The organism is Streptomyces sp. NPDC001904 (assembly GCF_040297005.1).
In the GTDB taxonomy this organism is placed as follows: Bacteria; Actinomycetota; Actinomycetes; order Streptomycetales; family Streptomycetaceae; genus Streptomyces.
On record NZ_JBEOYI010000031.1, the window covers coordinates 1 to 54,677 of the forward strand.

Consider the following 54,677-nt stretch of genomic DNA (forward strand, 5'->3'; position numbering starts at 1 on the left):
ATTTCGTGTTTCCAACCTTACCAGATCCTTTTTCCGTTCCGTTTCCGGTCCGAATTTTGTTTCCGGTGGCCGTTGGAGGGCCTTTGCCTTTCGGCGTGTTCACTACGTTAGCGGATTTCCTCGGTGACTCATAATCGAGATCCGCGGGCTTGAATTTCGACATGCAGGCACGCCGAAAAGACCCCGCCGAGGGAAGTCGTAGTAGTGGTTTGGCCGCTCTCGGGTGGTGGCTGAACGCCCTACCCGGGTCAAGCGGCTCGGGCCACATTACGGATCCCGCAAGGGCGCGTCAAGTTCGTCGGCGCGGGGTGTGGGGCCGATAAGGGCTCACCGTCGGGTCGTTGGGGATCCAGAAGCGCCACGGGTGGATGCCGCCGGGGCCCGAGACGCCGGTGCGCGGGCCGGTGCGTACCTGGTCCGCGGGGGTGGAGGTGCCGTACAGCACCGTCAGGGGTGAGTCGGGGTCGGCGGCGCAGGCGTCGGTGCCGTCCAAAGAGCGGTCCACACCCAGGGCCGTGGCCAGCCGCGCCGGGCCCTTGGCCAGCTCCTTGTCGTTGCGGGCCGAGAGGCGGCGCTTGCGGGCGATCTCGGCGCCCCGGGTGATCTCGCCGGCGCGGAGCAGAACGGCGCTCGCTCTGCCTTCCTCCCCGCAGACGAGGTTCATGCAGTGCCACATGCCGTAGGTGAAGTAGACGTAGACGTGTCCGGGCTGACCGAACATCACGCTGTTGCGGGCGGTGCGGCCTCGGTAGGCGTGGGAGCCCGGATCGTTCGCACCGTCGTACGCCTCGACCTCTGTGATGCGCAGTTCGATCGGACCGTCGGGTGTACGGCGCACCAGGGTGCGTCCGAGGAGGTCGGGAGCGACGTCCAGGACAGGGCGATCGAAGAAGTCACGGGGCAGGGGCGTACGGTCAGGGGCCGCGATCATGCCGCCCGAGGGTACTGGAGCGGTCGGGGGCGGGTAGTCGCGCGCGGAACCGGGCACGGTTGTACCGCGTTTGTAGTCAGCAGTAACAAGCAGTGTTGTTGTGGTCGTCTAGCGCGCTCGTTCGCGTACGGAGGGAATCGGGTCATGGGGTTCAAGCGGCTGTTGGCGAGTCTTGGTGCGGGCGGGGCGTCTGTGGAGACCGAGCTCATCGAGCCCAATGTCGTACCCGGCGGTGTCGTTCAGGGTGAGGTGCGGATCCAGGGCGGGTCCGTCGACCAGGAGATCGAGGGGCTCTCGGTCGGTCTGCAGGCGCGGGTCGAGGTCGAGGGCGCGGACCAGGAGACCAAGCAGAACATCGAGTTCACCAAGACGCGGCTCGGCGGCGCCTTCGGACTTCAGCCCAACGCGGTGCACGCGGTGCCGTTCGGACTGGAGATCCCGTGGGAGACGCCCGTCACCACCATCGACGGACAGCAGCTGCGCGGCATGAACATCGGGGTGACCACCGAGCTGGCGATCGCGCGGGCCGTCGACTCGGGTGACCTGGACCCCATCAACGTGCACCCGCTGCCGTCGCAGCAGGCCATCCTCGACGCCTTCATCAGTCTCGGGTTCCGCTTCAAGAGCGCCGACATGGAGCGCGGGCACATCCGCGGCACCCGGCAGAAGCTGCCGTTCTACCAGGAGATCGAGTTCTACCCGCCGCAGCAGTACCGGGGCCTCAACCAGGTCGAGCTGAGCTTCGTCGCCGACGACCGGGAGATGGACGTCGTCCTGGAGATGGACAAGAAGCCGGGGCTGTTCAGCGAGGGCAGCGACACCTTCCGGTCGTTCGTCGTCGGGCACCACGACTTCCAGGGCACCGACTGGTCGGCGTACCTCCACCAGTGGCTGTCCGAGGTCGGCAGCAAGCGGAACTGGTTCTAGGGTTTGTCTGTCTCTGCAGACTTGTCCAACAAGGAGGTGTCGTTGTGACCGAGCAGCCCGGGCGTGCTCCGCTGCCTCACGACTTTCATCCGCAGGTGCCGTCGTTCAGCGTGCTGAGCGAGGACTTCGAGGCGGGCGGAGTGCTCGACGACGCTCAGGTCTACGCGGCCGGGAACACCTCGCCGCACCTGCGGTGGGAGGGTTTTCCCGCCGGGACCAAGAGCTTCGCCGTGTCCTGCTTCGACCCGGACGCGCCGACCGGCAGCGGGTTCTGGCACTGGACCGTCTTCGACATCCCGGTCTCGGTGACCGAGCTGCCGACGGGTGCGGGCACCGGAAAGTTCGAGGGGCTTCCCGCGGGCGCCGTGCAGGTGCGCAACGACTACGGGAGCAAGGACTTCGGCGGTGCCGCACCGCCGGCCGGCGACCCGGCCCACCGGTACGTGTTCACGGTGTACGCCGTGGACCAGGAGAAGCTGGGGCCCGACTCCGACGGCTCTCCCGCCTTCGTAGGGTTCAACCTGCGCTTCCACACGCTCGCGCGTGCCCAGGTGATCGCCGAGTACGCGGCTCCCGCCGGGAGTTAGCAAGAGTCAGCGTTCACGGAACGTTTGCCCGCCTCTGGTCTTGGAATTGATCAGAGGCGGGCATTTTTTATTGCGTTGTCCATCTCGGCGTGCACGGCCAGAGTTGACGCACGGACGCCGAGGGGTGATCCGGTGCGCACGGGAGGTGGGCAGGATGCGGGACACACTGGTGCTGAACGCGAGCTTCGAGCCGCTCTCGACGGTGACGCTCAACCGAGCGGTGGTGCTGGTACTGACGGACAAGGCCGTCGTCGAGCAGGCCCATCCCGAGCTGCGCATGCGCGGTGCCGCGATCGAGATGCCCGTACCGCGGGTGATCAGATTGTGCAGGTACGTACGGGTGCCGTTCCGAAGACGCGCGCCGTGGTCGAGGCGGGGCGTGCTCGTGCGGGACCAGCACCGGTGCGCGTACTGCGGAAGGCGGGCGACGACCGTGGACCACGTCGTGCCGCGCTCGCGGGGTGGCGCGGACTCGTGGCTCAATACGGTCGCTTCCTGCGCCGAGGACAATCACCGCAAGGCCGACCGGACGCCGGAGCAGGCCGGAATGCCGCTGTTGCGGGAGCCCTTCGAGCCGACGCCCGCCGACGCGATGCTGCTGTCGCTCGGATCGGGCGGCGAGGTGCTGCCGGAGTGGCTGAGCCGGCCGACTGCCGCGTAGGCACTTCCGTGCGGGGCGGGTCCATCGGCCTTGGGGTCGATGGGCCCGTCTTTCGTCTTCCCGTTCGCTGTGGTTGCTCGCGCCGTTCCCCGCGCCCCTGACGGGGCGCTTCTAGTCGATCGGGGGCTGCTCGCGGCGCTCCTTGCTCGGAGCGCCCGCCATCGGGCCGAAGTTGCCGATCGCGCCCGAGAGGCCCTTGAGGGCGTCGCCGATCTCGCTGGGGACGATCCAGAGCTTGTTGGCATCGCCCTCGGCGATCTTCGGGAGCATCTGGAGGTACTGGTACGAGAGCAGCTTCTGGTCCGGGTCACCGGCGTGGATCGACTCGAAGACCGTACGGATGGCCTGCGCCTCACCCTCGGCGCGCAGGGCCGCCGCCTTCGCCTCACCTTCCGCGCGGAGGATGGCGGACTGCTTCTCACCCTCGGCCGTGAGGATCTGGGACTGGCGGATGCCTTCCGCGGTGAGGATCGCGGCGCGCTTGTCACGGTCGGCGCGCATCTGCTTCTCCATCGAGTCCTGGATGGAGGTCGGCGGCTCGATCGCCTTCAGCTCGACGCGGTTGACGCGGATGCCCCACTTGCCGGTCGCCTCGTCGAGGACGCCGCGCAGGGCCGCGTTGATCTCCTCGCGGGAGGTGAGGGTCCGCTCCAGGTCCATGCCGCCGATGATGTTGCGGAGCGTGGTGACCGTGAGCTGCTCGATGGCCTGGATGTAGCTGGCCACTTCGTAGGTCGCGGCTCGGGCGTCCGTCACCTGGTAGTAGATGACCGTGTCGATGTTGACCACCAGGTTGTCCTGGGTGATCACCGGCTGCGGCGGGAACGGCACGACCTGCTCGCGCAGGTCGATGCGGTTGCGGATGGAGTCGATGAAGGGGACGACGATGTTCAGGCCCGCGTTCAGCGTGCGGGTGTAGCGGCCGAAGCGCTCCACGATGGCCGCGCTGGCCTGCGGAATGACTTGGATGGTCTTGATCAGGGCGATGAAGACCAACACCACCAGAATGATCAGGACGATGATGATCGCTGACATCGCGTCTCCTGTGCCCTTCGTGCCGACTTCGTCCGGCGGCGTCCCGCCGGAAGATCATGGGATCTTGCTCGTCGAGTCTGTCAGAACAGCCCTGGTGTCGTGGCTGGTTCCAGCCACATCGCGGTGTGCTGAGAAGTTCACATGACGATCGCCGTGGCCCCTTCGATGTCGACGACGTCGACCTGGCGGCCGGGTTCGAACTCGGCGTCGCTGTCGAGCGCGCGGGCCGACCAGATCTCACCGCCGAGCTTGATCCTTCCGCCGCCGCCGTCGACGCGCTCGAGGACGACGGCCTGTTTGCCCTTCAAGGCGTCCACGCCGCTGGCGAGTTCGGGCTGCTGGGCGCGGTGACGTGCGGCGACGGGACGTACGACGGCGATGAGCGCGCACGAGACGACGGCGAAGACCACGACCTGGAGGACGACACCACCGCCCAGGCCCGCCGTCACGGCGCCGGCCACGGCGCCCACGGACAGCATGCCGAATTCGGGCATGGCGGTGAGAACGAGCGGGATACCCAGTGCGGCCGCTGCGATCAGCCACCACACCCATGCGTCGATGTCTGCCACATGGTCATGGTAGATCCGCTGATGGCCGTGCGGACAGGGGACGTCCGGCCCGCACGGTGGAACGGGACGGTCAGCCGAGAGGAAGGCCGGTGGCGGTCCAGCGCTCGTTCTTCTGCTCGACGACGAGCGGGAGGCCGAAGCACTTGGAGAGATTGCGGGAGGTGAGCTCGAGCTCCAGCGGGCCCGCGGCGAGGACCTTGCCCTGGCGGATCATCAGGACGTGGGTGAAACCGGGGGCGATCTCCTCGACATGGTGCGTGACCATGATCATCGAGGGGGCGATCGGGTCGCGCGCGAGACGGCCGAGGCGGCGGACCAGGTCCTCGCGGCCGCCGAGGTCGAGGCCCGCGGCGGGCTCGTCCAGGAGCAGCAGCTCGGGGTCGGTCATCAGGGCGCGGGCGATCAGGGTGCGCTTGCGCTCGCCCTCGGAGAGGGTGCCGAACTTGCGGTCCAGGTAGTCGCTCATGCCGAGGCGGTCGAGGAAGGCGCGGGCGCGCTGCTCGTCGATCTCCTCGTACTCCTCCTGCCAGCCGGCGGTCATGCCGTACGCGGCCGTCAGGACGGTCTGCAGGACCGTCTGGCGCTTGGGGAGCTTCTCCGCGAGGCCCATGCCGGCGACGCCGATGCGCGGGCGCAGCTCGAAGACGTCCGTGCCGGGCTTGCCGAGGGTCTCGCCGAGGATCGTGGCGGTGCCCTTGCTCGGGTAGAGGTAGCTCGACGCGACGTTCAGGAGCGTGGTCTTGCCCGCGCCGTTCGGCCCGAGGATGACCCAGCGCTCCCCCTCCTTCACCGACCAGGAGACCTGGTCCACCAGAGCCCGGCCCTCGCGGACCACGGATACGTCCTCCAGCTCCAGTACATCGCTCATGAGCGCGTTGTCTCCCATTGCAGTCTCGGCTGTCTCGTGCGTCCGCGGACGGTTCGGCTCATTCGCCACTGGACGCAGCCCCCAGATAAACCTACGCCACTGGTGCGCCGGTCCTTTCCCGCGGCTGCGGTTTTGGCGTCACGGAGGGCCTTCCGGGGCTTCTAAGGTGGTGCGCATGTTGTCGGAACCACGATCTGGGCGCTTGGCGTCCTGGGGAAATGCCCTGTTGGGCGGATTTGTCGCACCTGATGACGCGGCGCTCGCCATTGTGGGCGAGGACGCCGTGCACCGGGTGGAGGGGATTCCCGGGGAGGCCGGTCCCATCGGGCTGACGCTCGCCCTGGGGCGGCTGCGCGCGCTCGGGGCGACCGGGCTGCGGGTCGCGTTGCCCGCTCCGGGGCATCCGCTGGGGCTGAGCGGGCCGCCCGAGTTCAACGCGCGGGCGCTGGAGGCCGAGGAGGCCGTCGTCTGTCAGGGGGCCGGGCTGGGGCTCGTACCGGAGGTGTACGAGGCCGGGCCCGACGGTGATGTGCATGTCGAGGTGGTCTGGCACTGCCTGCCCGTGCGGGAGGCCCCGCCGGCCGATGTGCCGTCCCTGGGCGAGGCCGAGCGGGAGCTGGCGGAGGCTCTGCGGGAGGCGACCGAGGTGCTCACGCGGCTGGACGTGGCCGGGTCGGGTCCGGTGGCCGAGGCCGCGGTGGACGCGTACCGGGCGCGGGCCGAGCGGGGAAGGGAGGTGCTCGCTCCCGGATATCCGCCGCGGGCCGTGCGCGTGCTGGAGCTGGCGCAGCGGGTCGGGCTGCTGATCTCCGTGGCGCACGGGAGTGGGCACGGCGGGGCCGTGAGCGCCTCCGAGATGGGGGCGCGGGCGGTGGCGCTGCAACCGGTCGAGCGGACGGCCCGGCGGGCTCAGGTGGCCGCGTACAACGCGTTCGTGGAGGAGCGGGAGCGAGGGCGGGGCTGAGCCTCTTCGTTTCGGCTCCCGCACGCGGGCGAGGCCCCCGCGGACCGGGTCCGCGGGGGCCTCGCCGTGCCTGCTCTGCGCGAGCGTCAGACGTTCGACGCGACGTTGCCGAAGGCGGGGTTCAGGACGCCGATGACGTTGGCCGAGAGGCCGGAGACGTTCACCGGGACGTGGACCGGGACCTCGGCGTGGTTGCCGGAGGCGACGCCCGGGGACATGGTGGCCGCGCCTTCGGCGTTCGCGTCGGCGAAAGCAGCTCCGGCGGACGCGCCCGAAGCGATACCGGCGACGGCGACGGCCAGGGCGGCCTTCTTGGCGATGCTCATGAGAAAAGTTCCTCCAGATGTACGGTTCGCCCCCGAACCGCGGAGGCGCACGCTGCGAAACGCGTGGGCCGCGCGGATGACACGGGACGGGACCGTGATGCGCCCGATCTGGTCAAAGCGCCGTATCAGTGGTTGACGCCGTGGTTGCCGAAGGCCGGGTTCAGGACGCCGATGACGTTCACGGTGTTGCCCACGACGTTGACCGGGATGTCGATCGGGGCCTGGATCACGTTGCCCGAGACGACGCCCGGGGACTTCTCGGCCTTGCCCCAGGCGTGCGCACCGTCCGTGGCGGAGGCGAGGCCGGAACCGGCGGCGACGAGCCCGCCGGCGACGAGGGTGACAGCCGCGGCCTTCTTCAGGTTCTTCACTTCTAGCTCCTCATTGCGATCACCGCGGCCAGCCGCCGCAGCACGCTCAGAGAACGCGCCGGGGGCGCACGAGGATGCGCCATTCGAATGACATCCACACGACGGTATGAATCTCATACCGGAAGGGAACCATTCGCCGGGCCGCCGGTCCCGGGGGGCCGCTCATACGCCGGAGCGCGCGCCGTCAGCCCGCCGCTCCGTGCCGGACGGCCCAGAGCGCGGCCTGGGTGCGGTCCGCGAGGTCGAGTTTCATCAGGATGTTCGACACGTGGGTCTTGACGGTCTTCTCGGAGAGGACCAGGGCGCGGGCGATCTCCCGGTTGGAGCGGCCGTCGGCGATCAGGCCGAGCACCTCGCGCTCCCGCTCGGTGAGGGAATTGCCTCTGCCCTGCCCGGTGCCGGTCTCCTCCTGGGAGAGCAGGGCGCCCGCCACCTCCGGCTGGAGCAGGATGTGGCCCGCGTGGACGGAGCGGATGGCGCCGGCCAGGGCGTCGGGATCGACGTCCTTGTAGACGTAGCCGGCGGCTCCGGCGCGCAGCGCGGGGACGACCGTGCGCTGCTCGGTGAAGCTGGTGACGATCAGGACCTTGGCAGGGTTGGCCAGTTCGCGCAGCTTGCGGAGGGCCTCGACGCCGTCCATGCCCGGCATCTTGACGTCCATGAGCACGACGTCGGGCCGCAGCTCCTCGGCGCGGGCGACTCCCTCCGCGCCGTCGGCCGCCTCGCCGACGACCTCGATGTCGTCCTGGATCTCCAGGAACGTGCGCAGGCCGCGCCGGACGACCTGGTGGTCGTCGACCAGCAGGACCTTGATCGCGTCAGCCACCGGGGACCTCCATCTCGACCGTGGTGCCCTTGCCGGGCTCCGATTCCACTGTGAGCCTGCCGCCGGCTCCGCTCGCCCTGTCCCGCATGGAGACGAGGCCGAGATGGCGTCCCGCGCTGCGGACGGTCCGCGGGTCGAAGCCCGAGCCGTCGTCGGTGACGCGGAGCACCGCGCCCGCGCCGTGCTTGTGGAGCGTGACCTCGACCCGCTCCGCTCCCGAGTGGCGCAGGGCGTTGTGCAGCGCTTCCTGGGCGACGCGCAGCATCGCCTCCTCCTGGGCGGCGGGCAGGGCGCGGATCCCGCCGGTCGCGAAGGTGACATGGGCGCCGTGGGCCCGGTCGAGGACCTGGACCTGGGTGCGGAGCGTGGCCACCAGGCCGTCCTCGTCGAGGGCGGCGGGGCGCAGCTCCACGACGGCCGCGCGCAGCTCGTCGGTCGCCTCCGCCGCCAGCTCCACGACGTGCCGCAGCTCTTCCTTGGCGCGGTCCGGGTCGCGGTCCACGAGCTTGGCCGCGGCCTGTGCCGTCAGGCGGAGCGAGAAGAGCTTCTGGCTGACCGCGTCGTGCAGTTCGTGGGCGAGGCGGGAGCGCTCCTCGACGATGGTGAGCTCGCGGCTGCGCTCGTACAGGCGGGCGTTGGTGAGGGCGATCGCGGCGTGCTGGGCGAGGATGCCGAGCAGCTCCTCGTCCTCCTGGGTGAAGCCGCAGCCGCCTTGGGGCTTCGGGCACCTCTTGTTCGCGAGGAACAGGGCGCCGATCGTCTCGTCGCCGTCCTTGACGGGCAGGCCGAGGAAGTCGGACATGTCGGGGTGGGCGGCCGGCCAGCCCTCGAAGCGGGGGTCTTCGCGGACGTCGGCGAGGCGCTCGGTGCGGGCCTCGCGCAGCATCGCGGCGAGGATGCCGTGCTGGCGCGGCAGGGGGCCGATGGCCTTCCACTGCGCGTCGCTGACGCCGTCGACGACGAACTGGGCGAAGCCGCCGTGGTCGTCGGGCACGCCGAGCGCCGCGTACTCGGCGTCGAGCAGTTCGCGCGCCGAGGCGACGATCGTCTTGAGGACGTCGCGCACCTCGAGGTGCCTGCTCATGGCCAGCAGCGCGGCGCTGACCGCCGCGAGGCCGGTCCGTGGACCGTGACTCATGGGATCACCGTACCGGTGAGGTGTGACAGTCCGTATCGGACCGGTGGCGGCTTCCGCCTACGGCCCTGGGCCTAGGACTTCCGCGGTCCTAGGGCGAAGGGCCCTGCGGCGTCGCGACCCGCGCCGGAGGTGCCTGGTCCCCGGGCGTTCCTACGTTGAAGGCGTCGAAGGCAGGACGCAGGAACGCCGGAGCAAGGGGACGGTTGTCATGGCAGTAGCGATCATCACGGGGGCGTCGCGGGGGTTCGGCCGGGCGCTGGCGGCCGTGCTGGCCGAGCGGGGCTGGGATCTCGTCCTGGACGCGCGGAACGCGGCCCCGCTGGAGGAGACCACGGCGCGGCTCGCCGGGCTCGGCGGAAAGGTGCGGGCCGTGCCGGGCGATGTGACGGACGAAGGGCACCGGGCGGCGCTGGTCGCCGCCGCGCGGGAGCTGGGCGGGCTCGACCTGCTGGTGAACAACGCGGGCGTACTGGGGGTGGAGCCGCTGGTGACGCTGGAGGAGCTGCCCGCCGACGCGTTCCGGCGGGCGCTCGATGTCAATGTGGTGGCGCCGCTGGCGCTGGTCCAGGAGGCGCTGCCGCTGCTGCGGCGCGCGCCGGCCGGTGCCGTCGTGAACCTGACGTCGGACGCGGCCACGGAGGCGTACCGCACCTGGGGCGGTTACGGAGCGACGAAGGCGGCGCTCGACCAGGTGTCGGCGGTCCTCGCCGTGGAGGAGCCGGAGCTGCGGGTCTGGGCGGTCGATCCGGGCGGGATGCGTACGGACATGCTGGCGGCGGCCGAGCCGGACGAGGATCTCAGCGGGGTGCCGCGGCCCGAGGACGTGGTGCCCGGCTTCGTGCGGCTGCTCGACGAGCGGCCCGCCAGCGGCCGGTACGCGGCGCCCGCTCTGCTGGAGGTGCGATGACACTCGCGCTGCGGGTCCCGGACGAGCTGCTGGCGCGGGTCCCGGCCGAGCAGCGGGGGCCGGGCCGGGACAGATCGTCGGTGCGGATGCTGGTCTCGCGCGGGACGGCGGTGGCCCATCACCGCTTCACGGAGCTGCCGGACGTGCTGCGGGCCGGGGATCTGCTCGTCGTCAACACCTCCCCCACGCTGGCGGCCGCCGTGGACGGAGCGCTCGGGCACGCGCGCGTGGTCGTCCACTTCTCGACGCGGGGCGACGGCGGACGCTGGGCGGTCGAGCTGCGGGAGCCGGACGGGCGGGGCACCACGCGCCCGCGCGCGGGTGGGCCGCGGGGTGCGGTCGCGGCGCTCCCCGGCGGCGTGCGTTTGGTGTACGAGGAGCCGGTCTCCGCGGACGGCGAGCGGCTGTGGTGGGTCTGGGCGCGCGGGGACGTGCCGGCTCTGCTGCGGGAGCACGGGCGGCCGATCCGGTACTCCTACACGGAGCGGGACCAGCCGCTGTCGGCGTACCAGACGGTGTTCGCGCTGCACGGCCGTGGAACGGATGACGGGGCGGGCAGCGCCGAGATGCCGAGTGCGGCGCGGCCGTTCACGGACCGGGTCGTGGCGCGGCTGGTGAGCCGGGGCGTGCAGTTCGCGCCGATCACGCTGCACACGGGGGTCGCGTCGGCGGAGTCGCACGAGCCGCCCTATGGCGAGCGGTTCGAGGTGCCCGAGGCGTCGGCCCGGCTCGTCAACGCCGCGCGGGCCGGGGGCGGCCGGGTCGTCGCGGTGGGGACCACCGCGGTGCGCGCCGTCGAGTCGGCCGTCGGCGACGACGGGGTGGTGCGGGCGGCGCGCGGCTGGACGGAGCTGGTGGTGACGCCGGAGCGCGGGGTGCGGGTGGTGGACGGGCTGCTCACCGGGCTGCACGAGCCGGAGGCGTCCCATCTGCTGATGCTGGAGGCGATCGCGGGGCGGGAAGCGGTGAGCCGTACGTACGAGGAGGCGCTGGCGGGGCTCTACCTGTGGCACGAGTTCGGGGACGTGCACCTCATCCTTCCGGAGGACAAGCCTCACCGTGCGCGTTGCAGCAGCAACTTTCCGTGAGACGGCAACGCTCCGGATGTGACCCCGCACATAGGGCACAGGTCACGTACGAAGGTCTTTAGTGGAAGGGCAGAGGACTTAAGTCCCGTGGCCGTACGGGGGCTGGGGGTCGGGAGCGGCCTCCCGGCCCCCGTTTTCCGCGCCCCGGTCCACTACCCGGCTTCGTACGTCACACCTTTGCCACGGTTTTTTGCGGCCGCTAAGAATGGCCACCGTCGCTCAGCGCCGCGGGGTTGTACCCGCGGCGTTCGTGTCCCAAACACGGCATCCGCATCCCGGACCGGTGGGCGACGTCCGTTCTTCGAGAGGTCCCCGTCTCCATGTCCAGGCACCGCACCTTCGGCCATAGTCCGCTGACCCGCACCCACAAGCTCTCGGCGGCGGGTGTCGCCGCCCTCGGCGCCGCCGCTCTCGCGGCCACGCTGGTTCCGGGTCACGACACGCAGGCCTCGGCCCGGAACGAGACCGTCGCCGCCGCCCCGGTCGCCTTCTCCTCGAACGCCGGTGCCCAGCAGATCAAGGCCGTGCAGGCCGGTGTCGCCCACCAGCAGGCCAGCGCCGACGCGCAGGCCAAGGCCGCCGCGAAGAAGGCCGCCGAGGACAGGGCGAAGGCCGACGCCGCCGCGAAGGCCAAGGCGGACGCCGAGGCGAAGGCGAAGAAGGAGCGCGAGGCGAAGGCGGCCGCGAGCCGGTCCACGCAGCGCACCGCCACGGTGGCGCAGGCGTCCGCTCCGACGTACGCCAACAACCTCGACGGCTGGATCCGGCAGTCGCTGGACATCATGAAGTCCAAGGGCATTCCGGGCAGCTACGACGGCCTGTACCGCAACATCATGCGCGAGTCGACGGGTAACCCGAACGCCGTCAACGGCTACGACGTCAACGCGCAGAACGGCACGCCGTCGATCGGCCTGCTCCAGGTCATCCAGCCGACGTTCTCCGCGTACCACGTGACCGGTACGTCGTCGAACATCTACGACCCGGTCGCCAACATCACGGCCGCCGCGAACTACGCGGCCGACCGGTACGGCTCGATCGACAACGTGAACAGCGCGTACTGAGACCCGTTGCCGGGACCTCCGGGTCCGGAACACGCTGACCCCCACGGCAGAGAAGGGCGGCACCCCCACGAGGGTGCCGCCCTTCTCTGTCGTTCACGCCGGGGTCACTTGCGCATGACCTCGGGCTCGTGGCGGCGCAGCAGGCGTGCCACCGCGAAGCCGCAGATGACGCCGAGGACGATCAGGACGGTGAGGTCGATGCCCCACTGGGCGACCGAGTGCTCCCACAGCGGGTCGAGGTTGTTCGGGTTCTTCTCGTCCCAGGGCGGCATGACGTGCGACAGGTCGAGCGTGGCACCGGCGGCACCGACCGCCCAGCGCGACGGCATCAGCCAGGCGAACTGCTCCAGGCCGATGGAGTCGTAGATCTGGAACAGCACACCGGTGAAGACGACCTGCACGATGGCGAACATGACGAGCAGCGGCATCGTCTTCTCGGAGGTCTTCACCAGCGAGGAGATGACCAGGCCGAACATCATCGAGGTGAAGCCGAGGGCGATGATCGAGACGGTCAGCTCGATCGCGGGCGGCATCAGCAGCCCTTCCTTCGGCAGCTCGCGCGGTGTGAAGGCGATGGCGCAGATGATGACGCCCTGGATGGCCGTGATGACGCCGAGGACGATGACCTTGGACATCAGGTACGCGGAGCGGGACAGGCCGGTCGCCCGTTCCCGTTCGTAGATGACGCGTTCCTTGATCAGTTCACGGACCGAGTTGGCCGCGGCCGAGAAGCACATGCCGACCGCGACGATGAGCATGATGGTGCCCGCGTCGCTGTTGAACTTCTTCGGCGGCTTGGGCGGGCCGAGCCCGAAGTCGGCCGGGATGACCACGGAGACGATGCCGAGGACCGCGGGCAGGATCACCATGAGACCCATGAAGCCCTTGTCGGACGCGATGACCGACACATAGCGGCGGATCAGCGTGATCAGCTGGGCGCCCCAGGGCTGCGGCTTGGGCGGCCGGACGGCCGCGGGCGGCGGCATCTGCACGGACTGCGGGGCGACGGCGTCGATGTCGGCGGCGTACATCTGGTAGTGCTGCGAGCCCTTCCAGCGGCCCGCCCAGTCGTAGTCGCGGTAGTTCTCGAAGGCGGAGAAGACATCGGCCCATGTGTCGTAGCCGAAGAAGTTGAGGGCTTCCTCCGGCGGGCCGAAGTACGCGACCGCGCCGCCCGGCGCCATCACGAGGAGCTTGTCGCACAGCGCCAGTTCGGCCACCGAGTGGGTGACGACCAGGACCGTACGGCCGTCGTCGGACAGCCCGCGCAGCAGCTGCATGACGTCGCGGTCCATGCCTGGGTCGAGGCCCGACGTGGGCTCGTCCAGGAAGATCAGCGACGGCTTGGTGAGCAGCTCCAGGGCGACCGAGACGCGCTTGCGCTGGCCACCGGAGAGGGAGGTGACCTTCTTCTCCTTGTGGATGTCCAGCTTCAGCTCGCGCAGCACCTCGTCGATGCGCTGCTGGCGCTCCTGCTCACTGGTGTCCGCGGGGAAGCGCAGCTTGGCGGCGTACTTGAGCGCCTTCTTGACGGTCAGCTCCTTGTGCAGGATGTCGTCCTGCGGGACCAGACCGATGCGCTGACGCAGCTCGGCGAACTGCTTGTAGAGGTTGCGGTTGTCGTAGAGGACGTCGCCCCGGTCGGCGGGGCGGTAGCCGGTGAGCGCCTTCAGGAGCGTCGACTTGCCGGAGCCCGACGGACCGATGACGGCTATCAGGGACTTCTCGGGCACGCCGAAGGAGACGTCCTTGAGGATCTGCTTGCCGCCGTCGACGGTGACGGTCAGGTGGCGCGCCGAGAAGGAGACGTCACCGGTGTCGACGAACTCCTCGAGGCGGTCGCCGACCAGGCGGAACGTGGAGTGGCCGACGCCGACGATGTCGTTCGGCCCCAGCAGGGCGGTGCCGCTCTTGGGGATCGGCTGGCCGTTGACGTACGTGCCGTTGTGCGAGCCGAGGTCGTGGATCTCGAAGCGGCCGTCGGGCATCGCGTGGAACTCGGCGTGGTGGCGCGAGACCTGGAGGTCGGAGACGACCAGCTCGTTCTCCAGCGCGCGCCCGATGCGCATGACGCGGCCGAGGGACAGCTGGTGGAAGGTGGTGGGGCTGCGGTCGCCGTAGACCGGCGGGGCCCCCGCGACTCCGCCGGGTCCCTGCTGCTGCGGCACCCGCTGCGCCGGCGGCTGCGGCCACTGCTGTTGCTGAGGCTGCTGATGCGGCTGTTGCTGAGGAGCTGCCTGCTGCGGTGTCTGCTGTTGCCAGCCGGGCTGCTGGTACTGCTGGGGCGACGGCTGCTGGGCGAGGCCCGCGGCCTGCTGCTGCGCCTCGTGCGGTGCGGCCTGCGCCCCCTGACCCGCCTGTCCGGCCTGCGCCGACACGGCGGCGGCCCGGGCGCTGCCCTGCACGTCGAGCCGCGGCCCGTCCGTGGAGTTGCCCAGGTGCACCGACGAGCCGGGCCCGATCTCCATCTGATGGATCCGCTGCCCCTGCACGAAGGTGCCGTTGGTCGAGCCGTGGTCTTCGATGACCCAACTGCGGCCGCCCCAGCTGATCGTGGCATGCCGCCAGGACACCCGTGCGTCGTCCAGCACGATGTCACCCCCCGGATCGCGCCCGAGGGTGTACGACCGGGACGGATCGAGCGTCCAGGTCCTGCCATTCAGTTCCAGTACGAGTTCAGGCACTCCACGCCCCACTGAGTTGTCCCCCGAGTTTTCCCCCGACATGGGAAGTCTAGGGATGTCGAACATCGTGAGGAACTATTTCAGGAACGCCCACGCGGCCGAAAGTTGGGCCTCCCGCGTGGGGTGGTGAACGCCCCGCCGCGCCTCCCGCGGAGCGCCGGTGACCGCCCCGTTGACGGGGTGCGGCCGACACCCGGAGAGTGGTGGATGCCCACAGGGCGATGCCGTAAGGATCGGGGGGTCCTGATGGAGAGCGGCCGGCAGGGGACACGGAACGGCGCTGCGCCCGCCGTGCGGTGGGGCGATGTGCTGCTGTCCGCCGTCGCCGCGGTGAGCTGGGCGTTCATCGGGATGGCGGGGGTGGCGGCGCTCGGGCTGCACCTGCTGGACGCGGACACGGCGGGCTCGCTGGGGCCCATGACGGCCGCGGTCGTGGCGCTCGGGGTCGGCGGGCGGGTGACGCCGTCCGGGGACGTCTCGGCGTTCGGGCTGGACAGCGCGCAGGCCCACACCTCGATCGACATCGCACCGCTGGGTGTGGGTCTGGTGGGGGCGCTGTTGCTGAGTTGGTTCTTCCTGCGGTCCCTGCGGACAGCGGGAGTCGGGATCTCGGCGGGCGAACTGCTCGCGCGCGTGGGTGTGGTGGTGCTGCTGTTCGTGGCGATGCTGGGCGGGCTCGCCTGGGCGGGTCACGACATCATCACGATTGACGGTTCGAAGCTGGGGCTGAACGACATTCCGGGCGCGGGCGGTCTGCCGGGCGGTATCGCGGACAAGCTCCCCGGGGGCCTCGGGGACGCGCTGCCGGACCGGCTCGGCGATCTGGTGAAGGCCGAGGCGAAGGTCGGCTTCACGGTGCAGACCGGGGCGACGCTGCTCGGCGGTGCCGTCTTCGTGACCGGGGTGCTCCTGATCGCGCTGCTCGCGTCCCGCCGCACCCCGTTGCCGCCCGCGCTGGGCGCGGTCCACCGGGTGGTGCGGCCCGCCGCGTCGGCGCTGGTGACCGTGGTCCTCGTGGCGGTTCTCGCGGGGCTGGCCGCGGCGGTGTACGCGATGGTCGGCGACCACCATCCCCGGCGGATCGCGGGCGCCGCCCTGCTGGGGGCGCCGAACGGGGTGTGGATCGCCGTCCCCCTCGGCCTGTTCGTGCCGTGGGACGGCCATGCGACCGGCGTCCTCACCAAAGTGCTGCCGCACCCGCTGGACGATCTGCTGTCGAGTTCGTCGGACCGGCCCGTGACGCCGGGCCGGCTCGCCGAACTCGACAGCAGGGTCTGGCTGCTGGTCGTCGCCATGGCGCTGATGATGCTGTTCGCCGGGGTGCTGACGGCGGTGCGGTCGCCGGCGGTCCGGGCGCCCTGGGGCTTCGCCGGGCGCTGCGCGCTGCGGCTCGGAGTCGTCACGGCGCTCACGCTGCCGCTCCTGGTGTGGCTGACGGGCGTCTCGGCGAACGCATCCCTGTCCGTCCTGGGCTTCGACGCGTTCGGCGCGGGTCTCGAACTGCACGGCCGGCTCGGCATGGCGCTGGTGCTCGGGGCGGCGTGGGGCGCGGGGGCGGGGGCGCTCGGGGCGCTGCTCGCGTGCGCGGCCGGGGCCGCGGGCAGCCGGGTGGCGCCGCTCGCCCGGCCGATGGCGGCGCCGGAGCGACCGGGTGAGCCGGCGGGCCCGTACCGGCCGAGCGCGCCGTACCGCCCCTCCAACCCGGACACGAACCCGTACCTGAAGAACCCCTACGACCGGCGCGGCGGGAACGGCGTGGACGCCGCCCCGACGGTGGCGAGCCCGGTCACGCCCGAGCCACGGCCGCGCGGCCAGGGGTCCGACTGGCCGTCCCCTCCCCCACCGCCGCCCCCTCCGGGCCCGACCGGGGACCGACGTCGACCGCCCCAGGATCCGTACGGCGGCTGAGCGGCGGGGCGCGGGGTGTGTCCGGCACTCGGACCACCCCCGCGTCTCCGTACAGAGGCCCGATACCGTAAGGGCATCATGAGCGCCTCGCAGCCCCAGCACCTCGCTGATGCCCCGACCGACACCCCGACCGTGCCGGCCGACGTCCCGACTCTCCTCGTCAAGATCTTCGGCAAGGACCGGCCCGGCATCACCGCCGGGCTCTTCGACACCCTCGCCGCCTACTCCGTGGACGTCGTCGACATCGAGCAGGTCGTCACCCGGGGGCGCATCGTGCTGTGCGCCCTGGTGACCGAACCGCCGGCCGGCCTCGCAGGAGATCTGCGGGCCACCGTCCACAGCTGGGCGGAGTCCATGAAGATGCAGGCCGAGATCATCTCCGGCATCGGTGACAACCGGCCGCGCGGCCTCGGCCGCTCCCTGGTCACCGTGCTCGGGCATCCGCTCACCGCGGAGTCGACCGCCGCGATCGCCGCGTCGATCACCGACACCGGCGGCAACATCGACCGTATCTTCCGGCTCGCCAAGTACCCCGTCACCGCGGTGGAGTTCGCGGTCTCCGGCACGGAGACGGAGGAGCTGCGCACCGCGCTGGCCATAGAGGCCGCGAAGCAGGGCGTGGACGTGGCGGTCGTCGCGGCCGGGCTGCACCGGCGCGCGCAGCGGCTCGTCGTGATGGACGTCGACTCGACGCTGATCCAGGACGAGGTCATCGAGCTGTTCGCGGCGCACGCGGGCTGCGAGGACAAGGTCGCCGAGGTGACGGCGGCGGCGATGCGCGGCGAGCTGGACTTCGAACAGTCGCTGCACGCGCGCGTGGCGCTGCTCGAAGGGCTCGACGCGTCGGTCGTCGACAAGGTCAGGAGCGAGGTGCGGCTCACCCCCGGCGCCCGCACCCTGATCCGTACGCTCAAGCGTCTCGGCTACCAAGTGGGCGTGGTGTCGGGCGGGTTCACGCAGGTCACGGATGATCTGCAGGAGCGGCTCGGGCTCGACTTCGCGCACGCCAACACGCTGGAGATCGTCGACGGGAAGCTGACCGGCCGGGTCACCGGCGAGATCGTGGACCGGGCGGGCAAGGCCCGGCTGCTGCGCCGGTTCGCCGAGGCGGCCGGGGTGCCGCTCGCGCAGACCGTGGCGATCGGCGACGGCGCCAACGACCTGGACATGCTCAACGCGGCGGGGCTCGGCGTCGCCTTCAACGCCAAGCCGGTGGTGCGCGAGGCGGCCCACACCGCGGTGAACGTGCCGTTCCTGGACACGGTCCTCTATCTGCTCGGCATCTCGCGCGAAGAGGTCGAGGCGGCGGACGCGCAGGGCGCGTAGTCCTCGTACACACGGCAGAAGGGGCCCGGCGCGACGCCGGGCCCCTTCTGCCGTGTGTACGGGGTTCTACTCGCTCGGCGCCCAGTAGTCGACGAGCGTGGCCGCGCCGGGTTCCAGACCCTTCCAGGGGCCGGAGAAGCTGAGCACGGAGAAGGCGGCGGTCGGGAAGCCGCGCTGGTCGAGCCGCTTGCGCGCGTCGCCCTCGGCGTCCGAGGTGAGGATCTCGGTGAGGGCCTGCACACCGGGGTTGTGGCCGATCAGCACGATGTTGTTCACGTCGTCCGGCGTCTCGTTGAGCACGGCGATCAGCTCGCCCGGCGACGCCTCGTAGATCCGCTCCTCGTACACGGTCTTCGGGCGGTCGGGCAGCTCGGCGACGGCGAGCTTCCAGGTCTCGCGGGTGCGGATGGCGGTCGAGCAGAGGGCCAGGTCGAAGGCGACCCCCGAGTCGGCCAGCTTGCGGCCGGCGACGGGGGCGTCCCTGCGGCCCCGCTCGGCCAGCGGCCGCTCGTGGTCGGAGACCTGGGGCCAGTCCGCCTTGGCATGCCGGAAAAGGACAATCCTGCGGGGTTCTGCGACGCTCATGGGTCCCAGCTTCGCACGAAATCGGGCACGGGGCGCAGGGAGTTGACGGGCTCGCCCGGTAGGGATGAACGGGTCCGGACAACCCCTAGGGAAGCAGCAGGTCCTTGGCGCGGGCCAACAGGTGGGCGACGGACGGGTCGCCCGCCGCGGCCTGGCCGTCGGCCGGGTTGAGGATCAGCAGGAGCAGCGTCACGAAGGCGACGGCCGGCAGGACGACGGCCCACCAGGGCAGCCGGATGTCGACGCCGCCCGTGGCTGCCGGGTGGGACCGGGTGTGCGAGGGGGCCGACATGGGTGCCTCCGGGATCCGTGACGCCGTGCGACGTGCCTGGTCGCGTACGTCTTCCGCGTCTGTCGTGCCGCCGTCTCCCGGCGACACTTCGACGGTACGGATCCCGGGGCCCCGGGCCCATCCGGTGATCCACCCAGTTGACCCTGACCCTGGCCCCCTAGGGGATGGTGGAGTTAACCCCACCCCTTCCCGGTCATGAGGTCACCGGGTCATGGGGAGGCGATGGTCGCGACGACGGCGACGATCACGGTGACGGCCAGCATCAGGCCGAGGACGGCGAGGAGCTTCTTCTGGCCGTTCTGCGGATTGGGTTCGAGCACAGGCGACATGCGGCAAGTGTCGCACCCGTCCCCGGACGTCAGGACGCGGGGGCCAGTTCGTCCTCGACCGTCCGGTTGCGGCCCGCGAAGACGCCGATCACGATCTGCGGCACCATCAGCGCGGCCATCAGCGCGATCGGCACGCCCCAGCCGCCGCTGTGCTGGTACAGGACGCCAACGAGCAGCGGTCCCGGGATCGAGATGAGGTAACCGGTGGACTGGGCGAACGCGGAGAGCTTGGCGACGCCGGCGCCGGTGCGGGCGCGCATGCCGACCATGGTGAGGGCCAGCGGGAAGGCGCAGTTGGAGATGCCGAGCAGGATCGCCCAGGCCCACGCGCCGGAGGCGGGGGCGAGGTAGAGCCCCGCGTAGCCGGCCAGGCCGCACACGCCGAGGGCGATCACCATCGGGCCCTGGCTGGGCAGCCGGGCGGCGACGCGCGGGATGACGAAGCCGAGCGGCACGCCCATCACCATCGTGACGGCGAGCAGGATGCCGGCCGTCGACGCGGAGACGCCGGCGTCGCGGAAGATCTGCGCCATCCAGCCCATCGTGATGTACGCGGCCGTGGCCTGGAGCCCGAAGAACACGGCGAGCGCCCAGGCGGTGCGGCTGCGGGTGATGCGCAGTCCGTCCTCCGCGGCGCGGCCGGCCCGCGTCGGGGCCGGCTCGACGGGGCCCCTGTCGCGCACCAGCGGGATCCAGGCCAGCAGGGCGACGGCGCCGAGCGCGGCCCAGACGGCGAGCCCGGTCTGCCAGCTGCCGCCCAGGCCGTCGGTCATGGGCACGGTCGCGGCGGCGGCGAGCGAGGTGCCGGCGGCGAGCGCCATCGAGTAGAGGCCGGTCATGGAGCCGACGCGGTCGGGGAACCAGCGCTTGACGATGACCGGCATCAGGACGTTGCTGACCGCGATGCCCATGAGGGCGAGGGCGCTGGCGACGAGGAACCCGACGGTGTTGCCGGTGTACGGGCGGATGATCAGGCCCGCGGTGATCGCGGCCATGCCGAAGCAGACGACGGCGCCCGCCCCGAACCGCTTGGCGAAGCGCGGTGCCATCACGCCGAAGACGGCGAAGCACAGCGGCGGTACGGAGGTGAGCAGTCCGGCGACGCTGCCGCTCATGCCGAGCCCGTCGCGGACCTCTTCGAGGAGGGCGCCGAGGCTGGTGATGGCCGGCCGCAGGTTCAGGGCGGCGAGGACGATGCCGACGGTGACGAGCCGTACCGCCCACGCGCGCGGGGCGGCACCGTCGTCCTTGTCCATGAGCGCGTCGCGGGGTATCGCGGAGTCGGTGCTCGGCGGCGCCATCGTCGGGGTGTCCTCACTAGCCATGAGACCCATCTTAGAATCATGGGATGATTGACTGTCCAATCGCTTCCGTCGGTGGAGCCGTCGGTTCGCTACTGTTCGCAGTCCGTCCGCACGAAGGAACGCCATGCCGTTGACCTCTCCCCGGCGCTCGGCCCTCTCCGAGCAGGTCATCTCCGCCCTGCGCGCCCAGATCTCCTCGGGCGAGTGGCCGGTGGGCTCCCGGATCCCGACGGAGCCGGAGCTGGTGGAGCAGCTGGGTGTGGCGCGGAACACGGTGCGGGAGGCGGTGCGCGCCCTCGCGCACAACGGACTCCTCGACATCCGGCAGGGCTCGGGCACGTACGTCGTGGCGACGAGCGAGCTGGCCGGGGTGATGCAGCGCCGGTTCGCCGAGGCCGATCCGCGGCACATCGCCGAGCTGCGCTCCACGCTGGAGTCCAGCGCGGCGAAGCTGGCCGCGGTGCGGCGCACGGAGCGCGACGTGAAGCAGCTGGACGCGCTGCTCGTACGCCGTGAGGAGGCGTGGGAGTCGGGCGACACGGAGGCGTTCGTGACGGCGGACGCGACCTTCCACATGGCCGTGGTCGCGGCGTCCCACAACGACGTGATGACGGCGATGTACGCGGACCTCGGCGAGGTGCTGCGGGACTGGCTGCGCGAGGACGTGGGCGAGCGGCTCACCGCGGAGAACCACATGGACCACGCGGGGCTCGTCGACGCGATCCGGGACGGTGACGCGGAGGCCGCGGCGACGGAGGCCGCGGGCTATCCGTTCCTGTGCCGTCCGGGGCGCTTCACCGGTCCACCCTTCGGTGGCTGACCCAGACGTCCCGCACCTGTTTCCAGCACCGTCCGTCGAGCCGGACCGTCTCGGCGGGGTCCACCTCGCGCGGCGCGGAGTCGGTGTCGATGTCCCACCACGGGGCGCACTCGACGTGCAGGGCGACGGCGTCGACACCCGGATACGGGTTGTGGCAGACGGCGCGCACGCGTGAGCCGTCGATCTCGGTCCGGCATTGGGCACCGAAGAGTTCACGCTTGGGCCGGTCGGGCTGTTCGTCGGACGCGGCGTCGTACGGGAGTACGGCGATCAGGAGTACGACGGCGAGGGCTGGGGCTATGCGTCGGGGCAGGCGCACAAAGGGACCTCCTCGCACCCAGGGTGCGGTGAGGTCCCTCGTGTGTGCCCGGCCGGTGGGCCGAACGGGGGTACGCGATCAGGCGCCGATGGCGTGCAGTCCGCCGTCCACGTGGACGATCTCGCCGGTCGTCTTCGGGAACCAGTCGGACAGCAGGGCCACGATGGCCTTGCCGGCCGGCTCCGGGTCGTCCAGCTTCCACTCCAGCGGGGAGCGCGAGTCCCAGACGGCGGCGAGGTCGCTGAAGCCCGGGATGGACTTGGCGGCCATGGAGCCGAGCGGACCGGCCGAGACCAGGTTGCTGCGGATGTCGTGCTTGCCCAGGTCGCGCGCCATGTAGCGGCTGGTGGCCTCCAGGGCGGCCTTGGCCGGGCCCATCCAGTCGTACTGCGGCCAGGCGAACTGGGCGTCGAAGGTGAGGCCGACGACGCTGCCGCCCTCCGTCATCAGCGGCAGCAGCGCCATCGTCAGCGACTTCAGGGAGAAGGCGGAGACGTGCATGGCGGTGGCCACGGACTCGAACGGCGTGTTCAGGAAGTTGCCGCCGAGCGCGTCCTGCGGCGCGAAGCCGATGGAGTGCACGACGCCGTCGAGGCGGTCGCCGAGGTGCTCACGGACCTGGCCCTCCAGCCGGGCGAGGTGCTCGTCGTTCGAGACGTCGAGCTCCAGGACCTTCACCTTGTCGGGGTGGGGCAGCTTCTTGGCGATGCGCTCGGTCAGCGTCGGCCGCGGCCAGGCGGTGAGGATGATCTCCGCACCCTGCTCCTGCGCCAGCTTCGCGGCGTGGAAGGCGATGGAGGACTCCATCAGCACACCGGTGATGAGGATCCGCTTGCCCTCGAGGATTCCGCCAGTACTAGTCATCGTTCTCAGTGACCCATGCCCAATCCGCCGTCAACCGGGATGACGGCTCCAGTGATGTACGAGGCGTCGTCGGAGGTCAGGAACTTCACCACTCCGGCGATCTCCTCGACCTGCGCGTACCGGCCGAGCGGCACCTGCGACACGATGCCGGCGCGCTGCTCGTCGGTCAGGGCCTGGGTCATGTCGGTGTCGACGAAACCCGGGGCGACGACGTTGAAAGTGATGTTGCGCGACCCCAGCTCACGGGCGAGGGAGCGCGCGAAACCGACCAGGCCCGCCTTCGAGGCGGCGTAGTTCGCCTGCCCCGCGGAGCCGAGCAGGCCGACGACGGAGGAGATCAGCACGACGCGGCCCTTCTTGGCGCGCAGCATGCCGCGGTTGGCACGCTTCACGACCCGGAAGGTGCCGGTGAGGTTGGTGTCGAGGACGGACGTGAAGTCCTCCTCGGACATGCGCATGAGGAGCTGGTCCTTGGTGACGCCGGCGTTGGCGACGAGCACCTCGACGTTGCCGTGCTTCTCCTCGATCTCCTTGTAGGCCTGCTCCACCTGCTCGGTGTCGGTGATGTCGCACTTGACGGCGAGCGCCCCGGCGTCGATGAGCTCCTTGGGCGGCTCGCCCGAGCGGTAGGTGAACGCGACCTTGTCGCCTGCCTCGACGAAGGCACGGGCGATGGCGAGGCCGATGCCCCGGTTTCCTCCGGTGACGAGAACCGAGCGGCTCAACGGATCACCCTTTCGATAGCGGTGGTGGTCTTCGAAACCTATCGGTACGACCCTTGGTACGGAGAATCGACCACCGACAGTGGCGTACTCGACTCACTGTCGGGTCCCTACAGAAAGGTCTGGCCGCGCACCCCTGTCCCGCGACATGATCAGAGCCCGCCCGTGGCCACGAACCGCGACGAACAGGGAGGCCTTGTGCCCCATACGATCGATGAAGCCTTCACGGCGCTGCCGCTGCGGGCCCTGGCCGACGCGGCGCTCGCCCGCGCCCGGGCCCTGGGCGCCGAGCACGCGGACTTCCGCTTCGAGCGGGTGCGCAGCGCCGCGGTCCGCCTGAGGGACGCCCGGCCGGCCGGCTCCTCCGACACCACCGACCTCGGGTACGCGGTGCGGGTGGTACACGGCGGCACCTGGGGCTTCGCCTCCGGGGTCGACCTGACGATGGACGCCGCGGCGAAGGTGGCCTCGCAGGCCGTGCAGATGGCCAAGCTGAGCGCGCAGGTGCTCAAGGCAGCGGGCTCCGACGAGCGCGTCGAGCTGGCCGCCGAGCCGGTCCACGCGGACAGGACCTGGATCTCCTCGTACGAGATCGATCCCTTCTCGGTGCCCGAGGAGGAGCGGGCCGGGCTGCTCGCCGACTGGAGCGCGGGGCTGCTGGCGGCCGACGGGGTCAGCCACGTCGACGCCTCGCTCCTGGCCGTCCACGAGAACAAGTTCTACGCGGACACCGCGGGGACCGTGACGACCCAGCAGCGGGTCCGGCTGCACCCCCAGCTCACCGCGGTCGCCGTGGACGACTCCAGCGGCGAGTTCGACTCGATGCGCACCGTGGCGCCGCCGGCCGGCCGGGGCTGGGAGTACCTGACGGGGACGGGCTGGGACTGGGAGCGGGAGCTGGCCGAGATCCCGGGGCTGCTCGCCGAGAAGATGCGCGCGCCCAGTGTCCGGGCGGGCCACTACGACCTGGTCGTGGACCCGTCCAATCTGTGGCTGACCATCCACGAGTCCATCGGGCACGCCACCGAACTGGACCGCGCGCTGGGCTACGAGGCGGCGTACGCGGGCACCTCGTTCGCCACCTTCGACCAGCTCGGGAAGCTCAAGTACGGCTCCGAGATCATGAACGTGACGGGTGACAGGACCGCCGAGCACGGGCTCGCCACCATCGGCTACGACGACGAGGGCGTGGCCGGGCAGTCCTGGGACCTGGTGAAGGACGGCACCCTGGTCGGGTACCAGCTCGACCGCAGGATCGCGCGGCTCACCGGGTTCGACCGGTCCAACGGATGCGCATACGCCGACTCCCCCGGGCACGTGCCGGTGCAGCGGATGGCGAACGTGTCGTTGCAGCCCGATCCCGGCGGCCTGTCGACCGAGGACCTGATCTCCGGGGTGGACAACGGCCTGTACCTGGTCGGCGACCGGTCCTGGTCCATCGACATGCAGCGCTACAACTTCCAGTTCACCGCGCAGCGCGCGTACGCGATCCGCGGCGGGCGGCTGGCCGGTCAGGTGCGGGACTTCGCCTACCAGGCGTCGACGACCGACTTCTGGGGCTCCATGGCGGCGGTCGGCGGCCCGCAGACCTATGTCCTGGGCGGCGCCTTCAACTGCGGCAAGGCCCAGCCCGGCCAGGTCGCGGCCGTCTCGCACGGCTGTCCCAGCGCGCTGTTCAAGGGCGTCAACATCCTCAATACGACGCAGGAGGCGGGTCGATGAGCCCTCGTACCAGCAAGCCCCACGAGACCGTCGAGCGCGCCCTGGAGCTGTCGCGGGCCGACAGCTGCGTCGTCATCGCCGACGAGACCTCGACCGCGAATCTGCGCTGGGCGGGCAACGCGCTGACCACGAACGGGGTGACGCGCGGCCGCACCCTCACCGTCATCGCGACGGTCGACGGCAAGGAGGGCACGGCGACCGGTGTCGTGTCCCGGTCCGCCGTGACCGCCGACGACCTCGAACCGCTGGTCCGCGCCGCCGAGGAGGCCGCCGCCAAGGCCGGGCCCGCCGAGGACGCGCAGCCGCTGGTCGGCGGCGTACCGCAGGCCTCCGGATTCACGGAGGCCCCGGCCGAGACCTCGTCGGCGGTGTTCACGGAGTTCGCGCCCGCGCTGGGCGAGGCGTTCGCGCGGGCCAGGGCGGGCGGACGCGAACTGTACGGCTTCGCCAACCACGAGCTGACCTCCAGCTATCTCGGTACGTCGACGGGTCTCCGGCTGCGTCACGACCAGCCCAACGGGACGCTGGAGCTGAACGCCAAGTCGCCGGACCGCAGGCGGTCGGCGTGGGCGGGGCGCTCCACGCGGGACTTCACGGACGTCGACCCGGCCGCGATGGACGCCGAGCTGGCCACCCGTCTGGGCTGGGCCGAGCGGCGGATCGACCTGCCCGCGGGCCGCTACGAGACGCTGCTGCCGCCCACCGCCGTCGCCGACCTGCTGATCTATCTGCTGTGGTCGGCGGGTGCGCGGGACGCCGCCGAGGGCAGGACCGTGTTCAGCAGGCCCGGCGGGGGCACCCGCGTCGGCGACCGGCTCAGCGAGCTGCCGCTGACGCTGCGCAGCGACCCGTACGCGCCGGGCCTGGAGTGCGCACCGTTCGTGCTGGCGCACACCTCGGGGGACGACGCGTCCGTCTTCGACAACGGGCTGCCGGTCACCGCCACCGACTGGATCTCCGGCGGCGAGCTGAAGCACCTGACGACGACGCGGCACAGCGCCGCGCTGACCGGGCTGCCGGTGGCTCCCGCCGGGGACAACCTGATCCTCGACGGCGGCTCGGGCAGGTCGCTGGAGGAGATGGTCGCGGCCACGGAGCGCGGGCTGCTGCTCACCTGCCTGTGGTACATCCGCGAGGTCGATCCGGCGACGCTGCTGCTGACCGGGCTGACCCGGGACGGCGTGTACCTGGTGGAGAACGGCGAGGTCGTGGGTGAGGTGAACAACTTCCGGTTCAACGAGTCACCGGTCGACCTGCTGCGGCGGGCCACCGAGGCCGGGCGCACGGAGAAGACGCTGCCGCGCGAGTGGGGCGACTGGTTCACGAGAGCGGCCATGCCGGCACTGCGGGTGCCGGACTTCAACATGAGCTCGGTCAGCCAGGGCGTCTGAGCGCTTTCGGTTCGCCCATAGACTGGTCGGGCCCCAACAGAACTGTTCAAGGAGACCCGGAACCGTGACGGACATCGTCGACGAGCTGAAGTGGCGCGGCCTGTGGGCCCAGTCCACTGACGAGGACGCACTGCGCAAGGCGCTCGCGGACGGTCCGATCACGTTCTATTGCGGTTTCGACCCGACCGCGGCCTCCCTGCACGTCGGCCACCTCGTGCAGGTGCTGACCATGCGCCGCCTCCAGCAGGCGGGCCTGCGCCCGCTGGCGCTGGTCGGCGGCGCCACGGGCCAGATCGGCGACCCGCGCCCGACGGCGGAGCGCACGCTGAACGACCCGGAGACGATCGCGAACTGGGTGACCCGGCTGCGCTCGCAGATCGAGCCCTTCCTCGACTTCGAGGGCGAGAACGCGGCGGTCATGGTGAACAACCTGGACTGGACCGCCGGGATGTCCGCGATCGAGTTCCTGCGCGACATCGGCAAGCACTTCCGGGTCAACAAGATGCTGACCAAGGACTCCGTGGCCCGGCGCCTGGAGTCGCAGGAGGGCATCAGCTACACGGAGTTCAGCTACCAGCTGCTCCAGGGCATGGACTTCCTGGAGCTGTACCGGCGCTACGGCTGCACGCTCCAGCAGGGCGGCTCCGACCAGTGGGGCAACCTCACGGCCGGGCTCGACCTGATCCACCGCCTGGAGCCGGAGGCGACGGCGCACTGCATCGCGACGCCGCTGATGGTGAAGGCCGACGGCACCAAGTTCGGCAAGACCGAGGGCGGCGCCGTCTGGCTGGACGCGGACATGACGACGCCGTACGCGTTCTACCAGTTCTGGCTGAACGTGGACGACCGGGACGTCTCGACGTACATGCGGATCCTGTCCTTCAGGTCCCGCGAGGAGCTGGAGGCGCTGGAGGCGCAGACCGCGGAGCGCCCGCAGGCCCGCGCAGCGCAGCGCGCGCTGGCCGAGGAGCTGACGACGCTGGTGCACGGCGCCGACCAGACGGCCGCCGTGATCTCCGCGTCGAAGGCGCTGTTCGGCCAGGGCGACGGCAATCTCGCGGACCTGGACGAGGCGACGCTCGCGGCCGCCCTGTCGGAGCTGCCGAAGGCCGAGGTCACCGAGCTGGGTCCGGTCGTCGACCTGTTCGCCGAGGTCGGTCTCGTGGCGAGCAAGTCCGCCGCGCGGCGGACCGTGAAGGAGGGCGGGGCCTACGTGAACAACGTCAAGGTCGCCGCCGAGGACCACGTACCCGGCACCGAGGACCTGCTGCACGGGCGCTGGCTGGTGCTGCGCCGCGGCAAGAAGAACCTCGCGGCCGTCGAGGTCAAGGGCGCCTAGAGGCCCGGAACGACCGAGGGCGCTGTCGCTTCCGCCGGGCGGAAGGGGCAGCGCCCTCGGTCGTTCGGCACGCGCCGGGCGCTAGGCCCGCCGCTTGTTGCCCCGCAGCGACGTCCACGCCATGTCGCCCAGTGCGACGACGACGACGGCGCCGATCAGCTGGAGCAGATGGCGGATCCAGTCGATGCCCTTGGTGTCGTTGACGCCGAGGCCCGTGGCAGCCCAGTTGCCGAGAACGCTGCCGATGATGCCGAAGACCGTCGTCAGCCACAGCGGGATCTGCTGCTTGCCCGGCAGAATCGCCTTCGCGATCAGGCCCAGCACCAGACCCACGATGATCGCCCACAACCAACTCATGACATCGCCTCCTCAAGCGGCGCGGAGTGCGCGGCCTGCGCCACTCACCTGCGATCAGTCTCCGGCCGTACTCCGTACGGCGCATGTCGGGGCACCCCATACGTGGTACGGCGCAGTGGGCACGCCCAGGTCAGGGCCGCCCCGGTCTCGTAGCCGACGCAGCCCCGGCGTAACGTGGTTGCGGTCCGGACCGGGGAGCGTCCGGCGAGCCGGCGGGTGGTGGAATGTGATGCGGAAGCGCAGTGACAGCGGCGGAGCACAGGTTTTCCGGATCACTGGAGCCCGGCAGGGGCTCGCCGAGGACGTGCGCGGGCGGCAGCGCCGGTACGTCATCTCGATGGGGATCCGCACGCTCGCGGTGATCGCCACGGCGGTGCTGTGGGACATCGAGCGGCCCGTCGCCATCGTGACCCTGGTGCTCGGAGCCTTCCTCCCGTACGTGGCCGTGGTCATCGCCAACGCGGGCCGGGAGAACGCGCCGAACCTGCCGTCGACCTTCGTACCGGCACCCTCGCGCCCGATGATCGCGCCGACCCCCGCGGCGGGTCCGGCGGAATCCGCCCCGGAAGACCGGACGTAGCCCTCGGCACCGTCCGCCGCGCTCAGTGCCCGCGGTACGACTGGTCGATAAAGCTCAAGAAAAGCTCAGATCAATCATGTGGTTCCGGTGCCGGGTACGGGGTCGCGCGTGACATACTGCGTACGCGCTCCGCATCCCCCGTCGGAGCGACGGACCGACGCCGGGCAGCTCCCCCCGTGGCTGCTCGGCGTCGCCTTTTCCCGGAGCTTTCCGACGGGCTCGCCTGCGGGTTTTCCAGGCCGTTTAAGGTTGAGCCGTGAATCTCGCGAACCTGTCCGGACCGACCCCGCCCTCCCCCACGACCCCGCAGTGCTCGGCCAAGGGCTGCCGTGCCGACGCGGTGTGGGTGCTGGCGTGGAACAACCCGAAGCTGCACACGCCCGAACGGCGCAAGACCTGGCTCGCGTGCGACGAGCACCGCGAGTCCCTCTCCCAGTTCCTCGGCGTGCGCGGGTTCCTGAAGGACGTCGTGGCGCTGGCCGAGTGGGAGTCCGCCGAGCGGCAGGACTGACCCACCGGTCAGCAGGCAGTGTGCGGGCGGTCAGCCGCCGATCGCCGACATCGGGCGGTCGGGCTGCAGGAACGTCGGGTCGTCCAGGCCCGAGCCCGCCTTCTTGCCCCACATCGCCAGCTTCCAGATGCGGGCGATGTCCTCGTCCGGCGCGTCGGAGCGCAGCGCCGCGCGCAGATCCGTCTCCTCCCGGGCGAAGAGGCAGGTGCGGACCTGGCCGTCGGCGGTGAGGCGGGTGCGGTCGCAGGCCGCGCAGAACGGGCGGGTCACCGAGGCGATGACACCGACGCGGTGCGGCCCGCCGTCGACGGTCCAGCGCTCGGCCGGGGCGGAGCCGCGCTCATCCGACTCCTCGGGGGTCAGCTCGAAGCGGGTGCGCAGGGAGGCCAGGATGTCACCGGCGGTGACCATGCCCTCGCGCTTCCAACCGTGCTGGGCGTCCAGCGGCATCTGCTCGATGAACCGCAGCTCGTAGTCGTGCTCGACGGCCCAGGCGAGGAGGTCGGGTGCCTCCTCCTCGTTCAGCCCCGGCATCAGGACCGAATTGATCTTCACCGGGGTCAGGCCCGCCTCGTGCGCGGCGGCGAGTCCCTCGATGACGTCCTTGTGGCGGTCGCGGCGGGTCAGCGTCTTGAAGACGTCGGGGCGCAGCGTGTCCAGTGACACGTTCACCCGGTCCAGGCCCGCCTGCTTCAGGGCGGCGGCGGTGCGCTTGAGCCCGATGCCGTTCGTCGTCAGGGACATCTGGGGGCGGGGCTCCAGGGCGGCGACCCGCTCGACGATGCCGACCAGGCCGGGCCGCAGCAGGGGCTCGCCGCCGGTGAAGCGGACCTCGGTGATGCCCAGGTGCGTGACGGCGATCCGGATGAGCCGGACGATCTCGTCGTCGGTCAGCAGGTCCGACTTGCCCAGCCACTGCAGGCCCTCTTCCGGCATGCAGTACGTGCAGCGGAGATTGCAGCGGTCGGTCAGCGAGACCCGCAGGTCGGTGGCCACCCGGCCGTAGGTGTCGATGAGCACGTGGGCCCCCTCCCTCTTGTCGTGCGTACAAGGCCTGACACTCACCGAGCCTACGTGACGGGTCCGACACCGACAGTCCGGTGATCCCACGAGCGTGCCGCGTCCCCGTCGTAGAGAGCTACCAGCTCGCCGCGACGGGGACGCGGGAGGAACGTACGCGTACGCGCGCGGTCCGTCGGCTCAGTGGGCGCCGGTACCGGTGAGGGAGCGCACCTCCAGTTCCGCGTACTTGCCCGCGTCGGCCTTCTCCTTGGCCAGGTAGGTGCCGATGACGCCGAGCAGGAAGCCGACGGGGATCGAGATGAGGCCCGGGTTCTCCAGCGGGAACCAGTCGAAGTCGGCGCTCTTGAACATGGACGTCTCCTTGCCGGAGACGACCGGCGAGAAGAGGACCAGGAAGACGGCGGTGAACAGGCCGCCGTAGATCGACCACAGCGCGCCGCTGGTGTTGAAGCGCTTCCAGAAGAGGCTGTAGAGGATCGTCGGCAGGTTCGCGGACGCGGCGACGGCGAAGGCCAGGGCGACCAGCCCCGCCACGTTCAGGTCGCGGGAGAGCGCGCCGAGGGCGATCGAAACGATGCCGATGAAGACCGTGGCCCAGCGGGCGGCCCGCATCTCCTGCTTCTCGGTCGCCTGGCCCTTCTTGATGACGTTGGCGTAGATGTCGTGCGCGAAGGACGACGACGAGGCCAGGGTCAGGCCCGCGACGACCGCGAGGATCGTGGCGAAGGCGACGGCCGAGATCGACGCCAGCAGGATCGCGCCCCAGCTGGAGTCGACGCCGCCCAGATGCAGGGCGAGCAGGGGTGCCGCGGTGTTGCCCGCCTTGTTCGAGGCGATGATCTCGGCCGGCTTGATCAGCGCGGCGGCGCCGAAGCCGAGCGCGAGGGTCATCAGGTAGAAGACCCCGATGATGCCGATGGCCCAGTTGACCGACTTACGGGCGGCCTTGGCGGTCGGCACCGTGTAGAAGCGGATCAGGATGTGCGGCAGTCCGGCGGTGCCGAGGACGAGCGCGATGCCCAGCGAGAGGAAGTCGATCTTCGAGGTGGCCGTGGCGCCGTACTTGAGGCCCGGCTCCAGGAACGGCGAGCCCTTGCCGCTGTTCTCGGCGGCCGTGCCCAGCAGGTCCGAGATGTTGAAGTCGAACTTCAGCAGGACCAGGAAGGTCAGCAGGAGCGCGCCGGCGATGAGCAGCACGGCCTTGACCATCTGCACCCAGGTGGTGCCCTTCATGCCGCCGATGGTGACGTACACGATCATCAGGACGCCGACGAGGGCGACGATGCCGACCTTGCCCGCGTCCGAGGTGATGCCGAGCAGCAGTGAGACCAGGACGCCCGCGCCCGCCATCTGCGCGAGCAGATAGAAGATGGAGACGACGATGGTGGAGGTGCCTGCGGCGGTGCGGACCGGGCGCTGGCGCATCCGGTAGGCGAGTACGTCGCCCATCGTGTAGCGGCCGGAGTTGCGCAGCGGTTCGGCGACCAGGAGCAGGGCGACGAGCCAGGCGACCAGGAAGCCGATGGAGTAGAGGAAGCCGTCGTACCCGAAGAGGGCGATGGCACCCGCGATGCCGAGGAACGACGCGGCGGACATGTAGTCGCCGGAGACCGCGAGGCCGTTCTGGAAGGCGGTGAACTGCCGTCCGCCCGCGTAGAAGTCGGACGCGCTCTTGGTCTGGCGGCCCGCCCACACGGTGATGACGAGGGTCGCCGCGACGAACACCGAGAACAGGGTGATGATCAGCGGACGGTGGTCGCTCGCCTCGGCGGCGGCCAGCGTGAACTGAGACGTGACGGGGCTCATGCGCCGCCCTCCATACGGGACTTGATGGCCTCGGCCCTGGGGTCGAGCTTCGCGGCGGCGTGCCGGGAGTACCACCAGGCGATGAGGAACGTGGTGAGGAACTGGGCGAGACCGAGGACGAGGGCGATGTTGATGTTGCCGACGACCTTGGTGCCCATGAAGTCGCCCGCGTAGTTGGACAGCAGGACGTACACGAGGTACCAGGCGATGAACGCGATGGTGAGCGGGAAGGCGAACGAGCGGTGGGCGTGGCGCAGTTCGCCGAACTCGGCGCTCTGCTGCACCGCGGTGAACTCCTCGGTGGAGGGCAGCGCGCGGGGCTCGTCCGGACTGCCCTTCGGGGGTGGTGGTGCGTCGGTGGCCACGGAGTCTCCTCGTGGTGCGGGGGCTTTAGGGGACTGGACAGGGGGAGTTGCGGGAGTCGCGGGCGACTCTGGCTGTGCGGGCATACGTGCTCTCGGACCTCATGGTGACGTGGATCACGTGGGCCGGGTCGCGATGGTAGAGCGACCCGACGTGATCCGACAGGGGGTGGATCGTGCTCCTTGCCCCCTGCACAACGGCACGGCGGCGCGTACGGAGCGGTTCAACTCCCCTGATTTCTTTCGGAACTCGTTGATGACCTGCGGCGACTAGAGATACGTTCGCTCCGCACCACGCGTCATGTACCTGCCCGGGCACCACTTGTGTTCGGGCTTTCCGCATATGCCCCCACATATGCCCCCAATCGCCCTTGAACGACGGATGATGTGGAGATCCCATGGCTCATCTTCGTGCCAGACGACGTACGGCCCTCGCACTGCCGATCGGCATCGCGCTCACGGCGTCCTTCGGCTTCCTGCCGTCCGCGGTCGCCGCGCCGGCCGACTCCCCCGTGGTGAACGCCGGTTCGGCCTCCGACACCTCGCTCGCGTACGTCGTCAACACGCGGAGCACGGACGCGCGCACGATCGCCTCCGTTCGCAAGGCGATATCCGCGGCCGGCGGCTCCGTCGTGGAGACGTACGCGAAGATCGGCGTCTTCGTCGTCCACTCCGCCAACCCGGACTTCGGCAAGCAGGTCCGCGCCACGAAGGGCGTGGCCTCGGCGGGCGCCACCCGCACCACACCGCTCAGCGCGGCCGGCACCACCGACGAGGGCCGGGTCCAGAAACTGACGGCCGCCGAGGTCAGGTCCGCCTCGGCGAAAGCGGCTGCGGGCGAGGAGCCGCTGGAGGCCAACCAGTGGGACCTCCGGGCGATCGGCGCCGACAAGGCGGCGAAGATCAACCCGGGCAGCAGAAACGTCACGGTCGGGGTGATCGACACCGGCGTCGACGACACCCACCCCGATCTCAGCGCGAACTTCTCGCCCTCCCAGTCGGCCAGTTGCGTCGGCGGCAAGGCGGACACCTCGTACGGCGCCTGGCGGCCCGCGACCCCGGACCACTACCACGGCACGCACGTCGCCGGTGAGATAGCCGCCGCCCGCAACGGAGTCGGCGTCGCGGGCGTCGCGCCCGGCGTGAAGGTCGCGGGCATCAGGGTGGCCGACCCGCAGACCGAGCTGTTCTACCCGGAGAGCGTCGTCTGCGCCTTCGTCTTCGCCGCCGACCACGGCGTCGAGGTCACCAACAGCAGCTACTACGTGGACCCGTGGCTGTACAACTGCCTCGACGACCCCGACCAGCGGGCCATCGTCGACGCGGTGAACCGGGCCCAGCTCTACGCCACCCGCAAGGGCACCCTGAACCTGGCGTCGGCGGGCAACTCCTCGGACGACCTCGACTCGGACGCGATCGTCGACGACTCCAGCCCCGACGACTCGACGCCGGTCAGCCGCACCATCGACCCGCACAAGTGCTTCGACGTGCCGACCCAGCTGCCGGGGGTCGTCACGGTCAGCGCGACCGGCGTGAACAAGGCCAAGTCGTACTACTCCAGCTACGGCAAGGGCGTCATCGACATCGCGGCGCCGGGCGGCGACAAGCTGCAGATCCCCGCCACCCCGGACGCCAACGGCCGCATCCTGTCGACGCTGCCGGGCGGCGCGTACGGCTACCTCCAGGGCACCTCGATGGCGTCCCCGCACGCCGCCGCCGTCGCCGCGCTGCTGAAGTCCCGCCACCCGTGGGCGACTCCGGCCCAGCTGCAGGCGCTGCTCAAGGCCCAGGCGGACCCGCAGGCCTGCCCGGCCTCGTACGACCCCGACGGCACCGGCACGTACAAGGCGACCTGCACCGGCAGCGTGCGCAACAACAGCTTCTACGGCCACGGCATCGTCGACGCGCTCGATGCCGTCAAGTAGCCGCCCGTCCGGCCCAGTTGTCGCACCCATGACGTACGCACTCGGCTCGACCACCGACCGAACGGAGACTTCATGACGCCGCCCCATCCCCGCTCACGTCCGCGTGGCGCCCGCCGCCCCCTGGCCCTGCCGCTCGGCATCGCGGCGGTCACCGCGCTGGCCTTCCTGCCGAACGCGACCGCGTCGGCGGCCGCCGCGGCGGGCCACACCCCGGCGAGCGCGCCCGTCGTCACCGACGGCCCCGACCTGAGCTACGTCGTCAACGTCCGCCCCGGCAAGGGTGGTTCGGCGGCGAAGAAGGCCATCGGCAAGGCCGGCGGCACCGTCGTCATCGCGTACGACAAGATCGGTGTCATCGTCGTCCACTCCAAGAACCCGGACTTCGCGAAGACCGTCCGCACCGTGCGCGGGGTCGAGTCGGCCGGTGCCACCCGCACCACGCCGCTGGCCGCGCAGTCCAGCGACGACCTCGCCACCCGGCAGGTGCTGACCGCGGCGGAGGCGAAGAAGGCGGCCGCCTCGGCCACGGCGGACCAGGACCCGCTGGAGCCGTTGCAGTGGGACCTGCCCGCGATGAAGGCGGACAAGGCCCACAAGGTGTCCCTGGGCAGCCCGAAGGTGACGGTCGGCGTGCTCGACTCCGGCGTCGACGACACCCACCCGGACCTGGCCCCCAACTTCGACAGGAAGGCGTCGGCCAACTGCCTGGGCGGGGTGCCCGTGCAGAAGGACGACGCGTGGCGGCCCGTCGAGGGCGAGTCCGGGCACGGGACGCACGTGGCCGGTGAGATAGCCGCCGCCAAGAACGGCGTCGGTGTCACCGGGGTCGCGCCGGGCGTGAAGGTGGCCAGCCTGAAGGTGGCGGAGCCCGCCACCGGCATGTACTACACGGAGGCCGTGGTCTGCGGCTTCGTATGGGCGGCCGACCACGGGGTGGACGTCACCAACTCCAGCTACTACACCGACCCCTGGCTGTTCAACTGCACGACGGACGCCGACCAGAAGGCGCTCGTCACGGCCGTCACCCGGGCCACGCAGTACGCCGAGCGCAAGGGCGCGGTGAACGTCGCGGCGGCCGGCAACGCGGCCACGGACCTCGCCCAGGACGAGATCGTCGACGACTCCTCGCCGGACGACTCGACGCCGACGCACCGGGTCGTCAGGACGAAGGACTGCTTCGACATCCCGTCGCAGCTGCCCGGCGTGGTCACCGTCGCGGCGACCGGCGCCAAGGGCCTCAAGGCCTCCTTCTCGAACTACGGCAAGGGCGTCATCGACATCGCGGCCCCCGGCGGCGACAGCACGGCGTACCAGACGCCCGCTCCCCCGGCGACCAGCGGGCTGATCCTGTCCACGGTGCCGGGCGGCAAGTGGCAGTACATGGCGGGTACGTCGATGGCGTCCCCGCACGTCGCGGGTGTCGCCGCGCTCATCAAGTCGACGCATCCGAAGGCCTCGGCGGCGCAGGTGAAGGCGCTGCTGTACAAGGAGGCCGACGCGACCGCGTGCACCGACCCGTACGACATCGACGGTGACGGCACGGTCGACGCGGTGTGCGTGGGCGGCAAGAACAAGAACAGTTTCTACGGTGCCGGTGCGGCGGACGCGCTGGACGCCGTGACCAAGTAGCGCGGTCGCGGCAGGGAAAGGCGGGGGCGGGGCCCGGTCGGGTCCCGCCCCCGGTGTTCCGGCACACTGCCCGCATGAGCCATGCGACCGGCCCCTCATCGGCCACCACCGCCGCCTGGGACGCGCTCGGCGGCGACCCCGCCCTGCTGTCCCGCATCTCGCACGTCACACGCGCGGGCGCGCTGCCGGCCCGCCTCCCGGTGCGCGAACTGGCCGCGGCCTGCGTCGGTGTGTGCTCCCTCGCGGCCGCGGAACTGGCCGCCACGCGCGCGGGGCGGGGCGTGGGCGCCGTCCAGGTCGACGACGGCGCGGTGGCGACGGCCTTCACCAGCGAGCGGCACCTGCTCATCGACGGGCGCGCGCCGGTCAACTTCGCCCCGCTGTCGCGCTTCTGGCGGACCCGGGACGGCTGGCTGCGCACCCACGCGAACTACCCGCACCACAGGGCCCGGCTGCGCGTGGCGCTCGGGGCCGGTGCGGACGCGAGCGTGGCGGACGTGGCGGCGCTGCTCGCCGAGCGGTCGGCGTACGAGGTCGAGGAGACCGTGTACGCGGCCGGCGGTCTGGCCGTGGCGCTGCGCAGCCCGGAGCGGTGGGCCGCGCATCCGCAGGGCGCCGAGGTGGCCGGCCGGCCGCTGCTGACGCGGGAACGGCTCGACGCGGCACCGCCCCGCGATCCGCGGCGGCCCCTGCGGGTCCTCGACCTCACCCGGGTCATCGCGGGCCCGGTCGCCACCCGCACCCTGGCGCTGCTCGGCGCGGACGTGCTGCGGGTGGACGCGCCGCAGCTGCCGGAGGATCCGGACGCGCACGCCGACACCGGTTTCGGCAAGCGCTCGACACGGCTCGACCTGGGCGCGGGCGCGGACCGGCGCGTCTTCGACGAGCTGCTGTCCGGCGCGGACGTGGTGGTCACGGGATACCGGCCGGGCGCGCTCGACCGGTTCGGGCTCGCTCCCGAGGCGCTGGCGGAGCGGCGCCCCGGCCTGGTGGTCGCCTCGCTCTCGGCCTGGGGCGGGTACGGGCCCTGGGGCGGCCGGCGCGGCTTCGACAGTCTCGTCCAGGTCGCCACGGGCATCGCGGAGACCGAGGGCGACACCACGGAAGGAGACCTCCCCGGGGCGCTGCCCGCGCAGGCGCTCGACCACGGCACGGGGTACCTCCTGGCGGCGGCCGTGCTGCGCTCGCTCACCGAGCAGGCGGCGGAGGGCGGTTCGCGGGTGGTCCGGCTCGCGCTCGCGCAGACGGCGCACTGGCTGGTGCACGGGGTGCGGCCGGAGCCCGCGGGCCCCGACGGGGCGCAGGACCCCGGCGTCCGGCTCGCGGAGACGGACAGCCCGCTGGGCCGGCTGCGGTACGCGCTGCCCCCGGTGTCGTTCGACGGCGGACCCGCCGACTGGCGGCGGCCACCCGGGTGCTGGGGCGCCGACGCGCCCCGGTGGCCGACACCTGACGCCCCGGCGGTCCCGGGCGAACCGGAGCCGCCCGTGACGCGTCTTCCCGGCCATGGATGACCGTGTCCATCGGCCGGCCCCGGACTTGCCCGCACCCGGAACTGCTGGTCAAGATCCTTTGGTGAGTTCCCTGCCGCCGACCACCGAACTGTCCGCTCCGGCGGACGCGCCCGTCCGCAGACCCGGCGCCGGGCGCGCCGTCGCCGTCGTCGTGCTCGTCGCCGCGGCGGCCCTGATCCCGATGTTCGGGCCGCGGGCCGCGCTCGACGGCACGGGAGAGGCCGCCGCGCCCGGCACCGGCGGGATCGCGCTGCTGCGGACCGTGCTGTTCGCCGCGCTGTGCGTCCAGGCCGGGGAGATCTTCGCCGGGCTCCTCGCCCACCGGGTGGCGCCCGCCGCGCCAGAGCCGCGCCGCTGGTCGGCGTACGCGCCGTGGGCGGGGTTCGTCGCGGCCCTGGGGCTCGCCTCCGTGGTGGCCTCGGGGAATCTGGTTCCGGACAGTCTCGCGGCGCTGGACATCGGCGGCCTGTACGGAACGCGGGACGGCACGCTGGCCCTCGTCGAGGTGAACGCCTTCCTGGTGGCGGCGCTGTGCGCGCGCACCCGGCGCCCCGGCACGGCGCTGTGGCCGCTGGCCGCCGTGGCGGTCGCGGAGGCGCTGCGCGCCCACCCGCCGTCCGAGGACACGCCGCTCATCGGCTCCGGGCTGACCCTCGTCCACGTCACGAGCGCGGCACTGTGGGTGGGCGGCCTGCTCTACGTGCTGCGCACCACGCACGCGTGGCGGACGCTCGCCCCCGAAGCGGGCGCGGCCCTTCTGGGCCTCTACGCGCGCGTGGCGGCGATGCTGCTCGCCGCCATCACCGCGACCGGGGTGTGCAGCACACTGCGCCGGATGCCGACGAGCACGGTCCTCGACCAGCTGACCTCGACGGCGTACGGGCGCACGCTGCTCGCGAAGGTGCTGCTCGTGGTGGTGGTCGCCGTGCTGGCCCTGGTGGCGCGGCTGCGGCTGTCCCGCGCGCGGGACCGTACGCGGGCGTACGTCCCCGCGCGCGCGGAGGTCGTGGTGCTCGGGATCGTGGTCGCGGTGTCGGCGGTCCTGACGGCGCTGCCGCTGCCGATCCGCTGGAGCTGACCCCCGGGACGCGGGCGCGGCGTTCAGTTGGTGACGAGCACCTTCAGGGCGGTGCGCTCGTCCATCGCCTTGTAGCCGCCCGGGACGCCCTCGATGTCGACCGTCATGTCGAAGACGGGCGAGGGGTCGATCGTGCCGTCCAGGACGTCGGGCAGCAGGTCGGGAATGTAGCTGCGGACGGGGGCGACGCCGCCGCGCAGGGCGATGTTCCGGTCGAACATGACGCTCAGGTCGAGGCCGGTGCCGCTGCCGTGCGGGACGCCGACGAAGCCGATGGCGCCGCCGTCGCGGGTGATGTTCACGGCCGTCTTCATGGACTGCTCGGTGCCGACGGCCTCGATCACGGCGTGCGCGCCCTGGCCGCCGGTCAGCTCGCGGATCGCCTCGACGGCCGCGTCGCCGCGCTCGGCGACGACGTCGGTGGCGCCGAAGGTGCGGGCGATGTCGGTGCGGACCTGGTGGCGGCCGAGCGCGATGATCCGCTCGGCGCCGAGCCGCTTGGCCGCCAGCACGCCGCACAGGCCCACCGCGCCGTCGCCGACGACGGCGACCGTGGCGCCCGGCCGCACGCCCGCGCCGAGGGCCGCGTGGTGGCCGGTGCCCATGACGTCGGAGAGCGTCAGGAGGGCGGACAGCAGGTGGTCGTCGGAGGCGGCCTCGGCGGGCAGCCGGACCAGGGTGCCGTCGGCGTAGGGGACGCGGACGGCCTCGCCCTGTCCGCCGTCGTAGCCGACCGAGCCCCAGAAGCCGCCGTGCTCGCACGAGGTGGTCAGTCCCTCGCGGCAGTAGTCGCACACGCCGTCGGACCACATGAAGGGGGCGACGACCAGGTCGCCGCGCCGGACGCCCGACACCTCGTTGCCGGTCTCCTCGACGATGCCGAGGAACTCGTGTCCGATGCGCTGGCCGGGCTGCCGGGCGGCCTCGCCGCGGTAGGCCCACAGGTCGCTGCCGCAGATGCAGGCGCGCAGGACGCGTACGACGGCGTCCGTGGGCAGCACGACGACGGGCTCGGGGACGTCCTCCACACGCATGTCGTACGGGGCGTGAATGGTGGTGGCGCGCATAGGGGGGTGTTCCTTTGTGCAGGTCAGTGAGGGGTGCGCCGGGTCTCGGCGCTCTCTTCACGGTACGCCGCACGGGGCGCGGGCCGCGCATCGAGCACTCCCTGGGCCAGCAGGAACTGGGCCGCCACGTAGGTGAGCATGATCCAGAAGTCGGGGCGCGGCAGGGTCGGCCAGTCGGCGATCCCCATGGCGATGAGCGAGTCGGACAGCAGGAACAGGGCGCCGCCGACACCCGCCGTCGGGCCGAGCCGGGAGGCGCCGTAGGCCATCGCGGTCAGCAGCAGGCTGTATCCGGCGACGGGTCCGCGCAGCCCGGCCGGCAGATCGGGCCAGAGCGCGACGACCGTGACGGCCAGGACGACGCCGTAGCCGATCGCGAGCAGCCCGCTCCGCGCGCGTGGTGACCCCATCCGCTTGAAGAGCACGAGGTAGCAGACGTGTCCGGCGGCGAAGCTGCCCATCCCCGCGAGGAAGGCGGCGTCGTTGTCGAACAGCAGCAGGACGTCGCCGCCCCACCCCAGCAGCAGCGCGCCGCACAGCAGCCGGGGCCCGCCGCGCGCGACGACGTAACCGAGCAGGGCGGGTACGAGGAGCGGCTTGAGAACGAGGTGCGCGGTGTGCGCCCCGGCGAGGAGCGCGACGAGATCGGCGGCGCACACCGCGAGGAAGCCGGTGCGCAGGGCCCGGGGCAGGCTCATGCGGCGCCCTCGACGGGCTGCGGGGCGGGGGCGGGCTCCGGCTGTGCCTGCGGCGCGGGCTGCCAGCCGGGGCCGCGGAACACCCTCCCGGCCCGCTCGCGCCAACTGCCGGCCGCCTTCAGGTCCTTGGCGATGGCGACGTACTCGTGGGTGGCCACGCGCAGCGGGTTGTGGGTGCTGATGTTCTTGGTGAGCCCGAAGACGGGCCGCTCGACCTCCGCCACCCACGAGCCGAAGAGCCGGTCCCAGACGATGAGGATGCCGCCGAAGTTGCGGTCCAGGTAGCCGCCCTGGGAGGCGTGGTGGACGCGGTGGTGGGAGGGCGTGTTGAAGAGGAACTCGAAGGGGCGCCACATCTTGTCGATGCGTTCGGTGTGGATCCAGAACTGGTAGACGAGGTTGACCGACGAGCAGAACGCGAGTGCCGCCGGGTGCACGCCGCAGGCGATGAGCGGCAGGTAGAACGGCCACGAGGTCACGCTCGTCCAGGGCTGGCGCAGCGCCGTCGTGAGGTTGAACTTGCGGCTGGAGTGGTGCACGACGTGGCACGCCCACAGGATGCGGATGACGTGGTGGCCCCGGTGCGACCAGTAGTAGAAGAAGTCCTGGGCGAGCAGCATCAGCGGGATCGTCCACCAGAGCACGGGCACGCGCAGTGGCGTCAGTTCGTACACCGCCGTGTAGATCGCGACGATCGGGATCTTCCACAGGAAGTCGAACACGAGGCTGCCGAGCCCCATGGTGACGCTGGTGGTCGCGTCCTTGGTGTCGTATCCGGCTTCGGCCCCGTCTTCGTCGGGATGGATCCGCACGCTCACGATCTCCACGATCGTGAGCAGCACGAAGGCGGGGATCGACCACAGCACGACATCGGGCAGGTTGGGCGTCGACATGCGTGCACCGTACGGGCGGTGGCGGGGCCTCGGCTAGATGTTGTTACCGACAAGTATTACCAGGGGTAGGGGGTCAGACTCCGGTGGCTCCCAACAAAGATCCCGCCGCGTACGTCACCGCCATCGCCAGCGCGCCCCCGCCCATGTTCCGCGCGATCGCCCGCCCCACGGCCGCGTTCCCCGTGCGGGCGCTGCTGTAGCCCGTGAGGGCGAGTGCGGCGAGGACCGAGAGGACCGTGACGGGCAGGCGCCAGGCGGCGGGCGGGAGGACGATGGCGAGCAGGGGGAGCAGGGCGCCCACGGTGAACGCGAGGAAGCTGGCCCAGGCCGCGTGCCAGGGGTTGGTCAGGTCGTCGGGGTCGATGCCCAGCTCCACGCGCGCGTGGGCGCGCAGCGCGTCCCGCTCGGTGAGCTGTTCGGCGGCCTCGCGGGCCACGTCACGGCTGAGTCCGCGCTCCGCCAACAGGTCGGTCAGCTCCTGGAGTTCGGCCTCCGGCTGTTCCTTCAACTCGCGCTTCTCCAGGTCCAGTGCGGCCTTCTCGGAGTCGCGCTGGGTGGAGACGGAGACGTACTCGCCGGCCGCCATGGACATCGATCCGGCGAGCAGCCCGGCGAGGCCGGCGGTGAGCAGGGCGGAGCGGTCGTCGGTGGCGCCGGCGACGCCGACGACGAGTCCCGCGGTGGAGACCACGCCGTCGTTGGCGCCGAGGACGGCGGCGCGCAGCCAGTTGAGCCGCGAGCCGAGCGCGCCGCCGTGTGCTTCGTCGTGCGTGGATGATTCGGTCACCCGGTGAGCATGGCACCCAGGGGCCTCACCAGACCCGGACCGACGCTCCGGGCGCGAAGACGGGGCTCGTGGCGTCGGCCGGGGGCTCCTTGAGCGGTTCGTCGATCTCGGCGACGGTGGGGCCCACGCGGGCCGCGATCGGGTCCAGGAGGCCGAGGTCGAAGCCGTAGACGCGGGCGGTGTTGCCGCCGACCATGGCGGCGATCTCGTCGCGCGGCAGTCCCGCGTAGGCGATGCGCAGCGCTTCGCGGGTGTACGGGTACGTGCCCTCGTCGTGCGGGTAGTCGCTGCCCCACATGATCTTGTCGAGGCCGATGCGGTCCCGTAGCGGCACCTCGTGGGGGCGCATGAAGCTCGCGCCCACGAAGCAGTTCTCCCGCCACACCGTGGAGGGGCCCTTGCCCATCGAATCGGCCAGGCCCGCGCCGAACTTGGACTCCGCGGTGTTCGCCTTCGTGGCGGCCCGCACCAGGCGCGCGTGGTAGTAGTCCAGCATGTCGAGGACGCCGGGGATCCAGCCGGAGCCCTGCTCGGTGAGGACGAGCTTCAGGTCGGGGTGCTTGCGGAAGGCGCCGCCGAAGACGAGGTGCCAGAGGGCGCGGTGCGAGAACCAGGTCGTCTCGACCATGAACACCGCGCGGGCGGCGGGTTCGTCGCCGAGCGGCGGGGAGGCCGAGCCCGCGTGGTGGTTGACCGGGACGCCGAGTTCGGCGCAGGTCCGCCAGATCGGGTCGTACGTCGACGAGTACAGCTCGGGGAGGCCGGAGCCCGGCGGGGTGCCGGGCAGCAGCAGGCCGCCCTTCAGGCCCGCGCCGGCCGCCCAGCGGATCTCCTCGACGGCCTCCTCCACGTCGTTGAGGAGGATCTGGAAGACGCCCGCCCGGCGCCCGGGGGCGGCGGCGCAGAAGTCCGCGAGCCAGCGGTTGTGGGCGCGCAGCCCGGCCCAGCGCCGGGTGAACTCCTCGCGCGTGGGCGCGGGTGCCATGAGCGAGGCGGACGGGAAGAACGGCGGGATGGTGTTGGGGAAGACGACCTCGGCGACGATGCCGTCGCGCTCCAGCTCCTCGATGCGGCGCTCGGAGTTCCAGTTGCGGTCGGCGGTGTCGGCGAGCAGGTCCGCGTAGGGGTTGACGTAGGTGGCGGCCCACGCGTCGAACGCGTCGTGGTGCCGGGACTCCAGGTAGGGCCTGTAGTCGAGGAGGTCGGCGCCCGCGTGGCAGTCCGCCGAGATCACCGTGTAGCGGTCCGCGGGTCCGGTCACGGGTTCACCCCCAGGGTCGGGAAGTCGTGGTCGGTCAGCCAGTGGCGGCCCACGTCGCGCGAGCGGGCCCAGGACGCCTCCACGGCCGCCTGGTCGGTGTCCTGTCCGAGGTCGGCGGGGGTCGGGCCGATGCGCCGCGCGAGCGGGGCGAGGGCGTCCGTGTCGAAGCCGAACACCTCGGCGGCGGCCAGGCCGAGCATGCGCCGGGTCTCGGCGACCGGGATGTCGTGGAAGGTTCTGCGCAGCCACGCGCGCGTGTCGGGCCATGTGCCCTCGGGGTGCGGGAAGTCGCTGCCCCACAGGATGTTGTCGACGCCGATCTCGTAGCGCTGGGCGAGCTCGCGGCGCTTGGTGTTGGTGGCGCAGATGAAGACCTGCCGGTCCAGGTACTCGTGCGGCGGGCGCTTCAGCTCGGCGAACGGCGAGAGTTTCTTGCCGCCGTGGGCGCCCAGGTAGAGGCGGTCCATGAACCAGAGCAGGTTGGGCAGCCACCAGCAGCCCGACTCGGCGATGCCGAACTTCAGGCCCGGGTGCCGCTCGAAGACACCGGACCACAGCAGGAACCAGAGCGGGCGGGCCGGCCACCAGGTCACCTCGCTCACGTAGATGCCGAGGTGGTCGCCGTACTCGTGGCGCGGCGCGGCCCCCGAGTGCGTCACGACCGGCATCCCGCACTCGGCCGCCGCCGCCCACACGGGGTCGTAGCGGCGCGCGTGGTACGGGTCGTGGTCGACCCACATGGAGGGGATCATCAGGGCGCCGAGCCCCGACTCCTTCGCCCGGTGCACTTCGGCGACGACCTTGTCCGGGTCGGCCGTGATGGGCAACAGGGCGACACCGCAGTGCCGTTCGGGATTCTGCCCGACGAACTCGGCGAGCCATCTGTTGTGCGCCTGGGCGCCCGCCATGCCGAGCTCGGGGTCCTGGTCGCCGGAGAGGCCGAGCCCCACGCCGAACGGCGCCGCCGTCTGGCTGTCCACGGCGTCCGCGTCGGGGAAGACGACCTCGGCGGCCACCCCGTCGCCGTCGAGTTCCTTGAGGCGCTGCGCCGCGTCCCAGCCGCCGCGCAGCCCCTCCTCGTTGTCCTGGAACCACTTGGCGGCGAACGCGTCGTTGCGGATGCCGAGCCGGGTCGCCTCCTCGCGGCGCTTGTCCCGCTCGCCGAGGAAGTCGTCGAAGGCGCGGTGGAACCGGGAGTCCAGATAGGGCCGGTACTCCGCGGTGGGCAGTCCGGCGTGGCAGTCGGAGGAGATGATCAGGTACGGGTCCTGGTCGCTCATCGTGCGTCCCTCCTCGGAGGTGTCAGTCGAGAATGAAGCTCTCCAGATACGCCGGGTTCGCCCGGTCCAGCATCGACTGCGAGCGGGCCCGGATCTGCCGGTCGCTGTGCTCGCTCTCGGGCAGCAGCCAGAAGCGGTCCGCGGCGATGCCCTCCGCGACGAGGTCGGCCACCTCCTCGACGGGCGTGAACGCGACCTCCTTGCCCGCCGCCTTCATGGCCGCCTCCCACTGGCCGAGGCTGCGGTACGGCGTCCGGCGCGGGCGCTCCTTGGCGAACCGGTCGGGCCGGTTGCGGTGCGACTCCCACAGCCCGGTGCGCAGCATGTGGGGGCCGGGGAAGAGCACGGAGGCGCCCACGCGCGCGTGCTCCGCCTTCAGGTGCGCGTACAGCGACTCGGTCAGTGTCACCACGGCGGCCTTGGTGACGGCGTAGACCGAGGCCGTCGGCAGCGGGGCGATGCCGCCGTCGCCGGAGGAGGTGTTGACGACGTGTCCCGGCTCGCCGCCCGCGATCATGCGGGGCACGAACGCCTGGACGCCGTGGAAGACGCCCCACACGTTGACGTTGAACGCCCACTTCCAGTCGTTGGGTTCGTGCTCCCACATGCGGCCCTCGGCGCCCGAGCCGACGCCCGCGTTGTTGCACAGCACGTGGCAGGCGCCGAACGTGGCGTACGTGTCCTCGGCGAGCGCCACGACCTGTTCGCGCTCCCCGACGTCGACCACGCGCGCGTGGACGACCGCGCCGTCCGCCCGCAGGTCGTCGGCTGCCGCTTCGAGGGCGCCCTTCTCGACGTCGGCGAGGACCACCTTCAGGCCGTCCGCCGCGAACCGCCGGGCCATCGCGCGTCCGATGCCGCTCGCCGCGCCCGTGACGACGGCGACCTGTCCCTCCCGCAGCTCCATGTCAGACGCTCCCCTCGGGCGGGCCGTCGAGGATCTGCTGGGGGTCGTCGTAGCGCTGGTGGATGTACGGCAGGAGGGCCTGGGCACTGACCCGCTCGACGACCCTGCCCTTCTGGTCGGTGGTCTTCTCGCCGATGGTGATGTCGACCAGGGTGCGCACGGGGAGGTCGGCGACCGGGTCGTACATGGACTCGCGCAGGACGACGTCGCCGGTGATCCGCTCCAGCTTCCTGACCTTCTCGTTGCGCAGGCAGTGCACGAGCACCGGGTCCGCGTCGAACCCCGAACCGTCGACCGCGGGCAGGAACTTGAAGTAGAAGTCCGTCTTCTGCGACGGCTCGGGGACGGGCAGGGTGCCGCTGACCGCGCCGCGCACCTCGACGAACGCGATGCCGTGCCGGGCCAGCGCGGCCCGTACCACCAGGCCGTCGCGCTCCACGGTGACCTCGCCGAGCTTCTTGGGTTCGCCGAAGACCTCGCGGCCCCCGACGAGGGCCCGCTCGTGCGTCATCGGCATGACGAGCGGATACCAGCCCCGCACTCCCCCGTGCTCGGCGGCGACGGCGACCGAGCCCGCGCCCAGCGGGTAGCCCGGCAGATCGACCTTGCTGATGTTGGCCCGCACCAGGGGCCGCTCGGCGGGCTTGAGCGGCGGCGGCAGCACCGCCGCCACCGCGTCCGGATCGGACTCCCACACGGCGACCACGCCGGTGGACCAGATGTCGGGGAGCTTGCTGCTCGCGGTGCGCGCGGCGGCGATCTCCGCCTCGGTGCGCGCTCCGTACCGTACGCGTGCCATGTCGTACCGCCCTTCGTCCGTGACGTGTCGGGGGTCGTGCGCTCGGCGCCTGTAACACAGTTACACCGGCGGCGATGAAGGGTAAAGACACGTGCACCGACGGGAGTCGAGGGGGCAGGGGATGGCACGCACGCCGCTCACCCGGGACGAGGTCCTGTCCGTCGCGGGCGACCTGGTCAAACAGCACGGCCCCGAGGCGCTGTCCATGCGCAAGCTGGCCGCCGAGCTCGGCACGGCCGTCACGTCGATCTACTGGCACGTCGGCAATCGCGAGTCGCTGCTCGACGCCCTGGTGCGGCGGACCGTCGCCGATCTCGGCACGATCCGGCCGCGCGGAAGCAGCCCGCAGGAGCGCGTGGTGTCGATCGCCCGCGCCCTGCGCCGGCAGCTGCGCGCCCACCCCCACCTGGTGGCGATGGTGCACGAGCGCGGCCTGACCGAGCACATGTTCCTGCCGGTGCAGCAGGCCCTCGTGCACGAGGCGCACGCGGCGGGGCTGCGCGGGGCGGGCGCCGCCGAGGCCGTGCGGGCGGTGCTCTTCCAGGTCGTCGGACACGTGCTGGTGGAGCGCAACCGGGAGCGCGCGCCGGTGCAGCGGCCCGGCGAGGAGGAGCTGTGGGCCGGGGCGAAGGCGGTCGCCGCCGAGGACGACCGGGCGCTCGCCCGCGCGCTCGCCACCCCCGTGGACACGGAGCAGCTCTTCGACACGTCGGTCCACGCCCTGGTGAAGTCACTGCTCGGTCCGGCCACTTGAGCGGGGACCGGCCCGGCCGGTGTCCGGAAGGCGCGCGAGGGGGGACGGCGGCGACCGGAGTGTCAGTGAGGGCCCGTATCCTCAGGGACCATGCTCGAAGACCGCCCGACCGCAGCGTCCGCAGCCCCCTGGCCGGCCGCGTATCCGCAGGGATACGCGGTCGTCGACGTGGAGACCACCGGCCTCTCCAGGGACGACCGGATAATCTCGGCCGCCGTCTACCGCCTGGACGCTCGCGGCGAGGTCGAGGACCACTGGTACACGCTGGTCAATCCCGAGCGGGACCCGGGCCCGGTCTGGATCCACGGCCTCACGACCGACGTGCTGGCGGGGGCGCCGCTCTTCCCGGAGATCGCCGAGGAGTTCGCCGCGCGCCTGGACGGCCGCGTCCTGGTCGCGCACAACGCGGTGTTCGACTGGTCGATGATCTCCCGCGAGTACGCGCGGGCGCAGCGCACCGCCCCCGTCCGGCAGCGGCTGTGCACCATCGCGCTCTCCAAGGAGCTCGGCCTGCCGCTGCCCAATCACAAGCTGGAGTCGCTGGCCGCGCACTTCGGTGTCGTCCAGGAGCACGCGCACCACGCGCTGGACGACGCGCGGGTGCTCGCCGAGGCGTTCCGCCCGAGCCTGACCGCGGCCGCCGGGCGCAACATGCGGCTGCCGCTCCTGGAGTGCCGCCCGCTCACCGAGTGGGCCGAGCAGTCCGTGCCGCGCCAGCAGCAGTCCTCGTACCGGGGCGGCGGCGCCTCGGCCGGCTGGCGGCCCTCGCGCAAGCGTCCGGCATGCCCGTACCCGAACCCAGGGCGGTACGAACCGGACAAGCCGCTCAAGCAGGGCATGCGGGTCGCGTTCTCCGGTGACACCTCGGTCGACCGGGAGCTGCTGGAGGACCGGGCGGTCGAGGCCGGCCTGCACGTGGCGACGAGCCTGTCGCGGCTGACCAGCCTGCTGGTGACCAATGACCCGGACTCGTACACGTCGAAGGCCGTGAAGGCGAAGCAGTTCGGCACGCCGGTCGTGGACGAGGCGGCGTTCGGCCAGCTCCTCCAGGACGTGGCCGACGCGGACAAGAAGTAACGTCGGCAAAGAGGGGGACATCGGGGGAGCATTGACGACAGACGGGTGATTTGTGGGGCGACTCGCCCCGCGCCCGTCCGTCGCCCGCGGCCCGCGCCCGCACCCTGTGGCGCATGGCACGTTGCGAGGTCTGCGGAAACGACTACGGCATGTCCTTCGAGGTGCACGCGCAGGGCGCGGTGCACGTCTTCGACTGCTTCTCCTGCGCCATCCACCGCATGGCGCCCATCTGCGAGCACTGCCGCTCGCGGATCATCGGGCAGGGCGTCGAGGTGGAGGGCCACTGGTACTGCGGGGCGCACTGCGCCCGCTCCGAGGGGCGGGTGGGCATCGTCGACAAGGTCTGAGCCCGCACGGCACCCGTACAGCACCCGGCCGCCCAAGCCGGGAGCACCCCCCTGAAAACACCCCATGGCCGAGCGGTACCGTCATGGGGTGTACCGCTTCCTGTTGACTCGGCAGTGGGTGATCCTCACGCTGGTCGCCCTCGTCCTCATCCCCACGATGATCCGGCTGGGCATCTGGCAGATGCACCGCCACGACGAGCGCGCCGCCCGCAACCAGCTGGTCACCGACGCGCTGCGGGCGAAGCCGGTCTCCGTCGAGGACCTGGCGTCCGTCGGACACACCGTCACCAGCAAGGAGCGCTACCGCACCGTCACGGCCACGGGCCGCTTCGACACCGACGACGAGGTCGTCGTGCGCCGCCGCGTCAACTCCAACGACGAGGTCGGGTACCACGTCCTGACTCCGTTCGTCCTCAAGGACGGCAAGATCCTGCTGGTCAACCGGGGCTGGGTCCCCGACAGCGGCAGCCAGACCGCCTTCCCGAAGATCCCCGCGCCGCCGGCCGGCGAGGTCACCTTCCAGGGCCGGCTGATGCCCGACGAGACGACCGCGGCCAGCGGCATCAAGGACCTGCGGGGCCTGCCCGACCGCCAGGTCATGCTGATCAACAGCAAGCAGGAGGCGAAGCGCATCGGCGGCGCCGCCCAGGTGCTCGGCGGGTACGTCGCGCAGACCTCGCCCGCACCCAAGGGCGACGTCCCGGAGCAGCTCGGCCAGCCCGGCAAGGAGGACGCCGCGCTGAACCTCGCGTACGCCTACCAGTGGTGGCTGTTCGCCGCCGCCGTGCCCGTCGGCTGGGTGGTCCTGCTCCGCCGCGAACTGCGCGACCGGCGGCGCAAGGAGGAGGACGAGCCCGTGGACGAGGTGACCCCGGCCGCCGTCTAGGGCGTGTGTCGAAAGTCCCGCCTGCCCCGCGGACGGACGACGGGACTTTCGACACACGCCCTAGGACAGGTCCGGTGCCGGCCCGCGCTCGGCCGGCTGGTCGACGTCGCCCGCGCGTACCGGTTGTGTGTGACCGCCCGCGCAGTTCCCCGCGCCCGTGACGGGGCAACCGCAACTCATGCATCGACCCATCGAGGACTACGCGCTCGTCGGCGACGAACAGACCGCCGCCCTGATCTCCCGGGGCGGCTCCGTCGACTGGCTGTGTCTGCCCCGCTTCGACTCCCCCGCCTGTTTCTCCGCGCTGCTCGGCGACGAGGAGAACGGGCACTGGCGGATCGCCCCGAAGGACGCCGACGGGGACTGCGCCCGCCGCTCCTACCGGTCCGGCTCGCTCGTGCTCGACACCGAGTGGGACACCGACGACGGCAGCGTCCGGGTCACCGACTTCATGCCGCAACGCGACCAGGCCCCCGACCTCGTCCGCATCGTCGAGGGGATCCGGGGCCGGGTCACCGTCCACAGCGAACTGCGGCTGCGCTTCGACTACGGCTCCGTCGTGCCGTGGGTGCGCCGTGTCGACGGCCACCGGGTGGCCGTCGCCGGGCCGGACTCGACGTGGCTGCGCAGCGAGCCCGACGTGCACAGCTGGGGCAAGGACTTCGCCACGCACGCGGAGTTCACGGTGGAGGAGGGTGAGCGGGTCGCCTTCGTGCTGACCTGGCACCCCTCGCACGAGGAACGTCCGGCCCTCGTCGACCCCTACGAGTCCCTGGAGCACAGCCTGGAGGACTGGCGGGCCTGGGCCGGCCACTGCTCCTACGACGGGCCGCACCGGGACGCCGTGCTGCGCTCCCTGCTGACGCTCAAGGCCCTCACCTACGCGCCGACCGGCGGCATCGTCGCCGCGCCGACCACCTCGCTGCCGGAGGAGATCGGCGGCGTGCGCAACTGGGACTACCGCTACTGCTGGCTGCGGGACTCCACCCTCACGCTCGGGGCGCTCCTGTCCGCGGGCTATCTGGAGGAGGCCAGGGCCTGGCGCGACTGGCTGCTGCGGGCCGCCGCGGGCAACCCCGCCGACCTTCAGATCATGTACGGGCTCGCGGGCGAGCGGCGGCTGCCCGAGCAGGAGCTGCACTGGCTGGACGGCTTCCGCGCCTCCCGTCCCGTACGGACCGGGAACGAGGCCGTACGGCAGTTGCAGCTCGATGTCTACGGCGAGGTGGTCGACTCCCTGGCGCTGGCCCGCCGTTCGGGTCTGGAGGCGGGACCGCACGCCTGGCAGCTGCAACTGGCCCTGCTCGACTTCCTCCAGGAGGCGTGGTCCGAACCCGACGAGGGGCTGTGGGAGGTGCGCGGGCAGCGCCGCCACTTCGTCCACTCGAAGGTGATGGCCTGGGTCGCGGTGGACCGCACCGTGCGGTCGATGGAGGAGGATCCGCGGCTGCCCGGTGACATCGACCGGCTGCGCAAACTGCGCGACACCGTCCACCGCGATGTGTGCGAGCGCGGGTACGACGCAGAGCGCGGCACGTTCACCCAGTACTACGGATCCCGGGAACTCGACGCGGCCCTGCTGCTCCTGCCCCGGGCGGGGTTCCTGCCCGCCGACGATCCGCGGATCGTCGGTACGGTCGACGCGGTGCAGCGGGAGCTGTCGCACGAGGGACTGCTGCGCCGCTACAGCACGACCGGGTCGGAGGTCGACGGTCTGCCGGGCGACGAGGGCGCCTTCCTCGTCTGCTCGTTCTGGCTGGCCGACGCGCTGCACATGATCGGCCGGAGCGAGGAGGCGCGGGAGCTGTTCGAGCGGCTGCTGGCGCTGCGCAACGACGTGGGACTGCTCGCCGAGGAGTACGACCCCGTGGCCGGCCACCAGCTGGGCAACTTCCCGCAGGCGTTCAGCCACATCGGGCTCGTGAACACCGCGATGACCCTGTTCGCGCACGGGCCGCACGGAGAGGCAGGATAGAGCCATGGATCTTGGACTGAAGGACCGTGTCTACGTAGTCACCGGCGCCACCCGCGGCCTCGGCAACGCCGCCGCGCGCCAGCTCGTCGGCGACGGCGCGAAGGTGGTCGTCACCGGGCGCGACGAGCAGAAGGTCAAGGACGCCGCGGCCGAGCTGGGCCCGAACGCGTACGGGGTCGCCGCCGACAACGCCGATCCGGCCGTCGCCGAGCGGGTGATCGGCGCCGCGCGCGAGCAGTTCGGCCGGTTCGACGGGATTCTCATCAGCGTGGGCGGGCCCGCGCCGGGGTTCGTCGCGGACAACACGGACGAGCAGTGGGAGTCGGCGTTCGCGTCGGTGTTCATGGGCGCGGTGCGGATCGCCAGGACGGCCGCCGCCGAACTCGGTGACGGCGGTGTCATCGGGTTCGTGCTCTCCGGGTCCGTGCACGAGCCGATCCCGGGGCTGACCATCTCCAACGGGCTGCGGCCCGGGCTCGCCGGGTTCGCCAAGTCGCTCGCGGACGAGCTGGGGCCGCGCGGGATCCGGGTCGTGGGGCTGCTGCCCGCCCGGATCGACACCGACCGCGTCCGTGAGCTGGACGGGTACTCGGCGGACCCGGAGGCGACCCGGGTCGCCAACGAGTCGCGGATTCCGTTGCGGCGGTACGGGACGCCGGAGGAGTTCGGGCGGGCCGCGGCGTTCTTCCTGTCTCCGGCCGCGTCGTATCTGACCGGGGTCATGCTGCCGGTCGATGGTGGGTTCCGGCACGGTTTCTAGGGGTGCGGCCCGGGGGCGGGTGGGCACGGGGCTGCTTGAAGGCCAGAAGGTCAGCTCACTCGCTCCGCGCGGTGCTTGAGCGCCTTCAGTCTGACCTCGGCCGGGAGGGAGTCCAGGCCCGCCGAGTCCCTCGCCTGGGCCAGGGCCTCCTCGCTGAGGCGGTCCAGAGTGGCGCCCGGGGAGGCGTGCGGGGCGAGGGTGAGGGCCACCCTCGCCTGCGGGGCGGAGCGGCGGCCGGTCAGCATGGCGCCGGCCCGCTCCACGCCGTCCAGCGCCTCGGCGCCGCTCACCAGGACGCTCTCCAGGGCCCGGCCGCGCAGCAGTGCGCCCTCGCCGTCGCCCGTGTCCACCAGGACCTCGGTGAGCCGGCGCCGGCGGAACTGGGCGACCAGCCACCACAGCGCGAGCAGCACGACGACGCCGAGCGCGGCGATCACCACCGGCCACCACCAGCCGTCGGCGCGCCAGCGCTGCCGGTCGGCGACGCTCAGCAGGACGTCGTTCTTGCCGTCGTGGATCCACCACGACGGCGGCTTCACCCCGAGCCCCACGGCGAGCACCGAGCCGCCGCCGATGACCAGGAGCAGGCCGAGCAGGCCGAGCACGATCCGGTTCACGGTCCTCAGCACGCCGTTCATCCCTTCCGTCCGGGCCGGGCCACATGCACCGAGAGGGCGGGCGCGGAGCCGAGGCCGAGCCCGGTGATGCCGTCGCTCAGCGCACTGTCCAGATCGGCCCGTACGTCGTCGAGTTCGCGGAAGTGCGAGACCGCCCGCACCTCCACCTTGGACCGCTTCATCCGGACCCGGACGGACTGCACGCCCGCCACCTCCATGGCCCGGTCGCGCAGCACCATGGCGGCGGCGTCCCGGTGCAGGCCCGCGCGGATGTCGGTGTGGGTCCTGCGCATCGGCAGGACGGCCCGCAGCCCCGGCGTCAGCGCGAGGACGATCAGCCACAGGCCGAGCGCGGCGGCGACTCCGGCGCCGATCAGCACGGCGGTGTCGTCGAGCGGGCGGGTGGCGAGGTCGTCGGCGAGGGTGCGGCGCCACTGCATGGCGTCGCGTCCGGCCCGTACGGCGGCGATGTCGTACAGCAGCACGCCGGCGGCGCCGAGCAGCACCAGGGCCGCGAGCGCGGCCGGGATCCGCCGGCCCGACCAGAATCTGGCGGACTTCTCCTCGCCCTCCAGGGTGGGACGCGGTTCGTGGGCGGCCGCGGACGCCGACTGGTCGAGGCCGTCGGCGCCGCTGGAGCCACGTTCGACCACCGGCATGCGCTGGGTGGGCTCGCTCATCGGATCCTCCCCCGGTCGGTGTCCGCCGAGTGCAGCCGCTCCACGAGGACGGCCACCTCCGGCACCTCCATGCCCGCCAAGGTCCTTACCCGCTCGGTCACTTGACGACGCACGGCACCGCACTGGGCGCCGATGTCCGCCGGGAAACCGAGTTCCAGGCTGATGCGCACGCGCGCGGTGTCCTGGTGCACGCTGACCGTGGCGTGCGGGGGCGCGCCGTCCTCGGGAACCGTGTCCAGCGCCTCACGCGCCGCGTGCGCGGCGATCTTCGCGACGACCCGGTCGGCGATCCGGGTCGCGCCGCGCTCGGCCGGCGCGACCTGTGCCGCCACCGGTCACCGCCGCCGGTCGCCGCGGGCGCGGAAGAACTCGCCGGGTTCCAGGTCCCCTTCGAGGAACCGGCCCGCGACGAAACCGATGGCGCCGAGCGCCGCCACCAGCAGGAAGGCCCCGAAGCCGCCGAAGTATCCGGCGAACCCGAGGGCCATGCCGGCGATCATGCCGACCACGGCCAGATTCATCGTGCGCTCCTTCTTCGGGGCCTACTGTCCAGCCCGCTGTGCAGTGCCGTCACTGGAGCCGTGACTCCGGCTCTTCGTCTTCCTCGTCCGGCAGCTTCACATCGCTGACGGCGATGTTCACCTCGACGACCTCAAGTCCCGTCATGCGCTCGACGGCCGCGATCACGTTCTCCCGCACGGCGCGCGCGGTGTCCGCGATCGAGACGCCGTACTCGACGACGATCTCCAGGTCGAGCGCGGTCTGCACCTCGCCGACCTCGGCCTTGACACCGCGGGAGACGGACTTGGTGGATCCGCCGGGCACCCGGTCGCGGACGGCGCCGAAGGTGCGCGAGAGGCCGCTGCCCATCGCGTGCACGCCGAGGACGTCGCGTGCGGCGAGTCCGGCGATCTTCTCGACCACGCCGTCGGCGATGGTGGTGCGGCCGCGGCCCGCGGGGTCGCCACCGCCCTTCTTGGTCACGTTGGTCCGGCCGCCGGCCGCGGAGGCGGGCGTCTCGCCCGGCTTCTGTGAGGTGTCGCTCATCGGGGGTGTCCCCTCTTGTGAGGTGCGGTCTCCCTGCGGGATCCTGCCTTCTTTTGCCCACACTAAGTGCGGTTACCCGAGCCCGCGCCCGGGATGAGGCAGCCTGGGTGGATGATGGCAGACCGATGGGCACAGGCAGTGCGGCAACAGCTCGGATTCGGCAGGCTGCTGCCACTGGGCGGACCGGGTGACG

General features: G+C 71.6%; 58 protein-coding genes and 1 pseudogene (1 of these 59 running past the window's edge). 26 read left to right on the forward strand and 33 right to left on the reverse strand.

Features of this window, described 5'->3' with window-relative positions; translation table 11 throughout:
• Positions 1-289: 289 nt before the first annotated feature.
• Positions 290-931, reverse strand: coding sequence for a DNA-3-methyladenine glycosylase (locus tag ABT127_RS33855; RefSeq protein ID WP_351458605.1), 642 nt, complete (start codon positions 929-931; stop codon positions 290-292).
• A 144-nt stretch (positions 932-1,075) separates the two neighbouring features.
• Between ABT127_RS33855 and ABT127_RS33860 the strand changes: the two genes are divergently transcribed.
• From ABT127_RS33860 to ABT127_RS33870, 3 genes are all read left to right on the forward strand, one after another.
• The gene (locus tag ABT127_RS33860) at positions 1,076-1,858 is read left to right on the forward strand and encodes a sporulation protein (RefSeq protein ID WP_351458608.1); all 783 of its coding nucleotides are present in this window, start codon (positions 1,076-1,078) and stop codon (positions 1,856-1,858) included.
• A gap of 44 nt (positions 1,859-1,902) precedes the next feature.
• Positions 1,903-2,445: a YbhB/YbcL family Raf kinase inhibitor-like protein gene (locus ABT127_RS33865; protein WP_351458611.1), complete on the forward strand. Its 543-nt coding sequence runs from the start codon at positions 1,903-1,905 to the stop codon at positions 2,443-2,445.
• Between the two features lie 154 nt (positions 2,446-2,599).
• A complete protein-coding gene (locus ABT127_RS33870) occupies positions 2,600-3,106 on the forward strand; it encodes an HNH endonuclease (RefSeq protein ID WP_351458614.1) in 507 nt (168 codons plus the stop codon).
• Between the two features lie 111 nt (positions 3,107-3,217).
• On the opposite strand, the gene ABT127_RS33875 is transcribed toward ABT127_RS33870, so the two are convergent.
• The 3 genes and pseudogenes from ABT127_RS33875 to ABT127_RS33885 form a co-directional block, all read right to left on the reverse strand.
• Positions 3,218-4,141, reverse strand: coding sequence for an SPFH domain-containing protein (locus ABT127_RS33875; RefSeq protein WP_351458617.1), 924 nt, complete (start codon positions 4,139-4,141; stop codon positions 3,218-3,220).
• Positions 4,142-4,278: 137 nt separating this feature from the next.
• Complete coding sequence (locus ABT127_RS33880; RefSeq protein WP_111667065.1) at positions 4,279-4,710, reverse strand: NfeD family protein; 432 nt, start codon at positions 4,708-4,710, stop codon at positions 4,279-4,281.
• 337 nt (positions 4,711-5,047) lie between these two features.
• A pseudogene (locus tag ABT127_RS33885) lies at positions 5,048-5,596 on the reverse strand (ABC transporter ATP-binding protein); the annotation flags it as partial.
• Between the two features lie 157 nt (positions 5,597-5,753).
• Here ABT127_RS33885 and ABT127_RS33890 point away from each other — a divergent pair.
• On the forward strand, positions 5,754-6,542 hold the full coding sequence (locus ABT127_RS33890) for an Rv1486c family protein (RefSeq protein ID WP_351458623.1): 789 nt from the start codon (positions 5,754-5,756) through the stop codon (positions 6,540-6,542).
• 86 nt (positions 6,543-6,628) lie between these two features.
• Here ABT127_RS33890 and ABT127_RS33895 read toward each other — a convergent pair whose 3' ends face one another.
• The 4 genes from ABT127_RS33895 to ABT127_RS33910 form a co-directional block, all read right to left on the reverse strand.
• Positions 6,629-6,868, reverse strand: coding sequence for a chaplin (locus ABT127_RS33895; protein ID WP_351458625.1), 240 nt, complete (start codon positions 6,866-6,868; stop codon positions 6,629-6,631).
• A gap of 125 nt (positions 6,869-6,993) precedes the next feature.
• Positions 6,994-7,239 carry a chaplin gene (locus ABT127_RS33900; protein ID WP_351458628.1) on the reverse strand — a complete coding sequence of 82 codons (246 nt, stop codon included), beginning with the start codon at positions 7,237-7,239 and terminating at the stop codon, positions 6,994-6,996.
• Between the two features lie 184 nt (positions 7,240-7,423).
• Entirely contained in the window at positions 7,424-8,065 is a 642-nt protein-coding gene (locus ABT127_RS33905; RefSeq protein WP_351458631.1) for a response regulator, read from the reverse strand.
• Positions 8,058-9,203 carry a GAF domain-containing sensor histidine kinase gene (locus ABT127_RS33910; protein WP_351458634.1) on the reverse strand — a complete coding sequence of 382 codons (1,146 nt, stop codon included), beginning with the start codon at positions 9,201-9,203 and terminating at the stop codon, positions 8,058-8,060. Before ABT127_RS33910 ends, ABT127_RS33905 begins: the two co-directional genes overlap by 8 nt.
• Positions 9,204-9,411: 208 nt before the next feature.
• Here ABT127_RS33910 and ABT127_RS33915 point away from each other — a divergent pair, with 208 nt between their 5' ends.
• The 3 genes from ABT127_RS33915 to ABT127_RS33925 all read left to right on the forward strand — a co-directional run bounded on the left by ABT127_RS33915 (position 9,412) and on the right by ABT127_RS33925 (position 12,259).
• A complete protein-coding gene (locus ABT127_RS33915; protein WP_351458637.1) occupies positions 9,412-10,110 on the forward strand; it encodes an SDR family NAD(P)-dependent oxidoreductase in 699 nt (232 codons plus the stop codon).
• Positions 10,107-11,198 (forward strand): S-adenosylmethionine:tRNA ribosyltransferase-isomerase, encoded by a 1,092-nt coding sequence (locus ABT127_RS33920; RefSeq protein ID WP_351458639.1) that lies wholly within the window; start codon positions 10,107-10,109, stop codon positions 11,196-11,198. The genes ABT127_RS33915 and ABT127_RS33920 overlap by 4 nt, the downstream gene beginning before the upstream one ends.
• 320 nt (positions 11,199-11,518) lie before the next feature.
• Positions 11,519-12,259, forward strand: a complete 741-nt coding sequence (locus ABT127_RS33925) for a transglycosylase SLT domain-containing protein (protein ID WP_351458642.1) — start codon at positions 11,519-11,521, stop codon at positions 12,257-12,259.
• A gap of 104 nt (positions 12,260-12,363) precedes the next feature.
• On the opposite strand, the gene ABT127_RS33930 is transcribed toward ABT127_RS33925, so the two are convergent.
• On the reverse strand, positions 12,364-14,943 hold the full coding sequence (locus ABT127_RS33930; protein ID WP_502971827.1) for an ABC transporter ATP-binding protein/permease: 2,580 nt from the start codon (positions 14,941-14,943) through the stop codon (positions 12,364-12,366).
• A gap of 246 nt (positions 14,944-15,189) precedes the next feature.
• On the opposite strand from ABT127_RS33930, the gene ABT127_RS33935 reads away from it, so the two are divergent.
• Both ABT127_RS33935 and serB read left to right on the forward strand, forming a co-directional pair.
• On the forward strand, positions 15,190-16,851 hold the full coding sequence (locus tag ABT127_RS33935) for a streptophobe family protein (RefSeq protein ID WP_351458647.1): 1,662 nt from the start codon (positions 15,190-15,192) through the stop codon (positions 16,849-16,851).
• A gap of 78 nt (positions 16,852-16,929) precedes the next feature.
• Positions 16,930-18,177, forward strand: coding sequence for a phosphoserine phosphatase SerB (gene serB / locus ABT127_RS33940; RefSeq protein WP_351458649.1), 1,248 nt, complete (start codon positions 16,930-16,932; stop codon positions 18,175-18,177).
• Positions 18,178-18,243: 66 nt separating this feature from the next.
• On the opposite strand, the gene ABT127_RS33945 is transcribed toward serB, so the two are convergent.
• The 4 genes from ABT127_RS33945 to ABT127_RS33960 all read right to left on the reverse strand — a co-directional run bounded on the left by ABT127_RS33945 (position 18,244) and on the right by ABT127_RS33960 (position 20,639).
• Complete coding sequence (locus ABT127_RS33945) at positions 18,244-18,762, reverse strand: SixA phosphatase family protein (RefSeq protein ID WP_351458652.1); 519 nt, start codon at positions 18,760-18,762, stop codon at positions 18,244-18,246.
• An 85-nt stretch (positions 18,763-18,847) separates the two neighbouring features.
• The gene (locus ABT127_RS33950) at positions 18,848-19,054 is read right to left on the reverse strand and encodes a hypothetical protein (protein WP_351458655.1); all 207 of its coding nucleotides are present in this window, start codon (positions 19,052-19,054) and stop codon (positions 18,848-18,850) included.
• 209 nt (positions 19,055-19,263) lie between these two features.
• Positions 19,264-19,383 (reverse strand): SGM_5486 family transporter-associated protein, encoded by a 120-nt coding sequence (locus ABT127_RS33955; RefSeq protein WP_351458658.1) that lies wholly within the window; start codon positions 19,381-19,383, stop codon positions 19,264-19,266.
• Between the two features lie 29 nt (positions 19,384-19,412).
• Positions 19,413-20,639: a CynX/NimT family MFS transporter gene (locus ABT127_RS33960; RefSeq protein WP_502971829.1), complete on the reverse strand. Its 1,227-nt coding sequence runs from the start codon at positions 20,637-20,639 to the stop codon at positions 19,413-19,415.
• A 172-nt stretch (positions 20,640-20,811) separates the two neighbouring features.
• Here ABT127_RS33960 and ABT127_RS33965 point away from each other — a divergent pair, with 172 nt between their 5' ends.
• The gene (locus ABT127_RS33965; RefSeq protein ID WP_351458663.1) at positions 20,812-21,507 is read left to right on the forward strand and encodes a FadR/GntR family transcriptional regulator; all 696 of its coding nucleotides are present in this window, start codon (positions 20,812-20,814) and stop codon (positions 21,505-21,507) included.
• Here ABT127_RS33965 and ABT127_RS33970 read toward each other — a convergent pair.
• The 3 genes from ABT127_RS33970 to fabG form a co-directional block, all read right to left on the reverse strand.
• On the reverse strand, positions 21,482-21,826 hold the full coding sequence (locus tag ABT127_RS33970; RefSeq protein WP_351458666.1) for a hypothetical protein: 345 nt from the start codon (positions 21,824-21,826) through the stop codon (positions 21,482-21,484). The two genes, ABT127_RS33965 and ABT127_RS33970, sit on opposite strands and share 26 nt — an antisense overlap.
• Before the next feature lie 78 nt (positions 21,827-21,904).
• A complete protein-coding gene (gene fabI, locus ABT127_RS33975) occupies positions 21,905-22,690 on the reverse strand; it encodes an enoyl-ACP reductase FabI (RefSeq protein WP_351458669.1) in 786 nt (261 codons plus the stop codon).
• 5 nt (positions 22,691-22,695) lie between these two features.
• On the reverse strand, positions 22,696-23,415 hold the full coding sequence (gene fabG / locus ABT127_RS33980; protein ID WP_351458672.1) for a 3-oxoacyl-[acyl-carrier-protein] reductase: 720 nt from the start codon (positions 23,413-23,415) through the stop codon (positions 22,696-22,698).
• A gap of 195 nt (positions 23,416-23,610) precedes the next feature.
• On the opposite strand from fabG, the gene ABT127_RS33985 reads away from it, so the two are divergent.
• The 3 genes from ABT127_RS33985 to tyrS all read left to right on the forward strand — a co-directional run bounded on the left by ABT127_RS33985 (position 23,611) and on the right by tyrS (position 27,864).
• Positions 23,611-25,134 (forward strand): TldD/PmbA family protein, encoded by a 1,524-nt coding sequence (locus ABT127_RS33985; RefSeq protein WP_351458674.1) that lies wholly within the window; start codon positions 23,611-23,613, stop codon positions 25,132-25,134.
• Positions 25,131-26,525: a metallopeptidase TldD-related protein gene (locus ABT127_RS33990; protein ID WP_351458677.1), complete on the forward strand. Its 1,395-nt coding sequence runs from the start codon at positions 25,131-25,133 to the stop codon at positions 26,523-26,525. The genes ABT127_RS33985 and ABT127_RS33990 overlap by 4 nt, the downstream gene beginning before the upstream one ends.
• Before the next feature lie 64 nt (positions 26,526-26,589).
• A complete protein-coding gene (tyrS, locus tag ABT127_RS33995) occupies positions 26,590-27,864 on the forward strand; it encodes a tyrosine--tRNA ligase (protein ID WP_351458680.1) in 1,275 nt (424 codons plus the stop codon).
• An 81-nt stretch (positions 27,865-27,945) separates the two neighbouring features.
• Here tyrS and ABT127_RS34000 read toward each other — a convergent pair whose 3' ends face one another.
• Complete coding sequence (locus ABT127_RS34000; RefSeq protein ID WP_351458683.1) at positions 27,946-28,221, reverse strand: GlsB/YeaQ/YmgE family stress response membrane protein; 276 nt, start codon at positions 28,219-28,221, stop codon at positions 27,946-27,948.
• A gap of 229 nt (positions 28,222-28,450) precedes the next feature.
• On the opposite strand from ABT127_RS34000, the gene ABT127_RS34005 reads away from it, so the two are divergent.
• A complete protein-coding gene (locus tag ABT127_RS34005; RefSeq protein ID WP_351458686.1) occupies positions 28,451-28,801 on the forward strand; it encodes a DUF3099 domain-containing protein in 351 nt (116 codons plus the stop codon).
• 256 nt (positions 28,802-29,057) lie between these two features.
• Entirely contained in the window at positions 29,058-29,312 is a 255-nt protein-coding gene (locus ABT127_RS34010) for a hypothetical protein (RefSeq protein WP_351458688.1), read from the forward strand.
• A gap of 30 nt (positions 29,313-29,342) precedes the next feature.
• Here ABT127_RS34010 and moaA read toward each other — a convergent pair whose 3' ends face one another.
• The 3 genes from moaA to ABT127_RS34025 form a co-directional block, all read right to left on the reverse strand.
• A complete protein-coding gene (moaA, locus tag ABT127_RS34015; protein ID WP_351458691.1) occupies positions 29,343-30,332 on the reverse strand; it encodes a GTP 3',8-cyclase MoaA in 990 nt (329 codons plus the stop codon).
• Between the two features lie 180 nt (positions 30,333-30,512).
• Positions 30,513-32,141 (reverse strand): monocarboxylic acid transporter, encoded by a 1,629-nt coding sequence (locus ABT127_RS34020; RefSeq protein WP_351458693.1) that lies wholly within the window; start codon positions 32,139-32,141, stop codon positions 30,513-30,515.
• Entirely contained in the window at positions 32,138-32,506 is a 369-nt protein-coding gene (locus tag ABT127_RS34025) for a DUF485 domain-containing protein (RefSeq protein WP_351458696.1), read from the reverse strand. Before ABT127_RS34025 ends, ABT127_RS34020 begins: the two co-directional genes overlap by 4 nt.
• Positions 32,507-32,901: 395 nt before the next feature.
• Between ABT127_RS34025 and ABT127_RS34030 the strand changes: the two genes are divergently transcribed.
• The 4 genes from ABT127_RS34030 to ABT127_RS34045 all read left to right on the forward strand — a co-directional run bounded on the left by ABT127_RS34030 (position 32,902) and on the right by ABT127_RS34045 (position 38,649).
• Entirely contained in the window at positions 32,902-34,428 is a 1,527-nt protein-coding gene (locus tag ABT127_RS34030; RefSeq protein ID WP_351458699.1) for a S8 family serine peptidase, read from the forward strand.
• Between the two features lie 72 nt (positions 34,429-34,500).
• Positions 34,501-36,057, forward strand: coding sequence for a S8 family serine peptidase (locus ABT127_RS34035; protein WP_351458702.1), 1,557 nt, complete (start codon positions 34,501-34,503; stop codon positions 36,055-36,057).
• Between the two features lie 74 nt (positions 36,058-36,131).
• On the forward strand, positions 36,132-37,571 hold the full coding sequence (locus ABT127_RS34040; protein WP_351458704.1) for a CoA transferase: 1,440 nt from the start codon (positions 36,132-36,134) through the stop codon (positions 37,569-37,571).
• Positions 37,572-37,632: 61 nt separating this feature from the next.
• Positions 37,633-38,649, forward strand: a complete 1,017-nt coding sequence (locus ABT127_RS34045; protein WP_502971828.1) for a CopD family protein — start codon at positions 37,633-37,635, stop codon at positions 38,647-38,649.
• Between the two features lie 23 nt (positions 38,650-38,672).
• On the opposite strand, the gene ABT127_RS34050 is transcribed toward ABT127_RS34045, so the two are convergent.
• The 8 genes from ABT127_RS34050 to ABT127_RS34085 form a co-directional block, all read right to left on the reverse strand.
• On the reverse strand, positions 38,673-39,716 hold the full coding sequence (locus tag ABT127_RS34050) for a zinc-dependent alcohol dehydrogenase family protein (RefSeq protein ID WP_351458707.1): 1,044 nt from the start codon (positions 39,714-39,716) through the stop codon (positions 38,673-38,675).
• A gap of 23 nt (positions 39,717-39,739) precedes the next feature.
• Positions 39,740-40,414: a lysoplasmalogenase gene (locus ABT127_RS34055; protein ID WP_351458710.1), complete on the reverse strand. Its 675-nt coding sequence runs from the start codon at positions 40,412-40,414 to the stop codon at positions 39,740-39,742.
• Positions 40,411-41,307 carry a sterol desaturase family protein gene (locus tag ABT127_RS34060; RefSeq protein WP_351458713.1) on the reverse strand — a complete coding sequence of 299 codons (897 nt, stop codon included), beginning with the start codon at positions 41,305-41,307 and terminating at the stop codon, positions 40,411-40,413. Before ABT127_RS34060 ends, ABT127_RS34055 begins: the two co-directional genes overlap by 4 nt.
• Positions 41,308-41,380: 73 nt before the next feature.
• Positions 41,381-42,094 carry a VIT1/CCC1 transporter family protein gene (locus tag ABT127_RS34065; RefSeq protein WP_351458716.1) on the reverse strand — a complete coding sequence of 238 codons (714 nt, stop codon included), beginning with the start codon at positions 42,092-42,094 and terminating at the stop codon, positions 41,381-41,383.
• Between the two features lie 25 nt (positions 42,095-42,119).
• A complete protein-coding gene (locus tag ABT127_RS34070) occupies positions 42,120-43,355 on the reverse strand; it encodes an amidohydrolase family protein (RefSeq protein ID WP_351458719.1) in 1,236 nt (411 codons plus the stop codon).
• The gene (locus tag ABT127_RS34075; RefSeq protein WP_351458722.1) at positions 43,352-44,635 is read right to left on the reverse strand and encodes an amidohydrolase family protein; all 1,284 of its coding nucleotides are present in this window, start codon (positions 44,633-44,635) and stop codon (positions 43,352-43,354) included. Before ABT127_RS34075 ends, ABT127_RS34070 begins: the two co-directional genes overlap by 4 nt.
• Before the next feature lie 22 nt (positions 44,636-44,657).
• Positions 44,658-45,542, reverse strand: a complete 885-nt coding sequence (locus tag ABT127_RS34080; protein ID WP_351458725.1) for an SDR family NAD(P)-dependent oxidoreductase — start codon at positions 45,540-45,542, stop codon at positions 44,658-44,660.
• Position 45,543: 1 nt separating this feature from the next.
• Entirely contained in the window at positions 45,544-46,341 is a 798-nt protein-coding gene (locus tag ABT127_RS34085) for an acetoacetate decarboxylase family protein (protein ID WP_351458727.1), read from the reverse strand.
• 121 nt (positions 46,342-46,462) lie between these two features.
• Here ABT127_RS34085 and ABT127_RS34090 point away from each other — a divergent pair, with 121 nt between their 5' ends.
• The 6 genes from ABT127_RS34090 (at position 46,463) to ABT127_RS34115 (ending at position 52,140) form a co-directional block, all read left to right on the forward strand.
• Positions 46,463-47,095: a TetR/AcrR family transcriptional regulator gene (locus ABT127_RS34090; protein WP_351458730.1), complete on the forward strand. Its 633-nt coding sequence runs from the start codon at positions 46,463-46,465 to the stop codon at positions 47,093-47,095.
• Between the two features lie 90 nt (positions 47,096-47,185).
• Positions 47,186-48,172: a DEDDh family exonuclease gene (locus tag ABT127_RS34095; RefSeq protein ID WP_351458732.1), complete on the forward strand. Its 987-nt coding sequence runs from the start codon at positions 47,186-47,188 to the stop codon at positions 48,170-48,172.
• A gap of 113 nt (positions 48,173-48,285) precedes the next feature.
• Positions 48,286-48,519 (forward strand): metallothionein, encoded by a 234-nt coding sequence (locus tag ABT127_RS34100; RefSeq protein ID WP_111667090.1) that lies wholly within the window; start codon positions 48,286-48,288, stop codon positions 48,517-48,519.
• 88 nt (positions 48,520-48,607) lie between these two features.
• Positions 48,608-49,405 carry an SURF1 family cytochrome oxidase biogenesis protein gene (locus tag ABT127_RS34105; protein ID WP_351458735.1) on the forward strand — a complete coding sequence of 266 codons (798 nt, stop codon included), beginning with the start codon at positions 48,608-48,610 and terminating at the stop codon, positions 49,403-49,405.
• A 178-nt stretch (positions 49,406-49,583) separates the two neighbouring features.
• Positions 49,584-51,380: a glycoside hydrolase family 15 protein gene (locus ABT127_RS34110; RefSeq protein ID WP_351458737.1), complete on the forward strand. Its 1,797-nt coding sequence runs from the start codon at positions 49,584-49,586 to the stop codon at positions 51,378-51,380.
• A 4-nt stretch (positions 51,381-51,384) separates the two neighbouring features.
• A complete protein-coding gene (locus tag ABT127_RS34115; protein ID WP_351458740.1) occupies positions 51,385-52,140 on the forward strand; it encodes an SDR family oxidoreductase in 756 nt (251 codons plus the stop codon).
• 50 nt (positions 52,141-52,190) lie between these two features.
• Here the strand turns inward: ABT127_RS34115 and amaP are convergent, their stop codons facing one another.
• Genes amaP through ABT127_RS34140 form a run of 5 tightly spaced genes read right to left on the reverse strand, consistent with a single transcriptional unit; the run spans position 52,191 to position 54,484 of the window.
• Entirely contained in the window at positions 52,191-52,778 is a 588-nt protein-coding gene (gene amaP, locus ABT127_RS34120; protein WP_351458742.1) for an alkaline shock response membrane anchor protein AmaP, read from the reverse strand.
• Positions 52,775-53,437: a DUF6286 domain-containing protein gene (locus ABT127_RS34125; protein WP_351458745.1), complete on the reverse strand. Its 663-nt coding sequence runs from the start codon at positions 53,435-53,437 to the stop codon at positions 52,775-52,777. Before ABT127_RS34125 ends, amaP begins: the two co-directional genes overlap by 4 nt.
• The gene (locus ABT127_RS34130) at positions 53,434-53,769 is read right to left on the reverse strand and encodes an Asp23/Gls24 family envelope stress response protein (protein ID WP_351458748.1); all 336 of its coding nucleotides are present in this window, start codon (positions 53,767-53,769) and stop codon (positions 53,434-53,436) included. Before ABT127_RS34130 ends, ABT127_RS34125 begins: the two co-directional genes overlap by 4 nt.
• Positions 53,770-53,772: 3 nt before the next feature.
• Positions 53,773-53,958, reverse strand: a complete 186-nt coding sequence (locus tag ABT127_RS34135; protein ID WP_111667018.1) for a hypothetical protein — start codon at positions 53,956-53,958, stop codon at positions 53,773-53,775.
• Positions 53,959-54,007: 49 nt separating this feature from the next.
• Positions 54,008-54,484: an Asp23/Gls24 family envelope stress response protein gene (locus ABT127_RS34140; protein WP_351458751.1), complete on the reverse strand. Its 477-nt coding sequence runs from the start codon at positions 54,482-54,484 to the stop codon at positions 54,008-54,010.
• A 111-nt stretch (positions 54,485-54,595) separates the two neighbouring features.
• Between ABT127_RS34140 and ABT127_RS34145 the strand changes: the two genes are divergently transcribed.
• Positions 54,596-54,677 carry the start of a nucleopolyhedrovirus P10 family protein gene (locus tag ABT127_RS34145; protein ID WP_351458754.1) on the forward strand. 644 nt of this gene lie beyond the right edge of the window, so 82 of the gene's 726 nt are visible here — the first part of the coding sequence; the start codon lies at positions 54,596-54,598; its stop codon lies beyond the right edge, outside the window.

Bases quoted from the DNA above. Each gene is read 5' to 3' on its own strand.
- ABT127_RS34000 (WP_351458683.1), bottom strand. From the start codon at position 28,221: ATGAGTTGGTTGTGGGCGATCATCGTGGGTCTGGTGCTGGGCCTGATC.
- ABT127_RS33955 (WP_351458658.1), bottom strand. From the start codon at position 19,383: ATGTCGCCTGTGCTCGAACCCAATCCGCAGAACGGCCAGAAGAAGCTC.
- ABT127_RS34090 (WP_351458730.1), top strand. From the start codon at position 46,463: ATGGCACGCACGCCGCTCACCCGGGACGAGGTCCTGTCCGTCGCGGGC.
- ABT127_RS34030 (WP_351458699.1), top strand. From the start codon at position 32,902: ATGGCTCATCTTCGTGCCAGACGACGTACGGCCCTCGCACTGCCGATC.
- ABT127_RS34095 (WP_351458732.1), top strand. From the start codon at position 47,186: ATGCTCGAAGACCGCCCGACCGCAGCGTCCGCAGCCCCCTGGCCGGCC.
- amaP (WP_351458742.1), bottom strand. From the start codon at position 52,778: ATGAACGGCGTGCTGAGGACCGTGAACCGGATCGTGCTCGGCCTGCTC.
- ABT127_RS33895 (WP_351458625.1), bottom strand. From the start codon at position 6,868: ATGAGCATCGCCAAGAAGGCCGCCCTGGCCGTCGCCGTCGCCGGTATC.
- ABT127_RS34075 (WP_351458722.1), bottom strand. From the start codon at position 44,635: ATGAGCGACCAGGACCCGTACCTGATCATCTCCTCCGACTGCCACGCC.
- ABT127_RS34005 (WP_351458686.1), top strand. From the start codon at position 28,451: ATGCGGAAGCGCAGTGACAGCGGCGGAGCACAGGTTTTCCGGATCACT.
- ABT127_RS34050 (WP_351458707.1), bottom strand. From the start codon at position 39,716: ATGCGCGCCACCACCATTCACGCCCCGTACGACATGCGTGTGGAGGAC.
- ABT127_RS34060 (WP_351458713.1), bottom strand. From the start codon at position 41,307: ATGTCGACGCCCAACCTGCCCGATGTCGTGCTGTGGTCGATCCCCGCC.
- ABT127_RS34055 (WP_351458710.1), bottom strand. From the start codon at position 40,414: ATGAGCCTGCCCCGGGCCCTGCGCACCGGCTTCCTCGCGGTGTGCGCC.
- ABT127_RS34100 (WP_111667090.1), top strand. From the start codon at position 48,286: ATGGCACGTTGCGAGGTCTGCGGAAACGACTACGGCATGTCCTTCGAG.
- ABT127_RS33945 (WP_351458652.1), bottom strand. From the start codon at position 18,762: ATGAGCGTCGCAGAACCCCGCAGGATTGTCCTTTTCCGGCATGCCAAG.
- ABT127_RS34110 (WP_351458737.1), top strand. From the start codon at position 49,584: ATGCATCGACCCATCGAGGACTACGCGCTCGTCGGCGACGAACAGACC.
- ABT127_RS34085 (WP_351458727.1), bottom strand. From the start codon at position 46,341: ATGGCACGCGTACGGTACGGAGCGCGCACCGAGGCGGAGATCGCCGCC.
- ABT127_RS33935 (WP_351458647.1), top strand. From the start codon at position 15,190: ATGGAGAGCGGCCGGCAGGGGACACGGAACGGCGCTGCGCCCGCCGTG.
- ABT127_RS33910 (WP_351458634.1), bottom strand. From the start codon at position 9,203: ATGAGTCACGGTCCACGGACCGGCCTCGCGGCGGTCAGCGCCGCGCTG.
- fabI (WP_351458669.1), bottom strand. From the start codon at position 22,690: ATGACTAGTACTGGCGGAATCCTCGAGGGCAAGCGGATCCTCATCACC.
- ABT127_RS33860 (WP_351458608.1), top strand. From the start codon at position 1,076: ATGGGGTTCAAGCGGCTGTTGGCGAGTCTTGGTGCGGGCGGGGCGTCT.
- ABT127_RS33960 (WP_502971829.1), bottom strand. From the start codon at position 20,639: ATGGACAAGGACGACGGTGCCGCCCCGCGCGCGTGGGCGGTACGGCTC.
- ABT127_RS33915 (WP_351458637.1), top strand. From the start codon at position 9,412: ATGGCAGTAGCGATCATCACGGGGGCGTCGCGGGGGTTCGGCCGGGCG.
- ABT127_RS34020 (WP_351458693.1), bottom strand. From the start codon at position 32,141: ATGAGCCCCGTCACGTCTCAGTTCACGCTGGCCGCCGCCGAGGCGAGC.
- ABT127_RS34125 (WP_351458745.1), bottom strand. From the start codon at position 53,437: ATGAGCGAGCCCACCCAGCGCATGCCGGTGGTCGAACGTGGCTCCAGC.
- ABT127_RS33950 (WP_351458655.1), bottom strand. From the start codon at position 19,054: ATGTCGGCCCCCTCGCACACCCGGTCCCACCCGGCAGCCACGGGCGGC.
- ABT127_RS33870 (WP_351458614.1), top strand. From the start codon at position 2,600: ATGCGGGACACACTGGTGCTGAACGCGAGCTTCGAGCCGCTCTCGACG.
- ABT127_RS34080 (WP_351458725.1), bottom strand. From the start codon at position 45,542: ATGGAGCTGCGGGAGGGACAGGTCGCCGTCGTCACGGGCGCGGCGAGC.
- ABT127_RS33920 (WP_351458639.1), top strand. From the start codon at position 10,107: ATGACACTCGCGCTGCGGGTCCCGGACGAGCTGCTGGCGCGGGTCCCG.
- ABT127_RS33965 (WP_351458663.1), top strand. From the start codon at position 20,812: ATGCCGTTGACCTCTCCCCGGCGCTCGGCCCTCTCCGAGCAGGTCATC.
- ABT127_RS34115 (WP_351458740.1), top strand. From the start codon at position 51,385: ATGGATCTTGGACTGAAGGACCGTGTCTACGTAGTCACCGGCGCCACC.
- ABT127_RS34135 (WP_111667018.1), bottom strand. From the start codon at position 53,958: ATGAATCTGGCCGTGGTCGGCATGATCGCCGGCATGGCCCTCGGGTTC.
- ABT127_RS33875 (WP_351458617.1), bottom strand. From the start codon at position 4,141: ATGTCAGCGATCATCATCGTCCTGATCATTCTGGTGGTGTTGGTCTTC.
- ABT127_RS33990 (WP_351458677.1), top strand. From the start codon at position 25,131: ATGAGCCCTCGTACCAGCAAGCCCCACGAGACCGTCGAGCGCGCCCTG.
- ABT127_RS34035 (WP_351458702.1), top strand. From the start codon at position 34,501: ATGACGCCGCCCCATCCCCGCTCACGTCCGCGTGGCGCCCGCCGCCCC.
- serB (WP_351458649.1), top strand. From the start codon at position 16,930: ATGAGCGCCTCGCAGCCCCAGCACCTCGCTGATGCCCCGACCGACACC.
- ABT127_RS34140 (WP_351458751.1), bottom strand. From the start codon at position 54,484: ATGAGCGACACCTCACAGAAGCCGGGCGAGACGCCCGCCTCCGCGGCC.
- ABT127_RS33890 (WP_351458623.1), top strand. From the start codon at position 5,754: ATGTTGTCGGAACCACGATCTGGGCGCTTGGCGTCCTGGGGAAATGCC.
- ABT127_RS33925 (WP_351458642.1), top strand. From the start codon at position 11,519: ATGTCCAGGCACCGCACCTTCGGCCATAGTCCGCTGACCCGCACCCAC.
- ABT127_RS33855 (WP_351458605.1), bottom strand. From the start codon at position 931: ATGATCGCGGCCCCTGACCGTACGCCCCTGCCCCGTGACTTCTTCGAT.
- ABT127_RS34040 (WP_351458704.1), top strand. From the start codon at position 36,132: ATGAGCCATGCGACCGGCCCCTCATCGGCCACCACCGCCGCCTGGGAC.